We start from the raw sequence: 57,671 nt of genomic DNA, 5'->3' as shown, positions 1-57,671 counted from the left end.
TCACCGGGATCACCAGCAGCAGCAGGAGGACGGAGATCGCGCTGCCCACGCCGAGGTGGGCGTCCGTGCCGAAGGACGAGCGGTAGAGCTGGAGGGCCAGCACGTTCGCGTCGTCCTGGACCGATCCCGGCGCGATGATGAAGACCAGGTCGAAGATCTTCAGAACGTTGATCATCAGCGTGACGAGGACGACCGCGAGGACCGGCGCGAGCAGGGGGACCGTCACCCGGCGGAAGACCTGCCACTCGTTGGCGCCGTCCACCCGCGCGGCCTCGAGCAGTTCCCGGGGCAGCGCGGAGAGACCGGCCGCGATCAGCACCATGGCGAACCCGGCCCACATCCAGACGTAGGAGCCGATGATCCCCGGGGTGACCAGCGACGGGCCGAGCCAGTCGACGCCGTTGTACGGCTCCCGGAAGTTGCTCTCCGGCAGTCGCAGCAGGGCGCCGTCCGCCTCCTTGGGCAGGGAGAACGTGCCGTCCGCGCCCGCCGTCGCGGTGGCGACCACCCGGCCGTCCTTGACGGCCTCCACCTCGAGGCCCCTGAGGCCCGGCTCGGTGGGGTCGATGACGTTCGTCGTGCCCCCGCCGCCCCGGGTGAAGTCCAGCCAGGCGGTGCCGGTCACCGCGCCGTCGTCACCGGCCGGCGCCGTCCGCGCGGGCCCGGCGTCGTCCGGCATCTTGCCGGGCGCCACCCCGACCAGCGGAAGCCGCACCGGTGTCCCGGCACGCACCGGCTCCTTGGTGACGAACGCCCCGCCGCCCGCCGCCTCCAGCGGATGCACCGGAAGCGGGCGTGCCTTCGGATACGAGGCGGACTCGGCGAACGTGTCGTGCACACCGACCCATACGGCGTTCGCCACGCCCCGCTCGGGGTCCTGCTCGTACACCAGCCGGAAGATGATCCCGGCGGCCAGCATCGAGATCGCCATCGGCATGAAGACGACCAGCTTGAACGCCGTGCCCCAGCGGACCCGTTCGGTGAGCACGGCGAAGATCAGCCCGAGCGCGGTCGCGACGGTCGGGGCGAACACCACCCAGACCGCGTTGTTCCGCACGGCCGTGAGGATCGTGTCGTCGGTGAAGATCTCCAGGTAGTTGTCCAGTCCGGCGAAGCCGCCGCCGGACTGGTCGAAGAACGACCGCTGGACCGAATACCCGATCGGGTACACCACCAGGGCGCCGAGCAGCACCAGCGCGGGCAGCAGGAACCCGGCCGCCACCAGCCCGCGCGTACCGGTCACGCCCCGGCGCGACGGGCGGCCGCGCGGACCGCCCGCCCGCACGGCTCGCCGGACGGTCGTGCCGGCGCCGGTGCCCGAGGCGTCACCCCTGCGCTTCTCCGGGGGCCGGGGCGAAGCCCCGCCCCCCGCGTTCGCCGCGGTCATCGCGTCAGCTCTTGTACGCCTTGGCGGCGTCGGCCTCCAGCCGCGCCTGGGTGCCCGCGATGTCCTTGGGGTTCTTCAGGAAGTCCTGGAGCGCCTTCCACTCGCCCTTGCCGGGCGTGCCGCCGAACGACTGCGGCATCTGGTCCGACATGTCGAAGCGGAAGTCGTCACCCGCCGCGATCAACGCCTCGGCGATGTCGCGCTGTACGTCGTTCGGGTACGCCGCCGGGTCCAGCGACTTGTTCGGGGAGATGAACCCGCCCTCGCCGGCCCAGAGCCGCGCCGCGTCGGGGGAGGCCAGGAACGTCAGCAGCGCCTGCGACGCGGGCTTGTCGGTCAGGGCCACCGCCACATCGCCGCCGGTCACCACCGGCGCCTCGGCGCCCACCGCCGGGAACGGGAACACCTTCGCGTCCGTGCCGATCTTGGCCTTGGTCTGACCGATGTTGATCGAAACGAAGTCGCCCTCGAAAACCATCGCCGCCTTGGGCTGATCGCCGCCCGTGAAGGTCTGCGTCACCGAGGCCGGGAACTCCGTCTGCAGGGCCCCGGCCGCCCCGCCGGCGATCAGACTCGGCTTGCCGAACAGCTCGGCGAGCGTCGTCAGCGCCTGCTTCACCGACGGATCGGTCCACTTGATCTCGTGCTTGGCCAGCCGGTCGTACTTCTCCGGCCCGGCCTGGGAGAGGTAGATGTTCTCGAACCAGTCGGTGAGGGTCCAGCCGTCCGCGCCGCCGACGGAGACCGGCGTGACACCGGAGGCGGAGATCGTCTCGGCCGTCGCCAGGAACTCCTGCCACGTCTTCGGTGTATTCGACTCGGTCACGCCCGCGTTGTCGAACGCCGCGGCGTTGTACCAGACCAGCGACTTGTTCGCGGCCTTGAAGTACACCCCGTACGGAGTGCCGCCCACCGAGCCGAGGTCCTGCCAGCCCTTGGAGAAGTTCTTCGCCAGCTGCGCCTTCACCTCGGCACCTGCCGGCTTGGCCCACTTGCGCTCCACGGCCTGCTGAAGGGCGCCGACCTGCTGGAGCATCGCCACATCGGGCGGGGAGCCCCCCGCGATCTTCGTGCCGATGTAGTTCAGCATCGCGTCCTGCGTCGGCACGTACGACACCTCGGCGCCCGTGCGCTTCTCGAACTCGTCCAGGACCTTGGTGAACGCCTGCTGCTCGGGCCCCGTCCACACGGCCACGACCTGGAGCCGCTGCCCGTCCAGCTTCGGCAGCCGAACGGTCGCGGTCTCCTTGCCGGGCCCCTTGGTCCCGTCCGCGCCGCCCGTGGCGCCGTCGCCGTCACCGCAGCCGGTGAGGGCGAGCGCACCGGCGGCCGCCATCGCCACGACGGCCTTGCGTGTATGAAGAGTTGTACGCATCACTGCCCCGTCTCTCCCGTGCGCGTGCTCGTCCCGTTCGACAGGTCTACGCCCGGTGTCCGGGGGTCGCAATACCGCCTTCGGGGTCGGGGCGTTGATCGTGATGCGCTCGTGACGTGCGGTCAAACCCCCTGATTTACAAGGGATTTCACGGGTGCACGACGGTGAGCGGAGGCAGCGGGGCGGCCTCGACCGACCGGGCCGCCCGCTCCAGCGCGCTGGCCAGCAGCGCCAGGTCGGTCGGCCCGTTGCCCAGCTCGCGCACCGGGCGGCGGGCCGGCGGGTCGCCCATCCGCTCCCACTCCAGCGGCACCACGGTGGGCCGCAGCGTCGCCGTGCGCGGGATGCGCCCGGTCACCCGCCCACCCTGGAACGGCGTCACCCGGCGGTCCGGGTGCCCCAGCCGGCCGCGGCCCGGCGCCGGGTCCTCGGGACCCGGTGAGACGGGCGGCGCGTCCAGCACCACCCGCAGCCGGGCCCGGTGGGCCAGCTCGGTGTCGGCCGTGCGCTCCGGCCGGGCGGACGCCGCCACCAGATGCACGCCGAGCCGGTGACCGTCCCTGGCCACCGCCTCCAGCGCCCGGACGACCGACCCGGCCGCGGGCCGCCCCGGGCTGCCGAGCGCGGGCGCCACCAGCGCGTCGAAGTCGTCGACCAGGACCACCAGGCGGGGCAGCGGCGGAGGGATCTCCTCGTCGGGGCGGTCGGCGGCGGGGCGCAGCCGCATGGTGCGGCCCCCCGGCACCGCGTCCGGCTCCCCGCCGCGCGCACCGGCCCCGGCGCCGGGGTGCGGGTCGGGTGCCCCGGCCGCGCGCCGGTCGGCCGTGGCCGCCGGGTGCGGACCGGTCGGCGTCCCGGCGTGCGGTCCGGACCGCTGGTCGGGTGCGCCGGACGGACGCGTGCCGTCGGCGGGCCGCGGATGCCGCCCGTGGCCGGTCGTGTCTCCCGCGCCATGACCGGCCGGGTGGCCGGACCTCTGGTCGGGTGCGCCGGCGGGGCCCGGGACGGCGGTGGGCGCGGGACGCCGGCCGTGGTGGTGGCCGGTCGCCTCCGCCGGGCGGGGGTCGCCGTGCTCCTCGGCACTGCCGGCGGGGCGCCGGGCGACCTGGCCGGTGACGCCCGTCGTACTCTGTTCGGCCGCCTGCGCGGCGTCCGGCTCCGACCGCTGTGCGGAAGGCCGCGGGACGGAACCACCGCCCCGCTGCTCCGGCAGGCCCGGCGCCCGCTGTCCGACCCGCTGTTCCTCCTGGGCGGTTACGCGCTGTCCCGCCCGCTGCTCGCCGGCGACCGCCCTGCCCCGGCCGGCCGTCCGGTCCGCGGCCTCCTGCCGGTCGTGCCACTCGGTGAACTCCTGACGGCCCAGCAGCTCGGCGCGGCGCTTCAGCTCCGCGCCGAGGGCCTGCGCGAACGCGCGCATCCGCACCGGGTCCGAGGCGACCAGATGCTCGGTGGCGTGCGGCAGTTCGGTGCACGGCGCCAGGCCCTCGCCGCGGTCCCCGCCCGCGCCGTCGACCAGCAGCAGACCCAGCCGGTCGGGCCGGGACCCGGCCGCCAGCGAGGCCGCGACGGAGCGCAGCAGCTCCGTACGCCCACTGCCCGGCGGGCCCTCGATCAGCAGATGGGGGCCTTCCTCGGTCAGGTCGACGCACAGCGGCCCGCGCGGCCCGGCGCCCAGCACGGCGGTGCCGTCCGGCGCGGACGCCCAGCGGGCCATCAGCGACGCGGGCGTGGCCCGGGCCAGGCCCAGCTCGTCCAGCAGCCGTGCCGACGGCGGCAGCGCCATGGCGGCCGCCCGGCCGCGCGGTGCGCCCTCGGCGCGCAGCGGTGCCAGCGCCCGCCCGAACCGCTCGGCCCATGCGGCGGACACGGCGTCCACGGCGCCGACGGTGCCGTGGCCCGCCGGCTGCCCGCCCGCCGTACGCATCAGCCGCAGCGCCGTCGCCACGTCGCCCGACAGCAGCGCCACCGCGCCGCACTCACGGAACGGCAGCGAGGCCGCGCACGCCGTCTCGTACGTCGCCGCGACCGGCGACACCGGCGAGGCGGCCGGCGTCTCGGCGAGACAGATCAGATGGATACCGGCGGCCGCGCCCGCGCCGGCCAGCCGGGCCGTCGTCTCCCGCAGCGCCGCCGACCCCGGGTCACCGTCCACGATCACGACCGTGTGCGGGCCGTCGAACCGGGCCGCCTCCTCCTCGACGGCCCGCCGCTCGGCGCTCGCCCAGCCGGGCCCGAGCGGCCCGTCGTCCAGCCGCCGGGTCAGCTCGGAGGTCCGGGCCTCCGCCTGGTCCCGGTCGTACGCCAGCAGCAGCCGGCAGTCCTGGCCGTGCGCCGGCCGCACGTGCGGCAGCCAGCCGAGCCAGCCCCACTCCCGCTTGCGGGTCTCCAGGGACCGATTGCGGTCGGCGCTGATCAGCACGATCTCCAGCTCCGCCGGCGCGTGCAGCGCGGCGAGCTGCGCCACCACCGACCTCGCGAGCCCGCTCAGCCGGGTCCTGGGGCCGGCGAGCCCGAGCGAGCCGGCCTCCCGCAGCCCGACGGTGACGGGCACGGCGGGCAGATCGGCCCGGTCCGCCGAGCCCAGACGGACCACCAGGGCCTCGGGGTGGCCGGGCCCCCGCTCCCACAGCCGGGGCCCGGGGCCGAGCGCGGTGAGCAGCACGGCCGCCGGGTCCGGCCACTTCTCCATGACGATCCCGCGTGCCGCGGGGGCGCCCGGCGGGTGCTCGACGCCCTGCGGGTCCCCGGCCGCCGCGCCCTCCGCGCGGCCGCCCGCGAGGCGCCGGGCCCATGCTCCTATGCCGCGCTTGCGGGGCGGGGCGGGCACCCTCACGGCACCGTCGTCGTACACGCTGGGGGGCACGGACGTCCCGCGCGGGGGCGTCCCCTGTCCATGGCCCTGGGCCTCGCCCTCGTCCGGCACGTCCAGCGCCCGCGCGTGCGTGGCATCGCCTTCTGGTACGCCGAGGACGGCACCCACGCCCGGGCGGGGCTCCGCGCTCGCCGGCCCCCCGGCCGGAGCCGTCGCGCCGTCGCGGGGACCGCTCTGCGCCGGGATGCTCGGTGGGACGGCTCCGCGGGCCGGTGTCCCCGCTCCCGCCTGGGCGGGAACGTCCGCGCCGTCCTGCTCCGCCGCGCCGTCCCCGGCACCGGAGCGGCTCACGCGCACATGGCCCTCGCCGTCCGGGGCCGTCACCAGCGACCCGGAGGTGCCGTCCCCGGAGAGCGGCCCCGCCGAGAGCCGCAGGGACGACTCGCCCAGCCGCAGCAGTGCCCCCGGCGTCAGCCGGACCGGGCGGGAGCCGACCTCCACACCGTCGAGCGTCGTGCCGTTCGTCGAGCCGAGGTCCGCGACCGTCACCCGGCCGCTCTCCGAAACGGTCACGGCGCAGTGCAGCCGCGAGACGTCCGGGTCGTCGAGCGGCACGTCGGCGTCCGCGGAGCGGCCGATCCGGATCTGCCCGCCGTGCAGCAGATGCACGCCGCCGGCGTCCGGCCCCGCCACCACGTGCAGGCGCGCCGAGGCGCCGTCCAGGGGCGCGTGGTCCTCGCCGGGCACCTGGAGCGAGAGGACCGCGCCGTCCACCAGAGGGGGCTCGCCCAGGGCGCAGCGCTGGGGATCGAGCCGCTCTCGGCCGGCGTAGAGCACGACGGTGCCTGAAGTGTCGGGACCGGACACGGCGGCCGCCAGCCCGGAGGCGACGGCGGCCAGCGCGGTACCCGCGGGGGCGGTGACGAGCACGTCACAGGCGCGCCCCGCGGTCTGGCCGCCGAGCGGCGCGGCGAGGACGGTCAGCCGGATCTGCATCGCCGTCAGCGGTCCCTTCTGCGCGGCGCGCCCGGCAGGCGGAGGGGCTCGCGGAGCGGCCCGTCGATCTCCCCCCACCCGGCGCGGACACGTCGTCCGGTACAGGTCGGCACGGACCGCGTGACCCCCGGCCCCGCGGTGCGCCGTGCTGGAGGCATCCTCGCACCTGCGGCCGACAACACGCCCGCGACCCACCCCCGAATGATCTTGAACGATCGACGGTGATCAGTGAAACGCCAGCTTGCGCACAACTTGGGTCCATGTGTGACCCTCGGAGATGCGTTGTCGCGGCAACCGAGTGCACGACGCGCGCGTCTTCCTTCCGAACAGGACCGGAAGGCGACCGACCGCTCACCACCCCGCGCGACAGCGAGCGGCTTTAGAGTGGGTCGGAAACCCGGGCAGGCCCGCGAGGGAGCCCGGGGAGGCAAGGACCACGATCGCAGGGAGCGCATGACGTGCGGCCGGTAGGCAGCAAGTACCTGCTCGAGGAGCCGCTCGGACGCGGCGCCACGGGCACCGTCTGGCGAGCCCGCCAGCGTGAGACCGCGGGCGCCGAGGCGGCCGTACCGGGACAGCCCGGCGAGACCGTCGCGATCAAGGTCCTCAAGGAGGAGCTCGCGAACGACGCGGATGTGGTGATGCGCTTCCTGCGGGAGCGCTCCGTCCTCCTCCGCCTGACCCACCCGAACATCGTGCGCACCCGCGACCTCGTCGTCGAGGGCGATCTGCTCGCCCTCGTGATGGACCTGGTCGACGGTCCGGACCTGCACCGCTACATCCGGGAGAACGGCCCGCTCACCCCGGTCGCCGCGGCCCTCCTCACCGCGCAGATCGCCGACGCGCTCGCCGCGAGCCACGCCGACGGCGTGGTCCACCGCGACCTCAAGCCCGCCAACGTGCTGCTCGCCGAGCGGAACGGCGAGATGCACCCGATGCTCACCGACTTCGGCATCGCGCGCCTCGCGGACTCCCCGGGCCTGACCCGCACCCACGAGTTCGTGGGCACGCCGGCCTACGTCGCGCCCGAGTCGGCCGAGGGCCGCCCGCAGACCTCCGCCGTGGACATCTACGGCGCCGGCATCCTGCTCTACGAACTCGTCACCGGCCGTCCCCCGTTCGCCGGAGGCACCGCGCTCGAAGTCCTGCACCGCCACCTCAGCGAGGAGCCCCGCCGCCCCTCCACGGTGCCCGGCCCGCTGTGGACCGTCATCGAGCGCTGCCTCAGCAAGGACCCCGAGCGCCGTCCCAGCGCCGAGAACCTCGCCCGTGGCCTGCGCACCGTCGCGTCCGGCATCGGCGTGCACTCCACGCCGGCCCAGATCGAGGCCGCCGAAGGTGTCGGCGCGCTCCTCGCCCCGGATCCCTCCCCGGCCCAGGTGCCCCAGGTCCCGGGCGCGGCGGACGCGACCCAGGTCCTGCCGAGCGGCGGCCCCCAGTACGACCCGGCGGCCGCCACCAGCGTCATGCCGACCAGCGGCCCCGGCGGCCCGGGTGCCCCGGGCGCGGCCGATCCCACCGCGGTCATGCCGCCCGTACCGCCGCGTCCGGACGGCCCGCCGCAGCCCGAGCAGCCGCACCCCTGGCAGACCCAGCTGCGCGCCGCCCGGGACCGCAACGAGCAGACGCAGATGCAGTACCTGGACCCGAGCCAGGACCCGCTGCGCCGCCGTCCCCAGCGCCAGGCGCCTCCGCCGCCGCAGCAGCAGTACCAGCAGCCGCCGCAGCAGCAGTACGCGCCCCAGCCGCGGCCCCAGCAGCGGCCACCCCAGCGACAGCAGTACGCGCCGCCGCCGCAGCAGCAGTACGCGCCGCAGCCTCCGCAGCAGCAGCAGCCCCAGCAGCAGCCGCGGCAGCCGGCCCCGCGCCCCCCGCGTGAGCCGCGCGCCCCCCGGCAGCGCAGCGCCAACCCGATGCGCATCCCCGGTCTCGGCTGTCTCAAGGGCTGCCTGTTCATGGTGGTCATCCTGGTCGGCGCCGGCTGGCTGGCCTGGGAGACGTTCCTCCAGGACTGGGTCGCCCAGGGCCAGAGCTACTGGGACGCCATCGGCGACGGCATCTCGAAGGTGAGCGACTGGGTCTCGCAGCTCGGCGCGGACTCACAGACGCCCTCCGCCCCGCAGTAACAGCGGTAACTCTGCCGATTTGTCGACTTCCGGGGGGTGATTTCCCCCCGGAGGTGAGTACCGGTGCCCGCGGCCGCGTAACTTTGTCGGGAACGCCAGCCGCTGAGGGAGCAGTCTTGGCACGGAAAATCGGCAGCCGGTACACGGCCCATCAGATCCTCGGACGGGGCAGCGCCGGCACGGTGTGGCTCGGCGAGGGCCCCGAGGGCCCCGTCGCCATCAAGCTGTTGCGCGAGGACCTCGCCTCGGACCAGGAACTCGTCGGGCGCTTCGTCCAGGAGCGCACCGCCCTGCTCGGCCTCGACCACGCACGCGTGGTGTCCGTCCGCGATCTCGTCGTCGACGGCAACGACCTCGCGCTCGTGATGGACCTGGTCCGCGGCACCGACCTGCGCACCCGGCTCGACCGCGAGCGCCGGCTCGCCCCCGCCGCGGCGGTCGCGATCATCGCGGACGTCGCCGAGGGCCTCGCCGCCGCGCACGCCGCCGGGGTCGTCCACCGCGACGTCAAGCCGGAGAACATCCTGCTGGACATGGAGGGCCCGCTCGGGCCCGGCGGCGCCCACCCCGCCCTCCTCACCGACTTCGGCGTCGCGAAGCTGATCGACACCCCGCGCCGCACCAAGACCAACCGGATCATCGGCACCCCCGACTACCTGGCCCCGGAGATCGTCGAGGGCCTGCCGCCCCGCGCGGCCGTCGACATCTACGCCCTGGCGACGGTCCTCTACGAGCTGCTCGCGGGCTTCACCCCGTTCGGCGGCGGCCACCCCGGCGCCGTCCTGCGCCGCCACGTCACCGAGACCGTCGTCCCGCTCCCCGGCATCCCGGACGAGCTGTGGCAGTTGATCGTCCAGTGCCTGGCCAAGGCGCCCGCCTCCCGGCTGCGCGCCTCCGAGCTCGCCGCGCGCCTGCACGACCTGCTCCCGCTCGTCGCGGGCATGCCGCCGCTGGATGTCGACGAGCCCGACGCGGAGCCGGCCACGGAGCCGTACGAGGACGACCCGTACCCCACCCTTCCCTCCACCCCCCGCAGGGGAGCCGTCCCGCTGGTCCCCGGCTCGTCCACGGACTCGAACCGGGACACCCACACCTCGATGCGCGTCCCCGCCCCGGACGAGCTGTCCGGCGGTCCTCTGGGCACCGCCCGGGCCCCCCGGCCGGCCGGCGGGCGGCGGCCCGGCTCCGCCCGGCACCGGTCCGAAGCGGTCCGCAAGCGCAGGCTCACCCTGGGTGTGGCCGCGCTGGCGCTGGTGGCCGCGGCGGGCGTCGGCGGCTACGTCGCGACCAGCGACGACGACCAGGGCACCCCGCCCCAGGACTCCCAGCGATCGGCCCCCTCCCAGCCCTAGGAGGAGCCGGAAACAGGCCCCCGACCCGGCCCGGGGAGCGGCCGGGGGGCCGGGCTCTCGCGCCCAGCCGTTACGCTGGTGTCGTGGCAGTCGTCGATGTATCCGAAGAGCTGAAGTCCCTCTCCTCGACCATGGGGTCGATCGAGGCCGTTCTGGACCTCGAGAAGATGAGGGCAGACATCGCCGTGCTCGAGGAGCAGGCCGCGGCCCCGTCCCTGTGGGACGACCCGGAGGCGGCGCAGAAGATCACGAGCAAGCTTTCGCACCTCCAGGCCGAGGTCCGCAAGACCGAGGCGCTGCGCGGGCGCATCGACGACCTCGAGGTCCTCTTCGAGCTCGCCGAAGAGATGGACGACCCGGACACCCGCGCCGAGGCCGAGGCGGAGCTCACGGCCGTGCGCAAGGCGCTGGACGAGATGGAGGTCCGCACCCTCCTCTCCGGCGAGTACGACGAGCGCGAGGCCCTGGTCAACATCCGCGCCGAGGCCGGCGGCGTCGACGCCTCCGACTTCGCCGAGCGCCTCCAGCGCATGTACCTGCGCTGGGCCGAGCGCCACGGGTACTCGACGGAGGTCTACGAGACGTCGTACGCCGAAGAGGCCGGCATCAAGTCGACCACCTTCGTCGTCAAGGCGCCGTACGCGTACGGCACGCTCTCCGTGGAGCAGGGCACGCACCGCCTGGTGCGCATCTCGCCCTTCGACAACCAGGGCCGCCGCCAGACGTCCTTCGCGGGCGTCGAGGTCCTGCCCGTCGTCGAGCAGTCCGACCACGTCGAGATCGACGAGTCCGAGCTCCGCGTCGACGTCTACCGCGCGTCGGGCCCGGGCGGCCAGGGCGTCAACACGACCGACTCGGCCGTGCGCATCACGCACATCCCGACCGGCATCGTGGTCTCCTGCCAGAACGAGCGCTCGCAGATCCAGAACAAGGCCAGCGCCATGAACGTCCTCCAGGCGAAGCTCCTCGAGCGCCGCCGCCAGGAGGAGCAGGCCAAGATGGACGCCCTCAAGGGCGACGGTGGCAACTCCTGGGGCAACCAGATGCGTTCGTACGTCCTCCACCCGTACCAGATGGTCAAGGACCTCCGTACGGAGTTCGAGGTCGGCAACCCGCAGTCCGTGCTGGACGGCGAGATCGACGGCTTCCTGGAGGCGGGCATCCGCTGGCGGAAGCAGTCGGAGAAGTAACTCCCGCCGTTCACCCCGGCATTGGCGCCGGACCCCCGCACGGGTGGTCCGGCGCCTCTTGCGTATGCCGTGTGAGGAGCTGGGTGAATTCGCTGGCGCAAGCGGCGAGTACACGATTCGCTCGCTTTGTCGACAAGGAAACTGGCCTTTGACAGGCGGGTGTTCGGCTTTTACGTCACAGTTGCATCGTTGCAGGCCAGGCAAGTGTGATCATTCCGGGCATCACGCGCGCAACGACCTTGACGCTTGTCCTGAAAGTGGGAAAGCTGGCGCGCGGCATGCGCATGTCTGGGGCGTGTGTGATCGGGGGAACCAGCAAGGGCCCCCAGTGTCCGCGCCCGGAGCGCAGCTCCACTGACAGATCAGCTACTGGGGGTAGCAGGCAGATGACCAAGAAGACGCGGGTCCGCGTTGCGCGGATCGCCGCTGGTGCGGTGATCGCCGCCGGTGCGTCCCTGACGGCGGCGGGTGCCGCCTCGGCCGTCGGCATAGATGTGAACGTCGCCGGCATCGGTGTCCAGGCGGAGGCCGACCAGGACGGCGTTGACGTCGGCCTCGGCATCGGCGACGACGGTGACACCGTCGGCCAGACCGTCGGCGGTACCGACGCGGGCCAGCAGGGTGGCACCGACGCCGGGCAGGTCGGCGGCACGGACGCCGGTCAGCAGGGTGGCACCGACGCCGGGCAGGTCGGCGGCACGGACGCCGGTCAGCAGGGCGGCACCGACGCCGGGCAGGTCGGTGGCACCGACGCCGGTCAGCAGGGTGGCACGGACGCCGGTCAGCAGGGTGGTGCCCAGCAGGGTGGCCAGCAGGGTGGCACGGACGCCGGTCAGCAGGGTGGTGCCCAGCAGGGTGGCCAGCAGGGTGGCACGGACGCCGGTCAGCAGGGTGGCGCTCAGCAGGGTGGCCAGCAGGGTGGCACGGACGCCGGTCAGCAGGGTGGTGCCCAGCAGGGTGGCCAGCAGGGTGGCACGGACGCCGGTCAGCAGGGTGGCGCTCAGCAGGGTGGCCAGCAGGGCGGCGGCGACCAGGGTGGCTCCGGCGACCAGGGCGGCACCGGCGACAACGGTGGCTCCACCACCGGCGACGCCGGCACCTGCACCGTCGACCTCGACGGCGCCGAGTGCGCCGACAACACCGACACCGACTCCGCCGGCTCGCAGCCGGTCGAGCAGGGCAAGGCCAAGGAGGAGCTCGCCGAGACCGGCGCCGCCGAGACCTCGTTCCTGCTCATCGGTGCCGCGACGATGATCGCCGGTGGCATCGGCTTCCGTATGCTGCCCCGCCTCGTGGGCGGCGGTCGTACGGCCGCCTGAGGCCCGTACCGGCCGGTAAGGCTCCGTTGACACGGAGAAGGGCCCGGAAGCCACGCAGGTGGTCTTCCGGGCCCTTCTGTACGTTCGGTGCGTCCCTGTGTGTCCTGTACGCAGCGACTGTCGTCACACGGTCTGGTGGGCCAGCAGGGCCGCCGCCGCCACCAGGATCACCAGCAGTGTCAGGAGGGCCACCGGGCTCAGACCGCCGAGGGGGCCCGTCTGCTGGAGGCGCTCCCGATTCGCCCGGCACACGGGGCAACGGCCCTCGCTGACGGGCGCCGCGCAGTTGGCGCACACCAGTCGGTCATAGGTCATGCGCTTTCCTCCTCCCGCGCGGCGGAGCCGCAAACGCGGACTGTGCACACAGTTCTCTCCGCACAACGCTCAGGGAAACGCATCCGTTCCCCCTCCCACTGTGCCAGCTTCCGCGAGTTTAGGCGCGCCCCGCCGGATCACCCCCGGTTCGGCAAGGGCCGAAGCGCTTTGGCCGACGGGACAAAAGGAACAAGGCCGGACGCCGACTGCGCGGGGCATGCCCAGTCGCGTATGGTCACGCACACCTACTCCCGGCCGACCGTGGTGCACCCGTGATCCGATTCGACAACGTCTCCAAGTCCTATCCGAAGCAGAACCGCCCCGCGCTCAGGGACGTCTCCCTGGAGATCGAGAAGGGCGAGTTCGTGTTCCTGGTGGGCTCCTCCGGCTCCGGAAAGTCCACCTTCCTGCGCCTCATCCTGCGCGAGGAGCGCGCCAGCCACGGCCAGGTGCACGTCCTCGGCAAGGACCTGGCCCGGCTCTCCAACTGGAAGGTGCCGCACATGCGCCGCCAGTTGGGCACCGTCTTCCAGGACTTCCGTCTCCTGCCCAACAAGACGGTCGCGGAGAACGTGGCGTTCGCGCAGGAGGTCATCGGAAAGCCGCGCGGCGAGATCCGCAAGGCCGTTCCGCAGGTGCTCGACCTGGTCGGCCTCGGCGGCAAGGAGGACCGCATGCCGGGCGAGCTGTCCGGCGGTGAGCAGCAGCGCGTGGCCATCGCCCGGGCCTTCGTCAACCGGCCCATGCTGCTGATCGCCGACGAGCCCACCGGCAACCTCGACCCGCAGACCTCCGTCGGCATCATGAAGCTGCTGGACCGGATCAACCGCACCGGTACCACCGTGGTCATGGCGACCCACGACCAGAACATCGTCGACCAGATGCGCAAGCGCGTCATCGAGCTCGAAAAAGGCCGTCTCGTACGCGACCAGGCGCGCGGCGTCTACGGCTACCAGCACTGAGCAGCAGCAAGGAAAGGTCGAACGCACGCCATGCGCGCCCAGTTCGTAGTCTCGGAGATCGGTGTCGGCCTCCGTCGCAATCTCACGATGACGTTCGCCGTCATCGTCTCCGTGGCCCTCTCGCTCGCCCTCTTCGGCGGCGCCCTGCTCATGCGCGAGCAGGTCAGCGTGATGAAGGACTTCTGGTACGACAAGGTCAACGTCACCATCTACCTCTGCAACAAGAACGACGCGGAGACGGGGGGCACCTGCGCCAAGGGAGCGGTCACCGCCCAGCAGAAGAAGGAGATCGAGACCGATCTCGACAAGCTGGACATCGTGCAGACCGTCCATTTCGAGACGGCCGACGAGGCCTACAAGCACTACCGCGACCAGTACGGCGACACGGCCATCGCCAGCATCATCACGCCCGACCAGATGCAGGAGTCGTACCGGGTCAAACTGAAGGACCCGGAGAAGTACAAGGTCGTCGCGACGGCGTTCGCCGGGCGGGCGGGCGTGCACTCCGTCCAGGACCAGCGCGGCATCCTGGAGAACCTCTTCAACATGATGCGGGGCATGAACGTCGCCGCCCTGTTCGTCATGGGCCTGATGCTGGTCATCGCGCTGATGCTGATCGTCAACACGGTGCGCGTCTCGGCGTTCAGCCGACGGCGTGAGACCGGCATCATGCGGCTGGTCGGCGCGTCCAGCTTCTACATCCAGATGCCGTTCATCATGGAGGCCGCCGTCGCGGGCCTGCTCGGTGGCGTGGTCGCCTGCGTGATGCTGCTGCTCGGCCGCTACTTCCTCATCGACGCCGGGCTCAAACTGGCCGAGAGCATGCCGCTGGTCAATTTCGTCGGCTGGGACGCGGTGATCGCGGTACTGCCGCTGGTCGTCGTGATCGGCCTGCTCATGCCCTCCCTGGCAGCCGCGATCGCGCTGCGCAAGTACCTCAAGGTGTGACGAGCGCCCCTGGCGCCGTACGACCAACGGCCGTACGGCGCCATTCGCTTGTCCTAGAGTGGGCGACATGCCGGGCCCCGAGTTCTGTATTCGGCCCCGCGGCGCTCGCGGCCGCGGGGCGGCCCTGACATTCGTCTTCGCCACCGTGCTCGCCAGTGCCGCCGTCACCAACTGCCTCCCGCGGGACGAGAAGAAGCCCCCTGAGCGGCCCGTCGTCCGGTCCGTCGCGGCCGCGGGCCAGGAGCGGCCCGTCGACCGCGAGGAGCTGGCCCGGGCCGCCGCCGAGGCCGTGGCGGACGGCAAGTCCGGGACCAAGGCGGCCGAGGAGGTCGTCAGCCGGAGCGGGGACCGCTGGGGCGCGGTGTACGACCGCGGCGAGTACGAGGAGTTCGAGCAGGCCCTGGACGGCGAGTACACCGGTGTCGGGCTCTCCGCCCGGCGCAACGCCGCGGGCCATGTCGAGGTGGCCAGGGTGCAGCCGGGCAGTCCCGCCGCCCGGGCCGGCCTCAGGGCGGGCGACCGGATCCGCACCGTCGACGGCCGCCCGGTCGAGGGGCGGTCCGTCGCCGAGGCCGTCGCCCTGCTGCGCGGCGACGCCGGTGGCGCCGGGGCGGGCACCGTGGTCGTCCTGGGCGTGCAGCGGGGCACGGACGCCTGGACCGAGACCCTGCGCCGCGCCCGGCTCGCCACCGAGGACGTGACCGTCCGGCGGCTCGCCGGCGGGGCCGTGCGGATCAAGGTCGTCGCCTTCACCCGCGGATCGGGGGAGCGGGTGAGGGCAGCGGTCCGTACCGCGCCCGAGGGTGCCGGGTTACTCCTGGACCTGCGGGGCAACAGCGGTGGTCTGGTCGCCGAGGCGGTGACCGCCGCCTCGGCCTTCCTGGACGGCGGCCTCGTCGCCACGTACGACGTCGACGGCGAGGAGAAGGCCCTGCACGCCGAGCCGGGAGGCGACACCGGCCGGCCCCTGGTGGTGCTCGTCGACGGCGGCACCATGAGCGCGGCCGAGCTGCTCGCCGGAGCACTGAAGGACCGTGGCCGGGCGGTGACGGTGGGTGCCCGCACCTTCGGCAAGGGCTCGGTCCAGATGCCCAGCCGGTTGCCCGACGGCTCGGTCGCCGAGCTCACCGTCGGCCACTACCGCACTCCCTCGGGCCATGCCGTCGACGGACGGGGGATCACCCCCGACCTGACCGCCGGTGAGGACGCCGAGGAGCGGGCCGGCACAGTATTGAGTGGCCTCGGAGGCGGCTCGTAGTGCGAAAATGGCCGCACTATGGCTAAGGAAAAGAACGCGGGGCGCAAGCTGGTCGCGCAGAACAAGAAAGCGCGGCACGACTACAACATTCTGGACACCTACGAGTGCGGTCTCGTGCTGACCGGTACCGAGGTGAAGTCGCTGCGCCAGGGCCGGGCGTCGCTCGTGGACGGCTTCGTGCAGATCGACGGCGGCGAGGCCTGGCTGCACAACGTGCACGTCCCGGAGTACGCGCAGGGGACGTGGACCAACCACAGCGCGCGGCGCAAGCGGAAGCTGCTGCTGCACCGGGTCGAGATCGACAAGCTGGACTCCAAGTCGCAGGAGACGGGCCACACGATCGTGCCCCTGTCGCTGTACTTCAAGGACGGCCGCGCCAAGGTCGAGATCGCGCTGGCGAAGGGCAAGAAGGAGTACGACAAGCGGCAGACGCTGCGGGAGAAGCAGGACCGCCGCGAGGCGGACCGCGCCGTGTCGGCCGCCCGCCGCAGGCAGCGGGCGTGACGCGGGTCACCTGATCCCGGGCCGCGTCCCGGGGGCGACCCCCGGAGCGCCGGACCGTCGGACCGCGTCTTCCCGGGGGACGGTCCCCGGCCCCCGCGGAATAAGCTGGCACCGCCCGGCGTTGGTCACGTACGATGGCACCTGCCCCTCACGGAAGGGGCGCGGTTTGAAAAATCAACATGGGGATGATCGGTTTCGACAGCGGCTGTCGAAGCAGGGGAAGCGTGTCGAGGAAGCGGCAATGATCTCGTAAACCATATGTCGCAACCAATAATCGCCAACACCAAGCGCGATTCCTTCGCCCTCGCTGCCTAAGTAGCGACTCGCGAAGTGTCAGCCCGGGGCTGTTCCCGACCCGGATCCTGGCATCAGCTAGGGAACTAAACCTCCAGGCCCGGTCACGGGGTGTGGAGGGAAATCAAACAGTGACTGAGCCCGTCGGAGACTTGTCCGCGTGATCTCCGGGGCCGAGAAAATCGCAGCGGACTGCACACGGAGAAGCCCTGATTCTGCACCGTTGGACGCGGGTTCGATTCCCGCCATCTCCACGAGCGGTACCTCCGGGGGCGTTGCCCCCGGTTCCCGTCCTCCCATGTGGGCGAGGCCCGGCTGTCACGACAGCCGGGCCTTCGTCGTACCTGCCAGGCGCAGCGCCAGGGCCAGGCCCGCCGCCGCGACGGGCACCACGTACCCCGCCGCCGCTCCCGCGTGGTCGACCGTCCAGCCGCCGGCCGCCGAGCCCGCGGCGATGCCGCCCAGCAGGGCGGTGACCGCCAGGGTCATGCCCTCGTTCAGCCGGCCCGCCGGCGTCGCGCGCTGGACCAGCGTCATGCCGGTCACCATGGTCGGCGCGGTCGCCATGCCCGCCACCAGCAGGGCCGCCCCGAGCGCCCACGGCGAACCCGTGCAGACGGCCGCGATCAGCGGCAGGGACATCAGGGCGGTCATCGCCGCCAGGCAGACACCGAGCCGGGCGCCACGCCGGGCCCGGCCGTGAACCAGGCCCGCGGCGCAGGAGCCCGCCGCCTGGAGCGCCAGCACCACACCGGCCGCCGGGCCGTCCACGAAGGCGATGGTGACGACCTCCATGGAGCCGAAGACCGCGCCCGTGGCCAGGAAGACGACGAGCAGGGCGGGCACACCGGGTGCGCGCAGCGGTGAGCCCGCCGAGGCGGGGGCCGTCACCGGTGGCTCGGTGGAGCGCTGCGCCGCGAAGATCAGGACACCGGCCAGCAGCAGGACCGCACCGGTCAGGGTGCCGGCCTCCGGGAACAGCGCGGCGCACAGTACGGCGGCGAGCACCGGGCCCAGCATGAAGCACAGCTCGTCCGCGGCCTGCTCGAAGGCGTTGGCCGTGTGCACGGCGGCGGGGTCGTCGCGGTACACATGAGCCCAGCGGGCCCGGGACATGCCGCCGGTGTTGGGCGTGGTGGCGGTCGCGGCGTACGCGGCGAACAGTGTCCAGGCGGGGGCCTCGTAGTGCACGCACAACAGCAGCGCGAGCGACCCGAGCACGGCGATCACGGTGGCGGGCACGGCGATCCTGGCCTGGCCGTGCCGGTCGACGAGCCGCGCGGTGAACGGGGCGACCAGCGCGGTGGCGGCGAGGCCGGTGGCGGTGACGGCGCCGGCGAGGGCGTAGGAGCCGTACGACCCGGCGATCATGATGACGGCGCTCACACTGAACATCCCCATGGGGAGGCGGGCGACGAGACTGCCGGCCGTGAAGGCGCGCGCGCCGGGCGTACGGAACAGACGGACGTAGGGGTTGGCGGGTGTCCGGCGGGCGGGCGCCGGGACCGGGCGCTCCGACCAGCGCGGGGCCAGGACGGGGGACTCGGGGCCGAACCCGAGCGGCGGGGTCTTCGTCGATTGCGGCATGCGTGCCACTCTCTCCGCAGGAGGGGAGTGCGGTCCAACACCTGTTCGATGCCGATTGACGCACTTCGGTTGTAAATTCTGGGCGTGGCCCACGACATCGAACCCCGGCTCCTGCGCGCCTTCGTCGCCGTCGCCGACGAACTCCACTTCACCCGTGCCGCCGCCCGGCTGTACGTCGCCCAGCAGGCCCTGAGCCGGGACATCCGCCGCCTGGAGCGCGAGTTGGGCACCGAGCTGTTCGTGCGGACCACCCGGCAGGTCACGCTCACGGCGGACGGCGAGCGGCTCCTGCCCTACGCGCAGGGCGTCCTCGCCGCCTACGACGAGCTGGACGGCGCCTTCGCCGACGCCGCGCGGCCACTGCTCGTCGACCTCAACACCGGCGGCATGATCAGCGGGCGGGTGCTGGCGCGCGCCCGCGAACTGGCCCCCGACTGCACCCTCATGGCCCGCTTCGAGTCCGGGCTGACCGGCGCCGCCGCGGAGATCCTCGCCGGGCGGCTGGACGTCTCCTTCGGCCGCTTCGGCGGACTGGCGCCCGCCGTCCGCGCCCGGCTCTCCGCCCGGCCCGTGCGGTTCGAACCCATGGCCGTGCTTCTGCCGACCGGCCATCCGCTCGCCCGTCTCCCCGAAGTGGAGGTGGACGCCCTCGCCGGGGAGACGCTCTACGCGGGCGCCGGCAACCCCGGCACCCGGGAGTGGACCGATCTCGCCGAGAGACTCTTCCAGGGACGCGGCATCAGCATCGCGCCACCCGCGCCGGTGGCCATCGGCGCCGACGAGTTCCAGCGCGTGATGGCCCGCACCCGCACGCCCGTCCTGGCCGCGGTGGACTTTCCGGCCATGCCGGGCACGGTCCTGCGCCCGCTCGTCCGCCCCGTCCCGGTGTCGCCGGTCTCCCTGGTGTGGCGCAAAGCGCTGCGCCACCCGGGGATCGAGGCCCTGTGCGCCGCCGTGGACGAGCTCGCCGAGCAGGAGAAATGGCTGGAGATGCCGTCCGACTCCTGGTTGCCCGAGGGTGATTTGTTGCAGATGTGCACCAATCAATGAACGGTAAACACTTGTGTCCCGGCGGTGCGCTACATTCATGACCTCGGGTGCAAGTGAGTGGGGGCGCATTCCGGCCAGGGTGGGGACCCGGTCCGGAAGCGAGAGGCCCAGGAGTCCTGCGCGCACCCTGTTTCCAGTCAGTGGGGGATGTGCGACAGCAGTGGACAATTGGCGAGAAGATGCCCGTGCCGGGCACGGGTATGAGCCGCACGACGTCACCGTCCAGCTCGACGGGCTCGAACGCCCCGGCGACGAAACGCAGGTCGCCCCCGGCCTCCAGGAGCCGTCCGACGGGCCCGTGTTCGTCGACGAGAGCGGCCGCCGGAGCAAGAAGCTCCGCAGGCTCGGCTGGGTACTCGCGATCGCCTGCGCCGTCTACGCCGTCACACTCGTCGCCGCCCTCATAGGCGGCAACTCCAGCGCGCCCTGGCTCCTCATACCCGGCCCGGCCGACGAGAAGACGACGGAAACCACCCAGGTGGTCCCCGCCCCCACCGAGAGCGGCAAACCCAGCGACGCTCCCGCCGACGTTCCCGGCGCGCCCGCGCCCACCGACTCCACCGGCGCGGTCATCCCGCAGCCCTCCGGCGGCGCTTCCCTCGGCAGGCCCGCCGACCCGAACCGCCCGCAGACCCCCGCATCGCCCGGCGCCAAGCCGAGCACCGGCGGCGGAACGGGCGAGAAGCCCGACGACGTGGTGCAGCCCACGCCCGATCCCTCCGACGGGGGCGCCTCCGAGCCGCCGCCCGTCAGCTCGCCGGACCCCGAGCCCACGGACCCGCCGGCGACCCCCACGGAAGAACCCACCGACCCGCCGGTCGGCGACGGCGGCGGCCAGCCCATGGCCGCGGAAGGCACACAGTAAATGACATCGTCAGGCAGGCGGCGCGCGACCAGGACGCGTGTCCGCCGACGCAGGCTGCCCATGCGCTATCTGCTGCCGTCGCTCTTCCTCGTGGCCCTCATGGCCATGCTGATGCTGCGCGGCTACGTGCACAGCGAGATACTCGCCGACCACCGCGTCCGCCCCCCGGCCGACTACCACGAGGTGCCCAAGGACATCCTCAAGGGCGGCCCGGTCATCGACGCGCGCGACAAGGCGAACCCGAAGGCGCTCAGCGTCCCGGACAAGAAGCTCGTGCTGACCTTCGACGACGGACCCGACCCGGTCTGGACCCCGCGCGTCCTGGACAAGCTGAAGCAGTACGACGCCCACGGTGTCTTCTTCGTCACCGGCACCATGGCCTCCCGCCACCCGGAACTCGTCGAGCGGATGGTGCGGGAGGGCCACGAAGTCGGCCTGCACACCTTCAACCACCCCGACCTGTCCTTCCAGTCCAAGAACCGCATCGACTGGGAGCTGTCGCAGAACCAGCTGGCCATCGCCGGCGCCGCAGGGGTGCGCACCTCGTTGTTCCGCCCGCCGTACTCGTCGTTCTCCGCCGCCCTCGACAACGAGTCCTGGCCGGTCACGCAGTACATCGGCAGCCGTGGCTACATCACCGCGTTCAACAACACCGACTCCGAGGACTGGAAGCGCCCCGGCGCCGACGCCATCATCAAGCGCTCCACGCCCAAGGGCACCCAGGGCGCGATCGTGCTGATGCACGACTCCGGCGGCGACCGCTCGCAGACCGTGGCCGCCCTCGACCGCTTCCTGCCCCAGATGCAGGAGCGCGGCTACGAGTTCACCGTCCTCACCGAGGCGCTCGGCGCCCCCAGCGCCCACACCAAGGTCACCGGTGTCGAGCTGTGGAAGGGCAGGGCGTTCGTCACGGCCGTCGCCGTCTCCGAGAACGTGACCTCGATCCTGGTCGGCGGCCTGGCCATCATCGGCGCCCTGGTGTTCCTCCGCTTCGGCCTGATGCTCGTGCTCTCCTTCGCGCACGCCCGCAAGGTGCGCCGGCGCGGCTTCCAGTGGGGCGCGCCCGTGACCGAACCGGTGACGGTGCTGGTCCCCGCGTACAACGAGAAGGAGTGCATCGAGAACACCGTGCGCTCCCTGATGGCGAGCGACCACCCCATCGAGGTCATCGTCATCGACGACGGCTCCTCGGACGGGACCGCCGACATCGTCGAGAACATGTGGCTGCCCAACGTCCGGGTCGTCCGGCAGGTCAACTCGGGCAAGCCCGAGGCCCTCAACAACGGCATACGCAACGCCCGCCACGACATCATCGTGATGATGGACGGCGACACGGTCTTCGAGCCGTCCACCGTCGGCGAACTGGTGCAGCCCTTCGGCGACCCGCGTGTCGGCGCCGTCGCGGGCAACGCCAAGGTCGGCAACCGCGACTCGCTCATCGGGGCCTGGCAGCACATCGAGTACGTGATGGGCTTCAACCTCGACCGCCGCATGTACGACCTGCTCGGCTGCATGCCCACCATCCCGGGCGCGGTCGGCGCCTTCCGCCGCGAGGCCCTCGACCGGGTCGGCGGCATGAGCGAGGACACCCTCGCCGAGGACACCGACATCACCATGGCCATGCACCGCGACGGCTGGCGCGTGGTCTACGCGGAGAAGGCGCGCGCCTGGACCGAGGCCCCCGAGTCCGTCCAGCAGCTGTGGTCCCAGCGCTACCGCTGGTCGTACGGCACCATGCAGGCCATCTGGAAGCACCGCCGCGCCCTCATCGAGCGCGGCCCGTCCGGCCGCTTCGGCCGGGTCGGCCTGCCGCTGGTCTCCCTCTTCATGGTGCTGTTCCCGCTGCTGGCCCCGCTCATCGACGTCTTCCTGCTGTACGGCCTGGTCTTCGGCCCCACCGGCCAGACCGTCGTCGCCTGGCTGGGCGTCCTCGCGATCCAGGCCGTCTGCGCCGCGTACGCCTTCCGGCTCGACAAAGAACGCATGCTCCACCTGATCTCGCTGCCGCTCCAGCAACTGCTGTACCGGCAACTCATGTACGTGGTGCTGCTCCAGTCGTGGATCACCGCCCTCACCGGAGGCCGGCTGCGCTGGCAGAAGCTCCGCCGCACCGGAGTGGTCGAGGCCCCGGGCTCCATCCCCGGCCAGCGGCGCGGCACTGACGAACGGAGTCCCGTCGCATGACCACGCCCATGAGCCGACCGGGCCCCCACGGCCAGGACGGCCCGGAAGGCCAGCCCTCCGACCCGTTCGCCGCCTACGGCGGCGACCCCTTCGCGAACTACGGGGGCGACCCCTTCAGCGACAGCCCGGTGTCCTCGCACGGCGACCGGACGGCCGTGCCCGCCCATGAGCCCGCCGGAGCCCCGGCGGGCCGCCGGGCCGCCCCGCGGCCGGCGGCCGCCGCCGGCACGCCGGGCGACACCGCCACGCTCTCCGAGCTGGAGACCACCGGCGGAGTGCCGCGCGCCCGGCACAAGGCGCCGGTCGCCGGCGGCCCCGCCCCGGCGGCGGCCCGCCCCGGCCGCGACCGCTACCTCGACGTCCTGCGGGCCGTCGCGCTGCTCCGCGTGATCGTCTACCACATATTCGGCTGGGCCTGGCTGACGGTCGTCTTCCCCTCCATGGGCGTCATGTTCGCCCTCGCCGGGTCGCTGATGGCACGGTCGCTGTCGCGGCCCGCCTGGGGCGTCGTCCGGGGCCGCATCCGACGGCTGCTGCCGCCCATGTGGGCGTTCTCCCTCGCCGTCGTACCGGTGATGTTCTACTTCGGCTGGAAGCCGCTGAAGGAAGAGGGCCTGTGGTGGTTCGCCAAGCTGGCCACCTACGTCTTCCCGGTCGGCGCTCCGCCGTTCCCCTGGCACAGCGGTGACAAGGCCGGTCTGCTGGAGGACACCTGGGCCGTGCAGGCGGCCGGGCCGCTCTGGTACATCCGCGCCTACCTCTGGTTCGTCATCGCCTCGCCCCTGCTGCTGTGGGCGTTCCGCAAGCTGCCGTGGGTGACGCTGCTCGCCCCGCTCGGCCTCACCGCGATCGTCGGCTCCGGCCTGATCAAGATCCCCGGCGAGACCGGCAACGCGATCACCGACTTCGCCTGCTACGGCTCCTGCTGGGTGCTGGGCTTCGCCCACCACGCCGGGCTGTTCCAGAAGGTCCCCCGCTACATCTCCGTCTCCGTCTCGGCGCTGATCATGGCCTTCGGCCTGTGGTGGGCCTCCGGCCACCTCGGCCCGGACGGCTGGGACCTCAACGACATCCCGCTGGCACAGGCGACCTGGTCGTTCGGCTTCTGCGTGATCCTGCTGCAGTACGCCCCGTCCTGGCAGACCCTCCCCGGCAGGCTCGCCCGCTGGGACAAGGTGGTGACCCTCGCCAACAACCGGGCCGTGACGATCTACCTCTGGCACAACATGCTGATCATGGCCACGATCCCGATCATCGACCTGCTGTGGAAGATCCCGGGCGTCTGGCCGACGTACTCCGGATTCCTGGAGAGCATCTACACCGTGCTGATGCTCATCGTCGTCTTCCCGCTCATCGGCCTGATGATCATGGCCGTGGGGTGGCTGGAGGACGTCGCGGCCAAGCGCAGGCCCCGCCTGTGGCCGAACGGCGCGCCGAAGAAGCGGTGAGGCAGCGGTGACGGAGCGGCGGGGCGCGGCCTCACCGTCGCCCCCGGCCGCCCGTGAGAGCAAGGTTTCAGCCCGGTCACGTCATATGACCGGGCTGAAACGCGTCCTCCCTAGCGTCGGTCCTGACGGGAATCAGGAACTGGCAGTGGAGGTGCGCGATGAGCGGCAGGTGGATCGAGCAGTGGGACCCCGAGGACGAGACCTTCTGGCGGGAGAAGGGTGAGCGGATCGCCAAGCGCAACCTGCTCTTCTCCGTCATCTCCGAGCACATCGGATTCTCCATCTGGACCCTGTGGTCCGTCATGGTCCTCTTCATGGGCCCGGAGTACGGCATCGATCCGGCGGGCAAGTTCTTCCTGATCGCCATGGCGACCGTGGTCGGCGCGGTCATCCGGGTGCCCTACACCTTCGCCGTCGCCCGCTTCGGCGGCCGGAACTGGACGATCCTCAGCGCGCTGCTGCTTCTGCTGCCCACCGTGGCCGCCTTCGCGGTGATGGAGCCCGGCACGTCGTACACGACCTTCCTGCTGGTCGCGGCGCTCACCGGCGTCGGTGGCGGAAACTTCGCCTCGTCGATGACCAACATCAACGCCTTCTTCCCGCTCCACAAGAAGGGCTGGGCCCTCGGCCTGAACGCCGGCGGCGGAAACATCGGCGTCCCCGTGGTGCAGCTCGTCGGTCTGCTCGTCATCGGCACCGCCGGAGCCGCCCACCCCAGGATCGTGCTCGGCATCTACATCCCGCTGATCGTCGCGGCCGCCGTGTGCGCCGCTCTCTACATGGACAACCTCGCGCCCGTGAAGAACGACACCGGTGCCGCCAAGGAGGCCGTCAGGGACGCTCACACCTGGATCATGGCGTTCCTCTACATCGGCACCTTCGGCTCGTTCATCGGCTACAGCTTCGCCTTCGGGCTCGTCCTCCAGACGCAGTTCGGACGCACGCCGCTCCAGGCCGCGTCCCTCACCTTCATCGGCCCGCTGCTCGGCTCGCTGATCCGGCCGTTCGGCGGCTCCCTCGCCGACAAGTACGGCGGCGCCCGCATCACGCTGTGGAACTTCGTCGCCATGGCCGCCGCGACCGGCGTCGTCGTCTACGCCTCCGTCATCGCGTCCCTCTCCGTCTTCCTCGTCGGATTCACCGCCCTGTTCGTCCTCAGCGGCCTCGGCAACGGCTCCACCTACAAGATGATCCCCGCGATCTTCAAGGCCAAGGCGCACGCCTCGGGGATGGAGGGCGAAGAGGCCGAGGCGTACGGCCGACGGCTCTCCGGCGCCGCGATGGGACTGATCGGCGCGGTCGGCGCGGTCGGCGGCCTCGGCATCAACCTCGCCTTCCGGCAGTCCTTCCAGACCGCCGGGACCGGCACCTCCGCCTTCGTCGCCTTCCTCCTCTTCTACGGGGCCTGCCTCACGGTCACCTGGGCGGTATACCTTCGCCGTCCGATCGAGGTCCCCGCGAAGCCGCAGCTCAGCTACTCCGAAGTGTGATCGGACATGGTCCGTAACGGGGGAGAAATCTCGGCGAACCGAGACTGTCACGCACCCTTGCCAGTCTCTGGTGCCATGCACGAGCAAGAGCAGAGTTCGCACGGCCCCCTCGCGGGCTTCACGGTAGGCGTCACCGCGGCCCGCCGCGCGGACGAACTGGGGGCGCTGCTGCAGCGCCGGGGCGCGGCGGTGGTGCACGCCCCGGCCCTGCGGATCGTCCCGCTCGCGGACGACGCCGAGTTGCTCGACGCCACCAAGGACCTCGTCGGCCACGCCCCGGACATCGTCCTCGCCACCACGGCGATCGGCTTCCGGGGCTGGCTGGAGGCCGCCGACGGCTGGGGGTACGGCGAGCAGCTCCTCTCCTGCCTGCAGCGCGTCCAGGTCCTCGCCCGCGGGCCCAAGGTGAAGGGCGCGGTACGGGCGGCCGGCCTGACGGAGGAGTGGTCGCCCGCCTCGGACTCCATGGCCGAGGTCCTCGACCGGCTCCTCGCCCAGGGCGTCGAAGGCCGGCGCATCGCGCTCCAGCTGCACGGCGAGCCGCTGCCCGGCTTCGTGGAGGCCCTGCAGGACGCGGGCGCCGACGTCGTGGTCGTCCCCGTCTACCGGTGGATGCCGCCGGAGGACCTGGCGCCGCTCGACCGGCTCATAGACGCCACGGTCTCCCGCTCACTGGACGCGCTGACGTTCACCAGCGCACCGGCCGGAGCCTCGCTGCTGGCCCGGGCGGAGAGCCGCGGCCTGCTGCCGGAGCTGCTCGGCGCGCTGCACCACGACGTGCTGGCCGCATGTGTGGGACCGGTCACCGCCGTCCCGCTCCAGTCGCACGCCATCGACACGGTCCAGCCCGCGCGCTTCCGGCTCGGCCCCCTGGTCCAGTTGCTCTGCCAGGAACTCCCGGGCCGGGCACGGACGCTTCCGGTGGCCGGCCGGCGGATCGAGATCCGCGGCCACGCGGTCCTGGTCGACGGCGAGCTGCGCCCGGTGCCCCCGGCCGGCATGTCCCTCCTGAACTCCCTGGCCCGCCGCCCCGGCTGGGTGGTCTCCCGCGCCGACCTCCTGCGCGCCCTGCCGGGCGCGGGCCGCGACGAGCACGCCGTCGAAACGGCGATGGCCCGTCTCCGCTCGGCCCTGGGCGCCCCGAAGCTGATCCAGACGGTCGTCAAGCGCGGCTACCGGCTGGCGCTGGACCCGGCGGCGGACGCGAAGTACGCCGAGGTGTAGGCCTTTTGCGGGGGCTCTGCCCCCACATCCCTCCCGGTGCCGTCGCGTCCGGCGCGGTCACCGCCTCCTTCGACCGGGCCGGGCGCACGCGCTCCGGCCTTCTCGACACCGTCCGCGCCCTCGGCGCCGCGGGCGAGGACTTCACCGGCGCACCGCCGTGGGCGACGGGCGGCCGCCCGGTGCGCCGGTCCCTCCGGCCCGGGACCGAGGCCGCGGCCGTCCGCCGCGTCCCGTCACCGCCGCCTTGGGCGCATGTGACCAACGGCGCGATGGGTGGGCGTGGCGGCTGCACGCGGTCGGCCCGGGGCAACGCGCCGGCGAGTCCGGTGTGACCCGCGCCCCGGTGGCCCGGTGACCGCTTCACCCACCGCACACCGTCCCGCCGCGCCGAGGACGGGAGGCGCGGTGGCGGAGTGCGCCGCCGGATGTCCGCGGCACGGCGCTCGGAACCGTACCCGGCGGGGCCGCGCCGCGGGTGGCCGCCGCGGTCGCCGGTGCGCAGGGGCAGGGGCAGGGCACAGGGGCCGAGCCGGGGCCGGGGGGGCCGTGGGACCGGCGCCGGAGTGCGGCGGTAGCGTGCCCGGATGGAGATCGTTGTTCGGGCCGCCGTGCCCGGGGACGCGGCCCCGCTCGCCGAGGCGCTGCGCCGCAACCGTGAGCACGTGCGGCCGTGGGAGCCCCGCAGGGACGAGGCGTTCTACGGCGCCGAGGCGCAGGAGGCGCGGCTCGGTGCCGCCGGGAGCCGGTCGTGGGTGCTCGACGACGCGGGGCGGATCGCCGGACTCGCGACCCTGTCCGGCATCGCACACGGGCCGTTCTGCAGCGCCCACCTCGGCTACTGGGTCGACGCCCGGTACACCGGCCGCGGTCTGGCCACCCGGCTCGTCCAGGAGGCCTGCCGGGCCGCCCGCGACGAACTCGGCCTGCACCGGGTCGAAGCGGGCACCGTCCTCGCCAACACCGCGTCCCAACGCGTCCTGCTCAAGAGCGGTTTCGAGCGGATCGGCACCGCCCCGCGCTATCTGCACATCGACGGCGAATGGCGCGATCACCACCTGTTCCAGCGCATCCTGCACGACAACCCGCCATCCGCGGGCGGGTGAGTGCCGGGTGGGGTTCCCGTCGGGCGCCCGGGCGGGCACTCTCGTACGCATGGCGCGGTTCGCATCCGGGCGGCTCTGCCTGGACCTGATGAACGAGCGGCCGGCCGACGCCGGGCGGCTCGCCCTCTGGCTCGTGGCCGCCGGACTCGTACCCCGCGGCACACCGCTGCCCGGGCCGGGCCGGCACTGGGCGGAACGTTTCGGTGAACTGACCGGGGCCATCGACCGGTTGGTGCGCGGCGAGCTCGACGCACACGGCCGGTACGCGGGAGCCGACCTGGCGTGCCTCAACGCGCTCGCCGCCGCCGCGCCGCCCGCCCCGCGCGCCGTCCGCGGCGAAGGCGGCCGGCTGGTGCGGGTGCTGGACTCCCGGCCCGACCGCGCCGCCCTGCTCGCCGCCGTCGCCCGCGACGCGGTCGAGCTGCTGACCGACCCGGTCGCCCGCTCCCGCCTGCGCCAATGCGCGGGTGAGAACTGCCGCCGCGTCTTCCTCGACGCCTCCCGGGGGCACCGCCGCCGCTGGTGTTCCAGCGAGGTCTGCGGCAACCGCGAGCGGGTCGCACGGCACCGCGCGCGCACTTTCAGAACTTCCTGAGAAAAAACTTGAGCGGACGTTGAGTCGATTCCCGGCGATCTCCGTAGTCATGGGGGACAAGCAGCAGGACAGGGTCTCGACCGGGAGGTTCCAGGTGCGCAAGGATGCCGCCGTGGCCGATGACCGTCGTGGGACGCATCGGGCCCGGCATCGCGCAGTCACGCCACGCAGCAACCCCGACGTTCCTGACGAGGAGTTGATGCGGGAGCTCTACCGTGAGCATGCCGGTCCCCTGCTCGCATATGTGCTCCGCCTCGTCGCCGGCGACCGCCAGCGCGCCGAGGACGTGGTACAGGAGACGCTCATCCGTGCCTGGAAGAACGCCGGTCAGCTCAATCGGGCGACCGGCTCTGTCCGACCCTGGCTGGTGACGGTCGCCCGGCGCATCGTCATCGACGGCCACCGAAGCCGGCAGGCCCGGCCTCAGGAGGTCGATCCGTCGCCGCTGGAGGTCATGCCTGCGGAGGACGAGATCGACAAGGCGCTGTGGTTGATGACGCTCTCTGACGCGCTCGACGATTTGACCCCGGCTCACCGGGAAGTACTGGTCGAGACTTATTTCAAGGGGCGTACGGTCAATGAAGCAGCCGAGACCCTCGGCATACCCAGCGGAACCGTTAGGTCCCGCGTGTTCTACGCACTGCGTTCGATGAAGCTCGCTCTGGAGGAGAGGGGGATCTCGGCATGACGACATATGAGAACGAGTCGGTGCACGACGCCGTGGGCGCTTATGTACTCGGCATTCTCGATGATGCCGACGCCACCCGCTTCGAAGCGCATCTGGCGGGCTGTGATCTGTGCGCCGCGCACCTGGAGGAGTTCTCCGGCATGGAGCCGATGCTGGCCATGCTGGCGGAGGGGCCGGGGCCGTCGGCCCAGCCGGTCGTCCTGCCGATGCCGGAGCGGCCGTCCACCTGGACGTCCGGCGCGGGAGGAGGCAGGTCGGGAGGCCGGGGCCCCGCGCCGCAGCTCCTGGACCGGCTCGTCGACGAGGTCGCCGCCAAGCGCGCCCAGCGCCGGCGGCGGACACGGTTCCTGGTCGCGGCGGCCGCCGCGCTGATCATCGGCGGGCCCACGGCCGCCGTGGTGGCCACGTCCGGTGGTGGCTCCACCAGTAACCAGGCCCTCGACCCGCACCCGACCAGCCCCGCCGAGGACGCCTTCTTCAACCACATGCAGGAGAAGAAGTCGGCGACCGACGCGACCACCAAGGTCAGCGCCACCGTCGGGATGGAGAAGAAGGCCTGGGGCACCCACGCCGTGCTGGAGCTCAAGGGCGTCAAGGGCCCCCTCAAGTGCAATCTGATCGCCGTCTCCAAGAGCGGTGAGGAGGAGGTCGTGACCTCCTGGGCCGTGCCGAAGTGGGGGTACGGCATCCCGGACAGCCCGAACGAGGCCGGCCGGAACCCGCTCTACGTCCACGGCGGCGCCGCCATGGACCGCGCCGACATCGATCACTTCGAGATCCGGACCTTCAAGGGAGAGCGCCTGGTGGAGGTCGACGCCTGACATACCGGCCCCCCGTGGCGTACTCTCGACGGCTGCCCAGTGCACGTCAGAAGGGGGCCACGGTGGCCGCGCAGGAAGCCGTCGATTCGGTCCGGGACCGCGAGATCGGTGTCGAACAAGATCACCTGGATCAGGTGTACCGCCGCCTCGAGGAGAAGATCCACGAGGCGGAATTCCTGATGCACGACGCCGCCAAGCGCGGTCAGGTCGGCACGCCCGGCGCGCTCGCCGAGCGGGACGCCCAGGTGTTCCGCGCCGGTATCCACCTCAACCGGCTCAACAACGAGTACGAGGACTTCCTCTTCGGCCGGATCGACCTGCTGCACGGCAAGGACGGCAAGAAGGGCCCCGACGGGGCGTACACCTCGGTCGAGCCGGCCGAGGACGCGGTGCGCCCCGACAACACGGCCGAGATCGGCGAAACGTTGCACATCGGCCGCATCGGCGTCCTGGACGCCGACTACGCGCCGCTCGTCATCGACTGGCGTGCCCCGGCCGCGGCCCCGTTCTACCGCTCCACCCCGGTCGACCCCGGCCGGGTGGTGCGGCGCCGGGTGATCCGTTCCAAGGGCCGCAAGGTCCTCGGCGTCGAGGACGACCTGATGCGTCCGGAGCTGACCGCGACGCTGAACGGCCTGGAACTGCCCGCCATCGGCGACGGCGCCCTGATGGCGGCGCTGGGCCAGGCCCGCAGCCACACCATGCGCGACATCGTCGCCTCCATCCAGGCCGAGCAGGACCTGGTCATCCGTGCCCCCGCCGCCTCCGTGACCTATGTGGAGGGCGGCCCCGGCACCGGCAAGACCGCGGTCGCGCTGCACCGCGCGGCCTATCTGCTCTACCAGGACCGCCGGCGGTACGCGGGCGGCATCCTGATCGTCTCCCCCACCCCGCTGCTCGTCGCCTACACCGAGGGCGTCCTGCCCTCCCTCGGCGAGGAGGGCCAGGTGGCGATCCGCGCGGTCGGCAGCCTGGTCGACGGCGCCGAGGCCACGGCGTACGACGAGCCGTCCGTCGCCCGCGTCAAGGGCTCGTCGCGGATGCTGAAGGTGCTGCGCAAGGCGGTCCGGGGGGCGCTGGAGGTGGGCGAGGTCCCCGACCGGCTGCGGGTCGTCGCCTTCGGGCGGCGCCTGGAGCTGGAGGCCGGGGAGCTCGACCGGATCCGGCAGGCCGCCCTCGGCGGCACGGCGCCGATCAACCTGCTGCGTCCCCGTGCCCGCAAGCTGCTGCTCGACGCCCTGTACGCCAAGTCCGGCGCCGCGGGCCGGCACAACGATCCCGAGCTCGCCGCCGAGCTGCGGGCCTCCTTCGACGAGGACGTCTCCACGGAGGACAGCTTCCTGGCCTTCCTGGACGCCTGGTGGCCCGAGCTCGACCCGCGCAGGGTGCTCGCCGCCATGGCCGACGAGAGGCGGCTGGGCCGCTGGTCCCGCCGGGTGCTCAACCCCGGAGAGGTGCGCCGGGTGGCCCGCTCCCTGAGACGCGACGAGCTGTCCGTCCACGACGTGGCGCTCCTCGACGAGCTGCGGACCCTGCTCGGCACCCCGGCCCGCCCGAAGAAGAAGCGCGAGCTGGACCCGCTGGACCAGCTCACCGGCCTGGAGGAGCTGATGCCGGTGCGCGAGGAGACCCAGCGGGAGCGCGCCGAGCGGCTGGCCCAGGAGCGCACCGAGTACGCCCACGTCATCGTCGACGAGGCGCAGGACCTCACGCCGATGCAGTGGCGGATGGTCGGCCGCCGCGGCCGTCACGCCACGTGGACGGTCGTCGGCGACCCGGCCCAGTCGTCCTGGTCCGTGCCGGACGAGGCGGCGGCCGCGCGCGACGAGGCGCTCGGCACCCGCCCGCGCCGCCGCTTCGAGCTCACCGTGAACTACCGCAACCCGGCGGAGATCGCCGATCTCGCCGCCAAGGTGCTCGCTCTGGCCATGCCCGGGGCGCAGGCGCCGCGTGCGGTCCGCTCCACGGGTGTGGAGCCCCGGTTCGTCGCGCTGAGCGACGGGGACCTGGCCGGGACGGTGCGCGAGGAGGCGCGCCGGCTGCTGGAGCGGGTGGACGGCACGGTCGGTGTCGTGGTGGCGATGAACCGCCGCGAGCAGGCCGCGCGCTGGCTGGCCGGCCTCGGCGACCGGGTGGTGGCGCTGGGCAGCCTGGAGGCGAAGGGCCTGGAGTACGACGCGACGCTGGTCGTCTCGCCGGCGGAGATCGCCGACGAGTCCCCGGCGGGTCTTCGGGTGCTGTACGTGGCCCTGACCCGGGCCACCCAGCAGCTGACGGTCGTCTCGGGCCGGCGCGACGAGCCGGACGAGCACGGGGTGCCGGACCTGCTCAGGGACTGACCGGGTACGCCGACCGGGACTGATTTCGCGTCAACCGGCGATGAGGGAATCACTTCCGGGGGGCGTTTGTTAGCCTGGTTACGGCACCGGCTCGATCCAAGCCCCCGGGCCCAACCTTCGTCGCTACGAGCGACCACTTGCCGCGAGGCGAGCATGGCGGGTCGGTGCCACCTTCGTGCACAGGTACAGAAGAGGCCCGCGTCACCCCTGGGTGACGCGGGCCTCTTCTGTTTCCCTGGTGATTCTCGTATGGTGGAAAACAGTTTCCGAAAACTAAATGACCGCATTACCTGCTACCGGCAGGTAGGTGCGACCATCGGAGGGCCCCGCCCGGTCACCCCCGGCACGGGGCAGCAATGAAGCTAGGGAAAGCAGAGGAACTCGGCCATGGCAACGGCGCCCAGCGTCTCGTACTCGATGACGGTCCGGCTGGAGGTGCCCGCGAGCGGAACCGCGGTCTCCCAGCTCACCACGGCCGTCGAGTCCTCCGGCGGATCCGTCACCGGCCTCGACGTCACCGCCTCCGGCCACGAGAAGCTGCGGATCGACGTGACCATCGCCGCCAGCTCCACCTCGCACGCCGACGAGATCGTCGAGGAGCTGAGCCGCATCGAGGGCGTCGTCCTCGGCAAGGTCTCCGACCGTACGTTCCTGATGCACCTCGGCGGCAAGATCGAGATGGCGTCGAAGCACCCCATCCGCAACCGTGACGACCTCTCCATGATCTACACCCCCGGCGTCGCCCGGGTGTGCATGGCGATCGCCGAGAACCCCGAGGACGCCCGCCGCCTCACCATCAAGCGCAACTCCGTCGCAGTCGTGACGGACGGCTCCGCCGTGCTCGGCCTCGGCAACATCGGCCCGAAGGCCGCGCTGCCCGTCATGGAGGGCAAGGCCGCCCTCTTCAAGCGGTTCGCCGGCATCGACGCCTGGCCGATCTGCCTGGACACCCAGGACACCGACGCCATCGTCGAGATCGTCAAGGCCATCGCCCCCGGCTTCGCCGGCATCAACCTCGAGGACATCTCCGCACCCCGCTGCTTCGAGATCGAGGCGCGGCTGCGCGAGGCCCTCGACATCCCCGTCTTCCACGACGACCAGCACGGCACCGCCATCGTCGTGCTCGCCGCCCTCACCAACGCCCTGCGCGTGGTGGGCAAGGCCATCGGCGACGTACGGGTCGTCATGTCCGGTGCGGGCGCGGCCGGTACGGCCATCCTCAAGCTGCTCATCGCGGCCGGCGTCAAGCACGCCGTCGTCGCCGACATCCACGGGGTCGTGCACGCGGGCCGCGAGGACCTGGTCGCCGCCGCCCCCGAGTCGCCGCTGCGCTGGATCGCCGACAACACCAACCCCGAGGGCGTCACCGGCACCCTCAAGGAAGCGGTCGCGGGCGCCGATGTGTTCATCGGAGTGTCGGCCCCGAACGTCCTGGGCGCCGACGACGTCGCGGCCATGGCGGACGGCGCCATCGTGTTCGCGCTCGCGAACCCGGACCCCGAGGTCGACCCGGCAATCGCCCGTCAGACGGCGGCAGTTGTGGCCACCGGCCGCTCGGACTTCCCCAACCAGATCAACAACGTGCTCGTCTTCCCCGGCGTCTTCCGCGGCCTGCTGGACGCCCAGTCCCGTACCGTGAACACGGAGATGATGCTCGCGGCGGCCGCCGCCCTCGCGGATGTCGTCACCGAGGACGAGCTCAACCCGAACTACATCATCCCGTCCGTCTTCAACGACAAGGTCGCGGGCGCCGTCGCCGGCGCCGTGCGGAACGCCGCCAAAGCGGCCGGGGCCACTGTGACGGCGCACACGTCCGCCTGACCTACGGCGCGTCGCGAGTCCCGGGGTCGTAAACGCGCCTTTAGTGTGGCGGTTCGGCTCCGGGACCGCTCCGGTGAGTCCCGACGGTGTCGACCGAACGTCACCACGACGAGGCCGTGGCGCTTTTCGTGTGACTCCGGAGGGTGCCGGATTGGCTTTCCCGCCGCTGGTGGGGGCAGGATGCGTATTCGGGCGCGAGGGTCTGACAGCAGACCCGGGTCCGGGGACTGTCCGAGGGCCCTGGCAGCATCGGCTTCGATCTCACGCCTCACAGGCAAGAAGAACACGGGAGTAAGAACATGAACCGCAGTGAGCTGGTGGCCGCGCTGGCCGACCGCGCCGAGGTGACCCGCAAGGACGCCGACGCCGTGCTGGCCGCTCTCGCCGAGACCGTCGGCGAGGTCGTCGCCAAGGGCGACGAGAAGGTCACCATCCCCGGCTTCCTGACCTTCGAGCGCACCCACCGTGCCGCTCGCACCGCTCGTAACCCGCAGACCGGCGACCCGATCAACATCCCGGCCGGCTACAGCGTGAAGGTCTCCGCGGGCTCCAAGCTCAAGGAAGCCGCCAAGGGCAAGTAAGTCCCCCTAGGCACCACACGGAAGAGCGGCCACCCCGTCAGGGGGTGGCCGCTCTTCTGTTTCGGCCCCCGCGAAGGCCCCACACGCCCCGTAGGAGCCCTCAGCCCCACCGGCTGCCCCGTACAGCCCCGTTCCCCTCGTACGGCCCTGTCAGGACCGCACAGCCGTGCGGAAGCAAGTGCGCGAACGCCGACGGCCCCCGCCCAGTGAGAGCGGGGGCCGTCGGCGTTCACCAGTGCCTCACATACCGTCAGACGGCTGCGCCGCCCGGGAGTTCGACCTTCGCGCCGAGCTCCACCAGCTTCTCCATGAAGTTCTCGTAGCCGCGGTTGATCAGGTCGATGCCGTGCACCCGGGACGTGCCCTGGGCCGCCAGCGCCGCGATCAGGTACGAGAAGCCGCCGCGCAGGTCCGGGATGACCAGGTCCGCGCCCTGGAGCTTCGTCGGGCCGGACACGACCGCCGAGTGCAGGAAGTTGCGCTGGCCGAAGCGGCAGTCCGAGCCGCCCAGGCACTCGCGGTACAGCTGGATGTGCGCGCCCATCTGGTTCAGCGCGGAAGTGAAGCCGAGGCGCGACTCGTACACCGTCTCGTGGACGATGGACAGGCCCGCGGCCTGCGTCAGGGCCACCACCAGCGGCTGCTGCCAGTCGGTCTGGAAACCGGGGTGCACGTCCGTCTCCAGGGCGATCGCGTTGAGCGAGCCGCCCGGGTGCCAGAAGCGGATGCCCTCGTCGTCGATCTCGAAGGCACCGCCCACCTTCCGGTAGGTGTTGAGGAACGTCATCATCGAGCGCTGCTGGGCGCCGCGCACGTAGATGTTGCCCTCGGTCGCGAGCGCGGCGGACGCCCAGGAGGCCGCCTCCAGGCGGTCCGGGAGCGCGCGGTGCGTGTAGCCGCCGAGCTTGTCGACGCCCGTGATCCGGATCGTGCGGTCGGTGTCCATCGAGATGATCGCGCCCATTTTCTGCAGGACGCAGATCAGGTCCTCGATCTCCGGCTCCACGGCCGCGTTGGACAGCTCGGTGACGCCCTCCGCGAGGACCGCCGTGAGCAGCACCTGCTCGGTCGAGCCGACCGAGGGGTACGGAAGACGGATCTTCGTGCCGCGCAGCCGCTGCGGAGCCTCCAGGTACTGGCCGTCGGCCCGCTTCTCGATGGTCGCGCCGAACTGGCGCAGCACGTCGAAGTGGAAGTCGATGGGCCGGCCACCGATGTCGCAGCCGCCGAGGCCCGGGATGAAGGCGTGGCCGAGGCGGTGCAGCAGCGGGCCGCAGAAGAGGATCGGGATGCGCGACGAGCCCGCGTGGGCATCGATGTCGGCGACGTTCGCGGACTCGACGTGCGTCGGATCCAGTACGAGCTCGCCCGGCTCCTCACCGGGGCGGACGGTCACACCGTGCAGCTGCAGCAGTCCGCGGACGACCCGCACGTCGCGGATGTCGGGCACATTGCGCAGCCGGCTGGGTTCGCTGCCGAGCAGGGCGGCGACCATTGCCTTGGGCACGAGGTTCTTCGCGCCGCGGACGCGGATCTCGCCCTCCAGCGGGGTTCCGCCGTGGACAAGCAGTACATCGTCTGTGCCGGTCATGAATCTCGCGATCTGGAGGGGCTCCCCCCGGCGAGCGGGGGGAGGTCGGGCAGGGGCCAGGGAAAAGGGTAAGGGCCCGGAGCACCCTCTTTGGTAGCCCGCGGACGCCTCTCAGATGTAATGAATTAGGCACAACACCCTCTGTTCCCCGCCCCTCGCGGACCGTTACGGTCCGCTTTCGGCCACGCGCGCCTTCGCGCTCGGATGAGCTGCGGTGCGCTCGCGATCGTGGCGCAGTCGCCGTCTCGACCCCCGCCGCGGGCGAAGATGCGGGATCATGTCTGCCATGACCGAGGTGTCCTCGCTCACAGGAAGACTGCTCGTCGCCACCCCCGCGCTGACGGACCCGAATTTCGACCGCGCGGTGGTGCTGCTGCTCGACCACGACGACGAGGGTTCGCTCGGCGTGGTCCTCAATCGCCCCACCCCCGTCGACGTCGGCGACATCCTGGAAACCTGGGCTCCGCTCGCCGGGGAGCCCGGGGTCGTCTTCCAGGGCGGTCCCGTCTCGCTCGACTCGGCCCTCGGCCTCGCCGTCATCCCCGGTGACGAGGGACCGCTGGGCTGGCGCCGGGTGTACGGCGCGATCGGGCTGGTGGACCTGGAGACCCCGCCCGAGCTGCTGGCGGCCGCCCTGGGGTCATTGCGGATCTTCGCCGGGTACGCCGGCTGGGGCCCGGGCCAGCTGGAGGGCGAGCTGGGGGAGGGGGCCTGGTTCGTGGTCGACTCCGAGCCCGGGGACGTGTCGTCGCCACGGCCCGAAGGTCTGTGGCGGGCCGTTCTGCGGCGCCAGCGCAGTGAGCTCGCGATGATCGCCACGTACCTCGACGACCCGTCGCTGAACTGAGCGCCCGCTATCCGGGGACGTTACGGCCCGTCGCCGCTCACGGGACGGCGTGGAGTTAAGTACCCTTGGAGCTCATGAGCACTCTTGAGCCCGAGCGCGGGGCAGGTACGGGGACCCTCGTAGAGCCGACGCCACAGGTGTCGCACGGCGACGGCGACCACGAGCGCTACGCCCACTACGTCCAGAAGGACAAGATCATGGCGAGTGCCCTCGACGGCACTCCCGTGGTGGCACTGTGCGGGAAGGTCTGGGTGCCGGGGCGCGACCCCAAGAAGTACCCGGTCTGCCCCATGTGCAAGGAGATCTACGAGTCCATGGGCGCCGGCGGCGACAAGGACAAGGGCGGCAAGGACAAGAAGTGATGTCCGCCCCCTGACGGGACCCGGGAAGGCCCCCGGAGCGCGTACGCGAGTACGCACTCCGGGGGCCTTCGCGTTGCACGGGCTGCTTCCCCCGATCACAGAGTGGTTGAGACCTCTTGTCGGGGCCGGAGGGCCGCTCTAACCTCCTGCGTGTTGTGCAGCACGAAACGTACGTTGCGCATGCTGCAACGCCATCGGAGGGGATTCCGTCATGAAGCTTCCCGCCCGCATCGCGGCCCCGGTCGTCGCGCTCTCGGCGCTGGTGCTGGCCGCCTGCGCCCCGCAGACCTCCGACAACGGCGCGAGCAAGGACGAGAAGAGCGGCACACTGCGCGTCTGGCTCTTCCAGGAGGTCGACAACAAGCCGAAGGAACGGGTCGTCGACGCGGCGCTCGCGTCCTTCCGCGCCCGGCACAAGGACGCCCGTGTCGAGGTGGAGTACATCCCCGTCGACACCCGCGCCCAGCGGGTCAAAGCCGCGTTCAACGACCCGGCGAGCGCCCCCGACCTCATCGAGTACGGCAACACCGACACCGCCGGCTACGTCAAGGACGGCGGACTCGCCGACATCAGCGCCGAATTCGGCGCCTGGCCGGAGGCCAAGGACACGGACCCGACCGCCCGCACCTCCGTCACCGTCGACGGCAAGGTGTACGGCGCGCCCCTCTTCGTCGGTGTGCGCGCTCTCTACTACCGCACCGACATCTTCCGGGAGTTGGGTGTCCGGCCCCCCAGGACCCAGGCCGAACTCGTCTCGACCGCGAGGAAGATCCACCGGGCGCGGCCGGAGATGTACGGAATCGCCGTCGGCGGTGCCTACACCTACGGCGCGATGCCCTTCATCTGGGCCAACGGCGGCGAACTGGCCACGGCGAAGGGCGGCGGTGGCCGCTACGAATCAGCCATTGACAGCGAAGCGGCTCGTGCCGGCATCACCGCGTACACCTCCCTCTTCGGGGACGACAACTGCCCGGCCGCCAAGTGCGCGTCGATGGGCGGCAACGCGACCGTCACGGCGTTCGCGTCCGGCAAGGCGGCCATGGCGATCGGCGGTGACTTCAGTCACGCGGCGGTGGAGGCCGGCGCGGTGAAGGGCAACTACGCGGTCGTGCCGCTGCCCGGAGTGACGCCCGGCTCGATCGCCCCGGCGTTCGCGGGCGGCAACAATCTCGGTGTCCTCAGGAGCAGTTCGCACCGCACCCTCGCCATCGACCTGATGAAGTCGCTCGCCGGCAAGGAGACCCAGGGCAAGCTCTTCGACGCGATGGGCTTCCTGCCCACGTACACGGACGTGCGCGCCGAGGCGGCGAAGAAGGAACCGTTCGTGAAGCCGTTCATCGACTCGCTGGCGGCGGGCGCCAAGTTCGTCCCGGCATCCTCCGCCTGGGGCCAGATCGACGCGTCGCTGGTCCTGCCGACGATGTTCCAGGAGATCGTCAGCGGTCGCAAAGACGTGAAGGCCGCGTCCGCCGACGCGGCCGAGAAGATGGACGCGGCGTTCGCGACGGCGGGCTGACGCCATGACGTACGGCACGGAAGCCGCCACCGGGGAACAGCCGGACTCGTCGGCGGGGAAGGGCACCGCGGCAGGGAAGGCCGCCGCGGCACGCATCGCCGCCGCGGTGCCCGCCCCGCAGGACGGCGCGGGCGGGACGGGTGCGGGCGCCCCCGGAGCGGGCGAACCGGGTGCGGGCGGGACGGCTGCCCGCCGGGCGGGACGGCGCGCCCGGCCCCGCGGGTCCGGCGGACCGACCCCCTGGATCTACCTCGCCCCCGCACTCGTCGTGCTCGCCGCCCTGCTCGTGTACCCGATCTACCAGCTCGGCCTGATCTCCTTCCTGGAGTACACGCAGGCGCAGGTCAGCGGCGGACGCCCGACGTCCTTCCAGGGCTTCGGCAACTACACCGCCCTCTTCTCCGACCCGCAGTTCTGGCAGGTCCTCCTCGCCACGGTCCTCTTCGCCGCAGCCTGCGTCCTCGCCACCCTCGCCGTCGGCTGCGCCCTCGCCGTACTCCTGACGCGTGTCCGGGCCGTGCCACGGCTCGCCCTGATGCTGGCCGCCCTCGGGGCGTGGGCCACCCCCGCCATCACCGGCTCCACGGTCTGGGTGTTTCTCTTCGACCCCGATTTCGGCCCCGTCAACAAGGTCCTCGGCCTGGGCGACTTCTCCTGGACGTACGGGCGGTACAGCGCCTTCGCGCTCGTCCTCTTCGAGGTGGTGTGGTGCTCGTTCCCGTTCGTGATGGTGACCGTCTACGCGGGCATCAAGGCCATCCCGGCCGAAGTGCTGGAGGCCGCGTCACTCGACGGAGCATCGCAGTGGCGCACCTGGCGCTCCGTCACCGCCCCGATGCTCCGCCCCATCCTGGTCGTCGTCACCATCCAGTCGATCATCTGGGACTTCAAGGTCTTCACCCAGATCTACGTGATGACGGGCGGCGGCGGCATCGCCGGCCAGAACCTCGTCCTGAACGTCTACGCCTACCAGAAGGCCTTCGCGTCCTCCCAGTACAGCCTCGGCTCGGCGATCGGCGTCGTGATGCTGCTGATCCTGCTCGCGGTCACGCTGGTGTACCTCCACCTCCTTCGCCGCCAGGGAGATGAGTTGTGAGAAGAGCCGTGAGTGGTTCCCCGCGCGTCCACCGGCCCCGGCGCCTCGCCGCCGAGGCCGCCGCCCTGATCGTCGCAGTGGCCGTCGCCTTCCCCCTCTACTGGATGGTCCTGTCCGCGCTGAAGCCGGCGGGCGAGGTCCAGTCCACCCACCCCCGTCCCTGGACCCTGTCCCCGTCCCTGGACTCGTTCCGGCGGGTCTTCGAGCAGCAGGATTTCGGCCGCTATTTCGTCAACAGCCTGCTGGTCGCCGGAGCGGTCGTCATCGCATCGGCCCTGATCGCCTTCCTCGCCGCCACGGCCGTCACCCGCTTCCGCTTCAGGTTCCGCACCACGCTGCTGGTCATGTTCCTGGTCGCCCAGACGGTGCCGGTCGAAGCGCTGACCATCCCGCTGTTCTTCCTCATGCGGGACTTCGGCCAGCTCAACACGCTGGGCTCGCTGATCCTCCCGCACATCGCCTTCTCCCTGCCCTTCGCGATCTGGATGCTGCGGGGCTTCGTCAAAGCCGTCCCCGAGGCTCTGGAGGAGGCCGCCTTCATCGACGGCGCGAGCCGCACCCGCTTCCTGTGGCAGATCCTCTTCCCGCTCGTCTTCCCCGGCCTCGTCGCCACGAGCGTCTTCTCGTTCATCTCGACCTGGAACGACTTCCTCTTCGCCAAGTCCTTCATCATCAGCGACACCTCCCAGTCGACCCTGCCCATGGCGCTCCTGGTCTTCTTCAAGCCCGACGAGAACGACTGGGGCGGCATCATGGCCGCGTCGACCGTCATGACCATCCCGGTGCTGGTCTTCTTCGTCCTCGTGCAGCGCCGCCTCGTGTCCGGGTTGGGCGGTGCGGTGAAGGACTGAAGGCGCCCGGGGCCCCGCGCCGGCTCTCCGCGCGCACCGCCTCCCGCGCCCAGGGCCCTCCGCACACTCCGCCTGTCCGCGCCCCGGCTCTCCCGCACTCCGCCCGACCGCATCCCGGCGCGCAGCCGCCCCACCTCCCCGCACCACGGCCGTCCGGGGCCCGCGCCCAAGGGTGCCGCCCCCCGACACCTCCGCCCCCCCGACACCTCCCCCCCGACACCTCCGCCCCCGACACCTCCGCCCGCGTCCGGAAAGGACGGTGCCATGCACGACCACCCCCACTCACTCGTACCCGCGCCCCGCGGGATCGAGATCCGGGCCTCGGACCCGGGGCACGTCACGCTCCACCAGGCGACTCCGCTCGACGCGGGACCGGGCACCGAGCGCGTCGCGCGGCTGCTCCGGGCCGCGCTCGGCGCGTCGACCGGCCTGGACTTCCCGCCCGGCGCCGGACCCGACGCACTCCGTCTGCGCATCAGCGCCGACGTCGCACGTGCCCGAGGACCCGAGGGGTACCGCCTCTCGACGGACCGCTCCCTCGACGACGCCGCCGTCCTCGTCGAGGGCGGCAGCGCCGCGGGCGTCTTCTGGGGCTTCCAGACACTGCGTCAGCTGCTCGGGCCCGATGCGTACCGCCGGGCCCCGGCCGGCCCGGCCGGCAGCGGCCTCGAACTCCCCGAACTCACCGTCACCGACGGCCCCCGCTTTCCCTGGCGCGGCCTCATGCTCGACGTCGCACGGCACTTCCTCCCCAAGGACGACATCCTCCGCTACCTCGATCTCCTCGCCGCCCACAAACTCAACGTGTTCCACTTCCACCTGACGGACGACCAGGGCTGGCGCATCGAGATCAAGCGCCATCCCCGCCTCACCGAGGTCGGTTCCTGGCGCGCCCGCACCAAACTCGGCCACCGTGCCTCACCGCTGTGGAACGAGACCCCGCACGGCGGTCACTACACCCACGACGACATCCGCGAGATCGTCGCCCACGCCGCCGAACGGCATATCCGCGTCGTCCCCGAGATCGACATCCCCGGCCACTCGCAGGCCGCCATCGCGGCATACCCGCACCTCGGCAACACCGACGTCATCGACACGACCACCCTCCCCGTCTGGGACACCTGGGGCATCAACCCGAACGTACTCGCCCCCACCGACAACACCCTCCGCTTCTACGAGGGCGTCCTCGAGGAGGTCCTCGACCTCTTCCCCGCCGAGATCTCGCCCTTCATCCACATCGGCGGCGACGAGTGCCCCACGGACCAGTGGAAGGCCTCCCCGGCCGCCCGGGCCCGCGTCCGTGAGCTCGGACTGGCGGACGAGGACGAGCTCCAGTCCTGGTTCACCCGCCACTTCGACCGCTGGCTCGGCGCCCGCGGCCGCCGGCTGATCGGGTGGGACGAGATCATCGAGGGCCGGGCGGCGGCGCGGGGTCTCGGGCCGGGCGCCGCCGTCTCCTCCTGGCGCGGATACGCGGGCGGCATCGCCGCCGCCGAAGCGGGACACGACGTCGTCATGTGCCCCGAGCAGCACGTCTACCTGGACCACCGCCAGGCGGCGGGCGACGACGAGCCCGTGCCCATCGGATATGTGCGCACCCTGGAGGACGTCTACCGGTTCGAGCCCGTACCGCCCGGCCTCTCCGCCGAGGCCGCGACGCACATCCTCGGCACCCAGGCCAACGTCTGGACCGAGGTCATGGACAGCCGCTCCCGCGTGGACTACCAGGTCTTCCCCCGCCTCGCCGCGTTCGCCGAGGTCGCCTGGTCCGCGCTGCCCGCCCCCGCCGAGCGCGACTTCGCCGGCTTCACACGCCGTATGGAAGACCACTACCGGCGCCTTGACGCCCTCGGCGTCGACTACCGGCCCCCCACCGGCCCCCGACCGTGGCAGAAGCGCCCAGGTGTGATCGGACGCCCGATCGAGGGGGCGCCCCCAAACGTGTGACCCCGCCAGGAAGAAGAGGCCGCCGCGCCCGGTGCCTGGGACCGTGGATGCCCGCCAGGAAAAGTCGTACAAGGTCGCCGAGAAGTGGCAATCCGTACGTGTCTCCGAAGGCATGCCAAACCCACCCATCTCGCAGGTCACGGGATGTCCGGGGCGGATGCGTCCTTCGTGGACCCTCGCGTCGGGCGGCCCGGAAGATGTGCCAGAGTTGCCACCTCGGGGCTGTGAGCACGTACGGTACGGCAACACAGGCGGGACAGCCGGGACAGCCGGGACACCGGGAAGGGGCAGCTGGGTTGACCACGCACGCACCGCAGGCGGCACAGTCCGTGACGCTGCCGGCCACGCTCGACGAGGCCGTGGCGGCACTCAGCGCCATGCCCGCCGCCGTGCCCGTCGCGGGCGGCACCGATCTGATGGCCGCAGTCAACAAGGGGCAGCTGCGCCCCGCCGGCCTCGTCGGCCTCGGCCGGATCAACGAGATCCGCGGCTGGCAGTACCAGGACGGCCACGCCCTCCTCGGCGCCGGCCTCACCCATGCCCGGATGGGCCGCCCCGACTTCGCGGCCCTCATCCCCGCCCTCGCCGCCGCCGCACGCGCGGCCGGGCCCCCGCAGATCCGCAACGCCGGCACCCTCGGCGGCAACATCGCCACCGGCGCCCCCACCGGCGACGCCCTGCCCGTGCTCGCCGCCCTCGAGGCGGACCTCGTCGTCGCGGGCCCCGCCGGCATCCGCGAGATTCCCGTCTCCCACCTGCTGGCCGGCCGGGAACTGCTCGCCCCCGCCGAACTGATCGGCTACGTCCGCGTCCCCCTCCTGCACGCCCCGCAGGTGTTCGTGAAGGCCACCGGACGCACCGGCCCCGGCCGGGCCACCGCGTCCGTCGCCGTCGTCCTCGACCCGGCGCGCCGCGGCGTGCGCTGCGCGGTCGGCGCCATCGCCCCGATGCCGCTGCGCCCGCTGGAGGCGGAGCACTGGATCGCCTCCCTGATCGACTGGGACGGCGACCGGGGGCTCGCGCCGGAAGCGCTGACGGCATTCGGCGAGTACGTCGCCGCGGCCTGCATCCCGGACCCGCAGGGCGACGAGCAGCTTCCGCCCGCGGTACTGCACCTGCGGCGCACCGTCGCCGCGCTGGCCCGACGAGCACTGGGGAGGGCGCTGTCGTGAGCACCGACGAGCACGAGCACGAGCACGAGCACGGGCGCGAGTACGAGCACCAGCGGACGCAGGGCGGCTGGCAGCCGACCCCGCACGGCGAGTACGACTCCGACGCCACCGCCTTCGTGCAGCTGCCGCCCGACGGGGCGTCCGCGGACATCCCCCTGGCTGCGCCGGGCCACGGCTACGTGCCGCCGCAGATCCCGCCCGTGGGCGCCGAATCGTGGGCGGCGCACGACCCGAACGCGACCGCGCAGTGGAACTTCCAGGAAGTCGCCGCGCCTTCCGAGCCGAATCCGGCCCCGGCGCCGCCTCCGGCCCCCGCGCACGACCCCTCGCCCTCCGAGCTGACCGGCCAGTGGACCATCCCGGTCGCACAAGGGGACCTTCCGGACGAGTCCGGCGAATTCAGCGCTTCCGCACTTGCGTCCCAGTGGACCAGCGGCAACCCGCCGGCCACGCTGCCGGGCGGCGCGCCCGCGCCCTGGGCGACGCCCGCGCCCGCCCCCGCGCCCGCCCCCGATCGCGCGCCGGGGCCGGAGCAGGGGCCGGAGCAGGGCCCTGACCAGGCTCCTGAGCGGCCTCGTGACCCGGACCCGGAGCCGCCGGCAGAGCCGATGGGCGAGGCGGCGGTGGAGCGCGAGCCCGCGTTCGGGCCCGGGCCCGGAACCGAGCTCGGGCCGGAGCCGGTGACGTCCGCGGTCCCGGAGCACGGCGCTGTCCCGGACCACGGCGCGGTCGCCGAGCCCGCCACCGAGGCCGGGCACGCCGCGGAGGCCGGGCCGGTCGCGGAGCACCCGCAGCCCGCCCAGGACGCCGCCGCGGGCCCCGCGACGGACACCGCCCCCGCCGGCACCGACGAGCCCGCCACCGAGGCACGGAACGACGCCGCCGGGGCGGGTACCGGCGCCGTCCCCGGCGGCCCCGGCGACGAGCACCCCCACATCTCGTACGTCCTGCGCGTCAACGGAGCCGACCGCCCCGTCACCGAGGCCTGGATCGGCGAGTCCCTGCTGTACGTCCTGCGCGAGCGGCTCGGCCTCGCCGGCGCCAAGGACGGCTGCTCGCAGGGCGAGTGCGGCGCCTGCAACGTCCAGGTCGACGGACGGCTCGTCGCCTCCTGCCTGGTCCCCGCCGCCACCACCGCCGGCAGCGAGGTACGCACGGTCGAAGGCCTGGCCACCGACGGCGAGCCCTCCGACGTACAGCGCGCCCTCGCCGAGTGCGGCGCCGTCCAGTGCGGCTTCTGCATCCCCGGCATGGCCATGACCGTCCACGACCTCCTCGAAGGCAACCACGCCCCGACCGAGCTGGAGACCCGCCAGGCGCTCTGCGGCAACCTCTGCCGCTGCACCGGCTACCGCGGCGTCCTCGACGCCGTACGGGACGTGGTCGCCCAGCGCGCCGCGAGCGCGGCCGCCGCCGACGAGGCCCAGATCCCGCACCAGGTTCCCCACCCGCACGACGGAGGCATGGCGTGAGCAACGACGCGGCCACCGCCATCCCGGCGGTCGACGCCCCCCCGCAGGAGCTTCCCGCCCACGGCATCGGCGCGTCGCTGCCGCCGGCCGACGCCCGTGCCAAGACCGAGGGCACGTTCCCGTACGCCTCCGACCTGTGGGCCGAGGGCCTGCTGTGGGCGGCACTGCTCCGCTCCCCGCACCCGCACGCGCGGATCGTCTCGATCGACACGACCGCCGCCGCCGAGATGCCGGGCGTACGGGCCGTGGTGACCCACGCGGACGTACCCGGAGAGGCGACCTACGGCCGTACGGTCGCCGACCGCCCCGTCTTCGCCTCCGACCTCGTACGCCACCACGGCGAGGCCATCGCCGCGGTCGCCGCCGACCACCCGGACACCGCACGGCTGGCCGCCGCCGCCATCGCCGTCGAGTACGAGGTCCTCGACCCCGTCACCGACCCCGAGAAGGCGTTCGCGGCCCCGCCCCTCCACCCCGACGGCAACCTGATCCGCCACATCCCGCTGCGGTACGGCGACCCCGACGCGACCGGCGAGGTCATCGTCGAGGGCCTCTACCGCATCGGCCGCCAGGACCCGGCGCCCATCGGCGCCGAAGCCGGCCTCGCCGTGCCCCGCCCGGACGGCGGCGTCGAGATCTACACCGCCTCGACCGACCCGCACACCGACCGCGACCTCGCCGCCGCCTGCTTCGGCCTCCCCCCGGAACAGGTCAAGCTCGTCGTCACCGGCGTCCCCGGCGCCACCGGCGACCGCGAGGACCCCGGCTTCCAGATCCCGCTCGGCCTGCTGGCGCTGAGGACCGGCTGCCCGGTCAAGCTGACCGCCACCCGCGAGGAGTCCTTCCTCGGCCACGCCCACCGCCACCCCACGCTGCTGCGCTACCGCCACCACGCGGACGCCGAGGGCCGCCTCGTCAAGGTCGAGGCCCAGATCCTCCTCGACGCGGGCGCCTACGCCGACGCGTCGTCCGACTCCCTCGCCGCGGCCGTCGCGTTCGCCTGCGGCCCCTACATCGTTCCGCACGCCTTCGTCGAGGGCTGGGCCGTACGCACCAACAACCCGCCCTCCGGCCATGTGCGCGGCGAGGGCGCGATGCAGGTCTGCGCCGCCTACGAGGCACAGATGGACAAACTCGCCGCCCGTCTCGGCGTGGACCCGGCGGAACTGCGCCTGCGCAACGTCCTCGCGACCGGCGACATCCTCCCCACCGGCCAGACCGTCACCTGCCCCGCGCCCGTGGCGGAACTCCTCCAGGCCGTACGGGACTTCCCCCTCCCGCCCCTCCCCAAGGACTCCCCGGAAGACGGCTGGCTCCTCCCCGGCGGCCCCGAGGGCGCGGGCGAACCGGGCGCCGTACGCCGCGGCGTCGGCTACGCGCTCGGCATGGTGCACATGCTCGGCGCCGAGGGCACCGACGAGGTCTCCACCGCCACGGTCAAGGTCCACGACGGCGTCGCCACGGTCATCTGCGCGGCCGTCGAGACCGGCCAGGGCTTCTCCACACTGGCCCGCCAGATCGTCCAGGAGACGCTCGGCATCGAGGAGGTCCACGTCGCCCCGGTCGACACCGACCAGCCCCCGGCCGGCCCCGCCACCCACGGCCGCCACACCTGGGTCTCCGGCGGCGCCGTGGAGCGCGCGGCCAAGATGGTCCGCACCCAGCTGCTGCAGCCCCTGGCCCACAAGTTCGGCATGTCCACCGAGCTGCTCCAGATCACCGACGGCAAGATCACGTCCTACGACGGCGTCCTGTCCACGACGGTGACGGAGGCGATGGACGGCAAGGAACTCTGGGCCACCGCCCAGTGCCGCCCCCACCCGACCGAACCCCTCGACGAATCCGGCCAGGGCGACGCCTTCGTCGGCCTCGCCTTCTGCGCCATCCGCGCGGTCGTCGACGTCGACATCGAACTCGGCTCGGTACGCGTGGTCGAGATGGCGGTCGCCCAGGACGTCGGCCGCGTCCTCAACCCGTCCCAACTGGCCACCCGCATCGAAGCGGGCGTCACCCAGGGCGTCGGCGCGGCCCTCACCGAGAACCTCCGCACCCCCCGAGGCCTCGTCCGCCACCCCGACCTCACGGGCTACGCCCTCCCGACCTCCCTCGACGCCCCCGACATCCGCATCGTCAAGCTCATCGAGGAACGGGACGTGGTGGCCCCCTTCGGCGCGAAGGCCGCGAGCGCGGTTCCGGTGGTCACCTCCCCGGCCGCCGTCGCCTCCGCGGTCCGCGCCGCCACGGGCCGCCCCATCAACCGCCTCCCGATCCGCCCCCAGGCGGCGGTGGCGGCGCCCAACTCGTAACCGTGTGATCCTCGTTGCTTCTGCGTTGCTCCTGCAATCGGAGGATGCGGCTGTCACCCGTGCTGACTACAGTGATCCCTGAAGCTTTGTAAAACGGGGAGGAACGATGGCGGAGGACGACGGCACAGGCAAGCCGGTGTATCCGAACACGCCCAAGGCGAGCCCGGGGAGCGGCTCCGGAACGGGGTCCGGCGGCATGGACCTGGATGTCAAGGACGACATCCTGATCCAGTTCAAGAAGGACGTCGACAAGCTGCTCGGCGAACTTCTGGGCTCTCCGGCGGACTCGTCGAAGATCGCCTCGGAAGGGCTGATTCCGACGACCGCCCTGGGCAAGGGTTTCACTGAGTCGACCCTCTTCTACGGGGCGTACAAGAAGGTCGTCGACGAACTGCAGACCCTGTCGAACAACCTGGCCGGACAGATCCAGGGCCTTGGTATCGCCGTGGACGCGTCGCGCAAGGGATACGACGCCATCAACGACGACATCAAGCGTCGCATGCAGCTGATCAGCGCAGCGGCCAAGACGGACATCGAGCGGCGCGAGAGGGAGAAGGCGAAGAACTCTCCCGAGGGACAGGCCGGAGAGGCCAAGCCGGCCGAGACGCCGGCGAGCGGAGACTCGTCCGGGGGCCAGGGCTGATGACGTTGTCGCGAGCAGGGGAGACAGGGGGACCCAACAATGGCTGAGAAGGGGAAAGGTATCCCGTACATTCCCGGGTTCATCGGGAACATGTTCGTGGACACCGACTTCGAGTCGTTCACGCACGAGCAGCTGCGGGCCATGGTCGCCGAGGCCGACCCGGCCACACTGAAGCATCATGCCGACAAGCTCACGGCCGCGGCCGCGACGATCAAGAAGATCGGCGAGGACCTCAAGACCCACGTCAGGGCGGTGGAATGGAAGGGCCAGGCCGGCAAGGCGTTCTCCGACTGGGGAGAGCAGGCATGGGCCGCCACCATCAAGCTCGGTGAGTACAGCGAGAACGGCGGCACCTGGATGAGCCGCGCCTCCGAGACCCTGGCCGAGGTCAAGAACACCATCCCCAAGGTCGACACGACGGCCAAGGACAACCTTCAGGCCGCGAAGGACAACCGGAACGATCCGGATTCCAATCAAATCCGTACGGACGCGCAGGCGAAGCTCGACGCGGACCGCCTCGAGGCGGCCCGTCAGATGAGGAAACTGGCGCAGTCCTACACGTTCTCGTCGATGTTCATAAACGCGGCGGAAGCGCCCACGTTCCCGGCGCCGCCCGAGAGCTTCGTGCCAGAAGGCAATTTCCGCGGGCAGGGCAGCATGGCGCGGGATGACAATTATGCCGGTGCCGGATCGGCCGGCACCGGTTATGCGGCGAACTCCGGATCCGGCTCCGGCTATGCGGGGGGCACCGCTCAGGGCTCTTACGGTGGAGGGGGCTCGGCCGGAGGGCAATATGTTCCCCCGGCATCCGGTGGGACCGTGCCCCCGGTAGGCGGGGTGGTCACGCCGGACCGCTCGGTGGACATGGAGATCGACAGCGTTCAGACGCTGCCGCCGACCCAGACCCCTGCGCCCGTATCGCCGAATCTCACACCGCCGCTCGCCCGCCCGGACAACGCGCTTCCGACGTATACGACGCCCCCCATTGGCCCGATCGGCCCCATCGGTCCGACTGGTCCGACGACGGCGAACGGGCGTCCCACCACCGGGCTCGCCCGTCCCTCGATGCCGGTCACGGGTCCGCCCGGTCCCGGTACGGCACGCGCACCGCGTGACACCGGCATCACGGGTGGACGCACAGTGCCGTCGAACGGCAGCGGGCGCACGACTGGCCTGCCACGTGGACTGGTGGTCGGTGGCGACGGGTTGCACGGTCGCACCCCGATGGGCACGCCCGGCCTGGGCGGCGGCCAGTACGGCCCTGGAGGCGGCCAGACCGGTGCCGGCCGCGGTCTCGCGCGCGAGGGCGGAGGCATCGTCGGTGGCCGGGCGCAGCAGCCGGGAACGGCCTCCGGTCGGCCCTTCACTCCGGGTGGCACGGGGCTTGTTCGCGGAGCATCCGGAGAGGGCGGTGCCCGCTCGGGTGCCGCGGCTGCCGGGCGCGCGGGCATGGTCGCGCCGACCGGCCAGGGTGCGGGCCGACGTCAGGAAGATCGCGGCGCAGACCGCCCCGACTACCTGACCGAGGACGAAGAGACCTGGCAGCAGGGGAACCGTCGTATCGTGCCGCCTGTGATCGACTGATCGCTGCGCTGAACTGTTCGAAGAGGGAAGTCAATGCCAACCAGCAGTGCCCGTGCCATCCGTTGGACGAAGGTCACATCGGCTCTACTCGGGTCACTGCTGGTGGGCATCGCCGCCACGCCCGCGCACGCCGCAAGTATTCGGTCAAAGCAGTGGCACCTCGATGCGATGAAGGCCGACCAGATGTGGAAGGTCAGCACCGGTAAAGGTGTCACGGTCGCGATCATCGACAGTGGGGTCAAGGTGATCCCGGAGCTCGAGGGTCAGGTTCTGGAGGGAAAGAATCTCTCCTCGAAGCCCGGCACCGCACGTGAGGACACCGACGGTCATGGCACAAGCATGGCAGCCCTCGTTGCGGCGACCGGTCGGCATCCGAGCGGCGACGGCGCATACGGGCTGGCGCCAGGAAGTAAAATTCTCCCCATTCGTGTCGGTCTGGACGCGGGCAAAGCCGGAGACATCAAGTACAGCAAAGCCATCCGATACGCGGCCGACTCAGAAGCAAAGATCATCAGCATGTCCAATGGCGGTCCGTCCGACGGCCCGCGGACACGCGAAGCGGTCAAGTATGCGCTGAGCAAGGGAAAACTGCTCTTCGCCGCAGTCGGCAACTGGGGCAACGAGTCCACGACGATCCAGTACCCGGCAGGCACGCCCGGCGTCGTCGGGGTGGCGGCCGTGGACAAGAACTTCAAGGCCACAAAGGAATCCCAAACCGGCGCCCATGTCGATCTGGCCGCACCGGGCATGGACATCGTCACTGCCTGCGCGGGGGAGACGGGGCTGTGCAAGGGCAGCGGCACCAGCGACGCCACCGCCTTCGCCTCCGCGTCCGCCGCCCTCATCTGGTCGAAGTACCCGAACTGGACCAACAACCAGGTCCTCCGCGTCATGATCAACACTGCCGGTGGTCCGACCAGTGGCGCCAAGCGGAACAACTACATCGGCTACGGTATGGTCCGTCCGCGGATTCCTCTCTCGCAGACAGTCGACCCCGGTCCGGCCGACGAGTACCCGCTGCCCGATCTCGCCGCTGCGGAGCCCAAGGCGCCCGCGCCGTCCAAGGCGGCCGGTGGGAGTGCCGCGGAGGACGGCAAGGACAGCGACAAGCCGGCCGCTGTGGCGCCCGCGGCGTCGGCCGACGGCGGCAACACCGGTCTGTGGATCGGTCTCGGTGTCGCCGCGGCCGCCGTCATCGGCGTCGGCGTCGCCATCCCCGTGGTGCGCTCCCGACGACGTGCTGCCGCCGCCGAGACCGCGCCGCCGCATGCGTACCAGCCGCCGTACCCGACGTACGGGCCGCCTCAGGGCGGTGGGCAGTCGGGACCTCACGTCCCGTAGACCGGCATCGCCATCACTCGCCCGCCGCGGGCGACGAACACTCGGTTGCCGTCGCTCGCGAGCTGGTAGGGGCCCACGCGCTTCATCTCCGTGGTGAAGAAGAGGTCGCCCGTCTTCTTGTGGACGACCCGCACGTGGCTGTCGTCGGGTGCCGGAAGCCAGACCGTTGCGCCTTCGACCGCGGGCGCCATCATGGTGCCGCCCACGCCGTCCAGGATTTCGTACCAGTCCGAGACCGGGAACCGGACGTCGGGCAGGGTGCGGTAGCGGTAGGCGTTGTAACCGTCCACCGCGAACACGATGTCCTTGCCGCCGTCCTTGGCGGCGGTCGGGCTGCCCCAGCCGAATACCTTGGGGACGGCCCCGCCTGCCTTCTCGTCCCAGACGAAGGCGCCCCCGTGCAGTTTGTAGGCGGCCAGAGAGGTGCCGCCCAGGTAGACCGTGTTGCCGAGGACGGCCGGCACGGGGCCGTTCGTGCCTTGGCCGTCGAGCTTCCAGTCGGTCTTGCCCGTCTTGGTGTCGACGCAGATGACTTTCCCGTCCCTGTCGTGCACGACCAGCCGGCCGCTGCCGGTGGCCGCTGTCGCGGGGCCGTCCGACGAGGGGGAGGATTCCATGGGGCGGGACCAGGCGGTGGCCTGCGTCCAGGCATCGACAGCCCGGAGCTCGTTGTCCTTGGTGGCCACGTAGACATGGGTGGCATCGGCAGCCAGCACGTACTCGACGGCGACGTCCACCTCCCACACCGGCTTGCCCGTGGCCGCGACGAAAGCGTGGAGAACGCCGTTCTCGTCGGCCGCGACGACCAGACGGTCCGCGACGGACATGAAGCCCGCGTCCGCGTTCACGGCCGGTGCGCTCCACCGCTCGCGGCCATTCGTCACCGCGAGAGCGAGCAATCCACCGGCTCTCTCGTGGACGATCAGCACATCGCGCACGGGAAGCAGCGTGCGCCCTGCCACGCTCGTCACGTCGAGCGGTCCCCACAGCGGCTTCGGTGCCTCACCCGGCTTGCTGTCGATGACCGAGAGGAACGCCGCCGTCGGAGTGGTAGCGGCGGGCGGGACATCGATCGACGAGTCGTTCTTCTCCCTGGTCAGCCACCATGTGGCCGCGCCACCGGCCGCAACGGCCACACCCGCGCCGGCGGCGGCGATCGTCAGGAAGCGCCGCCGTGTCGGCCCGTCGCCCGACGACCCGCCGGTTGAGGTCGTGTCAGGCGATGCGGTGAGCCGCTTGGCGGCGGTCTCCCGCCGTGCGATGTCTTCGGCGAGCGGCCCCTTGCGCCAGGTGCGGCCCGCGCCCTTCGGCGGGGCGAAGGCGGTGGTGACCTCAGGGAGCGGCGGACGCAGTGCCGGGTCCTTCGCCAGGCAGTGGCCGATCGGTTCCAGGAGGGCCGGCGGGACCTGGCTCAGGTCCGGGGCGCCGTGGACGACCTCGTACTGCACCGCCGCCACGTCGCTCGCATCGAACGCGCGCCGGCCGCTCGCCGCGTACACGAGGACCGCACCGAGCGAGAAGACGTCCGACGCCGGGCCGACTCGCCTGCCCAGCACCTGTTCCGGGGCTCCGTACCCCGGCGTCACCGGTATCTGGCCCGTCGTCGTCAGCGTAAGGCCGTGTTCCGGCCGCGCGATGCCGAAGTCGATGATGCGCGGGCCGGACGAAGTAAGCACGACATTGGCGGGCTTGAGGTCGCGGTGGACGAGGCCGGCGACATGAATGTCGTGCAGGGTTCGGGACAGGGAGTGTGCCAGGGCGCGAACGGTCGTCTCGTCCATCGCTCCGTACGCACGGACGGCCTCGTCGAGCGTCGGTCCGGCGAGGAACTCGGCGGCGATCCAAGGCCGTCCCCCCTCGGTCTGGGCGCCCAGGACCCGCGCCACCCCCTTGCTGGTGACGGCCTGGGCCATCTGCGCCTCACGGACGAAGCGCTGCGCGAGGTGCTGATCGTGGGCGAGCTCGGGGCGGAGAACCTTCACGGCGGCGGGGCGGCGGGAGCCGTCCTGGCCGAAGTAGACCTTGCCCATGCCGCCCTCGCCGAGGACGCCGAGGAGGCGGTACGGGCCGAGCCGCAGGGGGTCGCCGGTGCTGAGGGTCTGCATGGTCACTGTGACGCCTTCTGAGTCATGACGGGAGTCATGCGGACGATGTGGGGGATGCGGAGTCTGCGGAGGACGCGGAGACGCGGGGTGACCGCGGGTCATGCGAGAGGGAACGCGGCCACGGAGGTCTGTCCGGCGCCGAGGATTCGCGTTCCGCTCCTGTCGACGACATAGCGGGTGGCGTCGGTCGGGAACACCCAGGCGGAGCGGTGGGTGCTGAGATCGATCGCGCTCAGGCCACCCACGACAGGGGCGTAGACGTACTTCTTCCCCATGACCGGGACGCTGTCCAGGACCGGCGTCAGGTCCCGGGCCGCCGGCGCTTCCTCCCACCGCCGGGCGCCCTTGTCCGCGGTGACCGCGACGAGCCCGCGGTCACCCTCGGTCGCGCAGACGATGTCGCCGGCCACCATCGGCGCGCCGTACATGTGCGTGCCCGTGCCGTATTCCCAGGCGATGCCCCCGTCGGCGAGCCGCAACGCGCGGAGCCGCTTGCCGCCGAGGTAGACGTGCCGGCTGTCGGTGGCGAGCTGGCCGGGCTTGAGGGAGTAGTCGGTCTCGCCCGCGGCGAGGCTCCGCCGCCAGAGCTGCCTGCCCGTACGGGTGTCCCTGGCCTCTACGTTGAAGGACTCCAGGTCACCGCTGCGCTTGACGAGGATCAGCCGGCTTCCTACGACCCGGGAGATGTAGTACCTGGCGCCGCCCCACTCGTACGGCCGGCGCCATGCCTCCTTGCGTGTACGGAGGTCGATAGCCAGCAGATGCCACCCTGTCTCCATCTTCTCAGGCGAGTCGTTCCGGTGGCCGATTCGTGAGGCGGCGTAGAGCATGCCGTCGGCCGCCGTCAGCAGTTCCGTGCTCAACGCCGATCCGTCGAAGGACTTCACCTGGATCGGCGCGGCGGCATTCTTGCCGTCGCGCGGTGCGAAGGTGCGGATCCGCAGGGCACTCGGTCCCTCGTCGGTACCGAGGGACTCGAAGAAGTGGGTGCCGTCCGTGGTGATCTGCAGCGGTCTCATGGCGAAGCTGTCGGTCCAGAGCTCCTTGCCGCTCCTCGGGTCGAACACCCTGAACTCGGCGGTCTCCATGAAACCCACCACGTCGCCGGCCACGAGCGGGGTGGTCACCTGCTCGCGGTCGAACGACTCGGCCTGCCACAGCGGTTTCGGAGAACCGTCCGAGGCGTTTGCCGCCGAAGCGGACGCCGACGGCGACGCTGAGGCCGCCCCCTTTTCCGGCCTTTCCTCGTCGCCCGAGGACAGCCACGCCCACGCCCCCGCGCCCGCTGCCGCCACGCCGAGAAACGAGCCGCCGCCCACTGTGAGGAGACGTCGGCGGGACAGCGGGGTGGGGGACGCCGTCGGCGCAGACGTGGCGTCCGGTGGGGCGGGGAGGCGGTAGGGCTCGTGCTGCCAGACCTCGGTCGCGCGGCGGGCGATGTCCGCCAGCAGCAGCGGCGGGAGGTGGTCCGCGAAGTCGCCGTGGCCGTCGTGGAGTTCGGCGGCCAGTCGGGTGGTTGCCGGGCGCTGGGCGGGGTCCTTGGACAGGCAGCGGGTGAGGAGCGGGGTGAGGGAGTCGGGGACGCCGGTGAGGTCCGGGTCGGCGTAGGGGACGCGGTAGAGGAGGTCCGCCGGGGCGCCCGTGCCGAACGGGCCGTGGCCGGTGGCCGCGTAGGTCAGGACGCCCGCCAGGGCGAACACGTCGCCCGCCGGTGTGTGTTCCTGGCCCGTGGCCTGTTCCGGGGACATGAAGGCGGGGGTGCCCGCCGCCGCGCCCGTGCGGGTGAGGCGGTCGTCGCCGGCTGCGCGGGCGATGCCGAAGTCGATGACCTTGGGGCCGTACGCCGTGACCATCACGTTCGAGGGTTTCAGATCGCGGTGGACCACGTCCGAGGAGTGCAGCTGGCCGAGTGCCCCGGCGAGGGCGGCGCCCAGGGCGCGGACGGAGGGTTCCGGGAGGGGGCCGCAGAGGGCGACGGCCTCGTCGAGCGGCGGACCCAGGACGTACTCGGTGGCCAGCCACGGTGTTGCTGCGAGGGGGTCGGCGCCGAAGACGGCAGCCCCGTGGCGGTCGCCGATGATGCGGGCCGCGTCCACCTCCAGGCGGAAGCGGGTGCGGAAGACGGCATCCGCCGCGATCGTCGCGTGCACCGTCTTCAGGGCGACCGTGCGCCCCGTTTCGGTACGGGCGAGGTACACCGTGCCCATGCCGCCGCTGCCCAGGCGCGCGAGCAGGCGGTGGCCGCCGAGTGCGACCGGGTCGTCGTGGGTGAGGGGGGACAGCATGGTGTCAGTTCCTGGGGGTGGTGACGTGGAGTTCGGCGGCGAGGACCTCGGAGGACTGACGGGCCAGGGCCGCGACGATCCGGCCCGGCAGCCAGCCCGGGGTGAGGAGGGAGCCGGCGGACGTCACGACGGTGGCGTGCGGGGTCGGTGGGACCAGCGAGGTGAGCAGCGCGGCCGCCGTCGGACGGGCCGCGGGGTCCCTGGCCAGACACCCGTTGATCAAGGGCCGTAGCGTCGAGGGGAGTTCGGCGCTCTCGGGCACGGTGTGTCCGGTCGCGGCGTACGCGAGGACCGCGCCGAGGGCGTACACGTCGCCGGGCGGCCGGGGCCGCCCGCCCGAGGCCTGTTCCGGGGCCAGTGCGCCGGGGTCCAGTCCGGGCAGGCCGGAGCGCTGTTCGCCGTCGGGGGCCGCGGCGCGGACCGCGCCGAAGCAGCCGAGCCGCGGTCCGTCTCCGGTCAGCAGCACCGCCGCGGGGGACACGCCCGCGTGCGTGAGCCCCTGGCCATGGGCGGCGGCCAGCGTCTCGGCGAGGGCGGCGCCCAGTGCGCGTACCGTCCCTTCCGGGAGCGGGCCGCCGTGCACGGCCAGCGCGACGGGGAGGGGGAGTGCGGGGAGGTACGGCGTCGCGTACCAGGGGGCGGGGGCGGCCGGAGCCCCCTTCGTCCCCGGAGCCGAACCCGCCGCCGGAGCGGGATCCGCCGGTGCCACCTCTGTCACCGGTGCCACCCATGGCCCCATCAACCTCCGCCCCGCGTCCGCCTCCACGGCGAACCGCGCAGGATCGGTGCCCGGCAGCGGGGTGTGCACCAGCACGGTGCGGTCGCCGTCCGCGCCGCGGGCGATGAAGCGGCGGGACGGGACGTGCGTGGCCCAGGGCGGATCCAGCCGGGTGATCAGGTGGTAGGGGCCGACCAGACGTGGCCGTTCCATGTGCGAATCCCCCCTCAGCGATCACCAGAGCATCAGGAGCCTACTCACCGGGCCGCCGGGCGCCTGAGTGCGGGGGCTCAGGGGAAAGGGGCGACGTACTCACCTGCTCCGGCGGGCCGTGCGCAAAGCGGATGCGTCCGCATCGGGCGCGGGGCTACGGTCACGCTCCATGGCCCACCCCCTCGAATCCGCCGTCGTCCTCCTCACCGGTGTCATGGCCGCCGGCAAGTCGACCGTCGCGCAGGCGCTGGCCGAGCGGCTGCCCCGTGCCGCCCACGTCCGGGGCGATGTGTTCCGGCGCATGATCGTCTCCGGGCGGGAGGAGATGCTGCCCCGACCGAGCGAGGAGGCCCTCGCCCAACTCCGGCTGCGTCACCGGCTGTCCGCCGCGGCCGCGGACGCGTACGCCGCCGCCGGCTTCACCGCCGTCGTCCAGGACGTCGTCCTCGGCGAGGAACTCGCCGCGTACACCACGCTCGTACGGACCCGTCCGCTGTACGTCGTCGTGCTCGCCCCGCGTGCGGACGAGGTCGCCGCCCGCGAGGCGGGCCGAGGCAAGACCGGGTACGGGGGCGGCTGGACCGTCGAGGTGCTCGACCGCGGGCTGCGGGAGGGCACGCCGCGCATCGGGTGGTGGCTCGACACTTCGGAGCTGACCGTCGACGCGACGGTGGACGCGATCCTGGCCCGGCCGGACCGGGCCAGGATCGACTGAGGACAGAGACCGTGGCGGGATTCGAACCCGCGTAACCGGAGTTGCAGTCCGGCCCCTCAACCTCTCGGGCACACGGTCGTGCGTTGCTTCGGTACGACCGTACGGGCCGCGGCGCGCGGGGTGGAAGGGCGACGGCCGGTGTGCAACAGGACTGCCATACGCCGTTCACGGGCGGCCCGGTCCTACGACCAGCGGTGGAGATCGGTCCCGGTCTCGCGACAGGGGCCAACCGGGTCTACGGCTCTTACGCTGGGCTGCATGAGCCCAGCGGAG

44 protein-coding genes, 1 tRNA gene and 1 other RNA gene (2 of these 46 only partly in view) are annotated in these 57,671 nt (G+C 72.2%); 35 read left to right on the top strand and 11 right to left on the bottom strand.

Annotated features, from left to right (window positions below; genetic code table 11):
• The 3 genes from ACY34K_RS15310 to ACY34K_RS15300 form a co-directional block, all read right to left on the bottom strand.
• On the bottom strand, nucleotides 1–1,387 hold the 5' portion of the coding sequence (locus tag ACY34K_RS15310; protein ID WP_462747157.1) for a carbohydrate ABC transporter permease. Its footprint begins 44 nt before the window's first position; 1,387 of the gene's 1,431 nt are visible here — the first part of the coding sequence; the start codon lies at nucleotides 1,385–1,387; its stop codon lies beyond the left edge, outside the window.
• A gap of 4 nt (nucleotides 1,388–1,391) precedes the next feature.
• Nucleotides 1,392–2,762 carry an ABC transporter substrate-binding protein gene (locus ACY34K_RS15305; protein ID WP_462747155.1) on the bottom strand — a complete coding sequence of 457 codons (1,371 nt, stop codon included), beginning with the start codon at nucleotides 2,760–2,762 and terminating at the stop codon, nucleotides 1,392–1,394.
• 148 nt (nucleotides 2,763–2,910) lie between these two features.
• Complete coding sequence (locus ACY34K_RS15300; protein WP_462747154.1) at nucleotides 2,911–6,570, bottom strand: FHA domain-containing protein; 3,660 nt, start codon at nucleotides 6,568–6,570, stop codon at nucleotides 2,911–2,913.
• Nucleotides 6,571–7,028: 458 nt separating this feature from the next.
• Here ACY34K_RS15300 and ACY34K_RS15295 point away from each other — a divergent pair, with 458 nt between their 5' ends.
• The 3 genes from ACY34K_RS15295 to prfB all read left to right on the top strand — a co-directional run bounded on the left by ACY34K_RS15295 (nucleotide 7,029) and on the right by prfB (nucleotide 11,238).
• On the top strand, nucleotides 7,029–8,696 hold the full coding sequence (locus ACY34K_RS15295) for a serine/threonine-protein kinase (RefSeq protein ID WP_462747153.1): 1,668 nt from the start codon (nucleotides 7,029–7,031) through the stop codon (nucleotides 8,694–8,696).
• Between the two features lie 116 nt (nucleotides 8,697–8,812).
• Entirely contained in the window at nucleotides 8,813–10,048 is a 1,236-nt protein-coding gene (locus tag ACY34K_RS15290; RefSeq protein ID WP_462747151.1) for a serine/threonine-protein kinase, read from the top strand.
• A gap of 83 nt (nucleotides 10,049–10,131) precedes the next feature.
• Complete coding sequence (gene prfB, locus ACY34K_RS15285) at nucleotides 10,132–11,238, top strand: peptide chain release factor 2 (protein WP_462747149.1); 1,107 nt, start codon at nucleotides 10,132–10,134, stop codon at nucleotides 11,236–11,238.
• Between the two features lie 362 nt (nucleotides 11,239–11,600).
• Here prfB and ACY34K_RS15280 read toward each other — a convergent pair whose 3' ends face one another.
• Together ACY34K_RS15280 and ACY34K_RS15275 are read right to left on the bottom strand one after the other, a co-directional pair.
• Nucleotides 11,601–12,590, bottom strand: coding sequence for a hypothetical protein (locus ACY34K_RS15280; protein WP_462747147.1), 990 nt, complete (start codon nucleotides 12,588–12,590; stop codon nucleotides 11,601–11,603).
• Between the two features lie 90 nt (nucleotides 12,591–12,680).
• A complete protein-coding gene (locus tag ACY34K_RS15275) occupies nucleotides 12,681–12,872 on the bottom strand; it encodes a hypothetical protein (RefSeq protein ID WP_462747145.1) in 192 nt (63 codons plus the stop codon).
• 272 nt (nucleotides 12,873–13,144) lie between these two features.
• On the opposite strand from ACY34K_RS15275, the gene ftsE reads away from it, so the two are divergent.
• The 5 genes from ftsE (at nucleotide 13,145) to ssrA (ending at nucleotide 17,095) form a co-directional block, all read left to right on the top strand.
• Nucleotides 13,145–13,834: a cell division ATP-binding protein FtsE gene (gene ftsE, locus ACY34K_RS15270; RefSeq protein WP_345487862.1), complete on the top strand. Its 690-nt coding sequence runs from the start codon at nucleotides 13,145–13,147 to the stop codon at nucleotides 13,832–13,834.
• Nucleotides 13,835–13,864: 30 nt separating this feature from the next.
• On the top strand, nucleotides 13,865–14,782 hold the full coding sequence (gene ftsX / locus ACY34K_RS15265; protein ID WP_462747143.1) for a permease-like cell division protein FtsX: 918 nt from the start codon (nucleotides 13,865–13,867) through the stop codon (nucleotides 14,780–14,782).
• A gap of 67 nt (nucleotides 14,783–14,849) precedes the next feature.
• Nucleotides 14,850–16,040 carry a S41 family peptidase gene (locus ACY34K_RS15260; RefSeq protein WP_462747141.1) on the top strand — a complete coding sequence of 397 codons (1,191 nt, stop codon included), beginning with the start codon at nucleotides 14,850–14,852 and terminating at the stop codon, nucleotides 16,038–16,040.
• Between the two features lie 18 nt (nucleotides 16,041–16,058).
• Entirely contained in the window at nucleotides 16,059–16,544 is a 486-nt protein-coding gene (gene smpB, locus ACY34K_RS15255) for an SsrA-binding protein SmpB (protein WP_462747139.1), read from the top strand.
• A 181-nt stretch (nucleotides 16,545–16,725) separates the two neighbouring features.
• Nucleotides 16,726–17,095, top strand: a transfer-messenger RNA (tmRNA) gene (ssrA, locus tag ACY34K_RS15250).
• Between the two features lie 61 nt (nucleotides 17,096–17,156).
• Here the strand turns inward: ssrA and ACY34K_RS15245 are convergent.
• Nucleotides 17,157–18,425 carry an MFS transporter gene (locus ACY34K_RS15245; RefSeq protein WP_462747137.1) on the bottom strand — a complete coding sequence of 423 codons (1,269 nt, stop codon included), beginning with the start codon at nucleotides 18,423–18,425 and terminating at the stop codon, nucleotides 17,157–17,159.
• Nucleotides 18,426–18,509: 84 nt separating this feature from the next.
• Between ACY34K_RS15245 and ACY34K_RS15240 the strand changes: the two genes are divergently transcribed.
• The 13 genes from ACY34K_RS15240 to ACY34K_RS15180 all read left to right on the top strand — a co-directional run bounded on the left by ACY34K_RS15240 (nucleotide 18,510) and on the right by ACY34K_RS15180 (nucleotide 34,634).
• The gene (locus ACY34K_RS15240) at nucleotides 18,510–19,475 is read left to right on the top strand and encodes a LysR family transcriptional regulator (RefSeq protein ID WP_462747135.1); all 966 of its coding nucleotides are present in this window, start codon (nucleotides 18,510–18,512) and stop codon (nucleotides 19,473–19,475) included.
• A 160-nt stretch (nucleotides 19,476–19,635) separates the two neighbouring features.
• Nucleotides 19,636–20,340 (top strand): hypothetical protein, encoded by a 705-nt coding sequence (locus tag ACY34K_RS15235; RefSeq protein ID WP_462747133.1) that lies wholly within the window; start codon nucleotides 19,636–19,638, stop codon nucleotides 20,338–20,340.
• Nucleotides 20,341–22,524 (top strand): glycosyltransferase, encoded by a 2,184-nt coding sequence (locus ACY34K_RS15230; RefSeq protein ID WP_462747131.1) that lies wholly within the window; start codon nucleotides 20,341–20,343, stop codon nucleotides 22,522–22,524.
• Complete coding sequence (locus ACY34K_RS15225) at nucleotides 22,521–23,972, top strand: acyltransferase family protein (RefSeq protein ID WP_462747129.1); 1,452 nt, start codon at nucleotides 22,521–22,523, stop codon at nucleotides 23,970–23,972. Before ACY34K_RS15230 ends, ACY34K_RS15225 begins: the two co-directional genes overlap by 4 nt.
• Before the next feature lie 158 nt (nucleotides 23,973–24,130).
• A complete protein-coding gene (locus ACY34K_RS15220; RefSeq protein WP_462747127.1) occupies nucleotides 24,131–25,462 on the top strand; it encodes a nitrate/nitrite transporter in 1,332 nt (443 codons plus the stop codon).
• A 75-nt stretch (nucleotides 25,463–25,537) separates the two neighbouring features.
• On the top strand, nucleotides 25,538–26,686 hold the full coding sequence (locus ACY34K_RS15215) for a uroporphyrinogen-III synthase (protein WP_462747125.1): 1,149 nt from the start codon (nucleotides 25,538–25,540) through the stop codon (nucleotides 26,684–26,686).
• Between the two features lie 584 nt (nucleotides 26,687–27,270).
• Complete coding sequence (locus tag ACY34K_RS15210) at nucleotides 27,271–27,789, top strand: GNAT family N-acetyltransferase (RefSeq protein ID WP_462747123.1); 519 nt, start codon at nucleotides 27,271–27,273, stop codon at nucleotides 27,787–27,789.
• A 49-nt stretch (nucleotides 27,790–27,838) separates the two neighbouring features.
• Nucleotides 27,839–28,384: a CGNR zinc finger domain-containing protein gene (locus tag ACY34K_RS15205; protein WP_462747122.1), complete on the top strand. Its 546-nt coding sequence runs from the start codon at nucleotides 27,839–27,841 to the stop codon at nucleotides 28,382–28,384.
• A gap of 49 nt (nucleotides 28,385–28,433) precedes the next feature.
• Nucleotides 28,434–29,072, top strand: coding sequence for a sigma-70 family RNA polymerase sigma factor (locus ACY34K_RS15200; RefSeq protein WP_462747120.1), 639 nt, complete (start codon nucleotides 28,434–28,436; stop codon nucleotides 29,070–29,072).
• On the top strand, nucleotides 29,069–29,893 hold the full coding sequence (locus ACY34K_RS15195) for an anti-sigma factor family protein (RefSeq protein WP_462747119.1): 825 nt from the start codon (nucleotides 29,069–29,071) through the stop codon (nucleotides 29,891–29,893). The genes ACY34K_RS15200 and ACY34K_RS15195 overlap by 4 nt, the downstream gene beginning before the upstream one ends.
• Nucleotides 29,894–29,955: 62 nt before the next feature.
• The gene (locus ACY34K_RS15190; RefSeq protein ID WP_462747117.1) at nucleotides 29,956–32,232 is read left to right on the top strand and encodes a HelD family protein; all 2,277 of its coding nucleotides are present in this window, start codon (nucleotides 29,956–29,958) and stop codon (nucleotides 32,230–32,232) included.
• Between the two features lie 387 nt (nucleotides 32,233–32,619).
• On the top strand, nucleotides 32,620–34,053 hold the full coding sequence (locus tag ACY34K_RS15185) for a malic enzyme-like NAD(P)-binding protein (protein ID WP_462747115.1): 1,434 nt from the start codon (nucleotides 32,620–32,622) through the stop codon (nucleotides 34,051–34,053).
• Between the two features lie 299 nt (nucleotides 34,054–34,352).
• Nucleotides 34,353–34,634, top strand: a complete 282-nt coding sequence (locus ACY34K_RS15180) for an HU family DNA-binding protein (RefSeq protein ID WP_017237029.1) — start codon at nucleotides 34,353–34,355, stop codon at nucleotides 34,632–34,634.
• A gap of 250 nt (nucleotides 34,635–34,884) precedes the next feature.
• On the opposite strand, the gene murA is transcribed toward ACY34K_RS15180, so the two are convergent.
• Nucleotides 34,885–36,225, bottom strand: coding sequence for a UDP-N-acetylglucosamine 1-carboxyvinyltransferase (gene murA, locus ACY34K_RS15175; RefSeq protein WP_462747112.1), 1,341 nt, complete (start codon nucleotides 36,223–36,225; stop codon nucleotides 34,885–34,887).
• Between the two features lie 286 nt (nucleotides 36,226–36,511).
• Between murA and ACY34K_RS15170 the strand changes: the two genes are divergently transcribed.
• The 12 genes from ACY34K_RS15170 to mycP all read left to right on the top strand — a co-directional run bounded on the left by ACY34K_RS15170 (nucleotide 36,512) and on the right by mycP (nucleotide 51,362).
• Nucleotides 36,512–37,072: a YqgE/AlgH family protein gene (locus ACY34K_RS15170; protein WP_462747110.1), complete on the top strand. Its 561-nt coding sequence runs from the start codon at nucleotides 36,512–36,514 to the stop codon at nucleotides 37,070–37,072.
• 74 nt (nucleotides 37,073–37,146) lie between these two features.
• Nucleotides 37,147–37,434, top strand: coding sequence for a DUF3039 domain-containing protein (locus ACY34K_RS15165; RefSeq protein WP_023588437.1), 288 nt, complete (start codon nucleotides 37,147–37,149; stop codon nucleotides 37,432–37,434).
• Nucleotides 37,435–37,645: 211 nt separating this feature from the next.
• Nucleotides 37,646–38,950: an extracellular solute-binding protein gene (locus ACY34K_RS15160; protein WP_462747107.1), complete on the top strand. Its 1,305-nt coding sequence runs from the start codon at nucleotides 37,646–37,648 to the stop codon at nucleotides 38,948–38,950.
• A gap of 4 nt (nucleotides 38,951–38,954) precedes the next feature.
• Nucleotides 38,955–40,046, top strand: a complete 1,092-nt coding sequence (locus ACY34K_RS15155) for a carbohydrate ABC transporter permease (protein ID WP_462747105.1) — start codon at nucleotides 38,955–38,957, stop codon at nucleotides 40,044–40,046.
• Between the two features lie 8 nt (nucleotides 40,047–40,054).
• On the top strand, nucleotides 40,055–40,897 hold the full coding sequence (locus ACY34K_RS15150) for a carbohydrate ABC transporter permease (protein ID WP_462747103.1): 843 nt from the start codon (nucleotides 40,055–40,057) through the stop codon (nucleotides 40,895–40,897).
• Nucleotides 40,898–41,161: 264 nt separating this feature from the next.
• Nucleotides 41,162–42,844 carry a beta-N-acetylhexosaminidase gene (locus ACY34K_RS15145; protein ID WP_462747101.1) on the top strand — a complete coding sequence of 561 codons (1,683 nt, stop codon included), beginning with the start codon at nucleotides 41,162–41,164 and terminating at the stop codon, nucleotides 42,842–42,844.
• A 296-nt stretch (nucleotides 42,845–43,140) separates the two neighbouring features.
• Nucleotides 43,141–44,016, top strand: a complete 876-nt coding sequence (locus ACY34K_RS15140; RefSeq protein ID WP_462747099.1) for an FAD binding domain-containing protein — start codon at nucleotides 43,141–43,143, stop codon at nucleotides 44,014–44,016.
• Nucleotides 44,013–45,488, top strand: a complete 1,476-nt coding sequence (locus tag ACY34K_RS15135) for a (2Fe-2S)-binding protein (protein WP_462747097.1) — start codon at nucleotides 44,013–44,015, stop codon at nucleotides 45,486–45,488. Before ACY34K_RS15140 ends, ACY34K_RS15135 begins: the two co-directional genes overlap by 4 nt.
• Nucleotides 45,485–47,794: a xanthine dehydrogenase family protein molybdopterin-binding subunit gene (locus tag ACY34K_RS15130; RefSeq protein WP_462747095.1), complete on the top strand. Its 2,310-nt coding sequence runs from the start codon at nucleotides 45,485–45,487 to the stop codon at nucleotides 47,792–47,794. The genes ACY34K_RS15135 and ACY34K_RS15130 overlap by 4 nt, the downstream gene beginning before the upstream one ends.
• A 106-nt stretch (nucleotides 47,795–47,900) precedes the next feature.
• Nucleotides 47,901–48,437, top strand: a complete 537-nt coding sequence (locus tag ACY34K_RS15125) for a hypothetical protein (protein WP_462747093.1) — start codon at nucleotides 47,901–47,903, stop codon at nucleotides 48,435–48,437.
• Nucleotides 48,438–48,476: 39 nt separating this feature from the next.
• A complete protein-coding gene (locus ACY34K_RS15120) occupies nucleotides 48,477–50,021 on the top strand; it encodes a WXG100 family type VII secretion target (RefSeq protein WP_462747092.1) in 1,545 nt (514 codons plus the stop codon).
• Between the two features lie 33 nt (nucleotides 50,022–50,054).
• Nucleotides 50,055–51,362 (top strand): type VII secretion-associated serine protease mycosin, encoded by a 1,308-nt coding sequence (mycP, locus tag ACY34K_RS15115; RefSeq protein WP_462747090.1) that lies wholly within the window; start codon nucleotides 50,055–50,057, stop codon nucleotides 51,360–51,362.
• Here mycP and ACY34K_RS15110 read toward each other — a convergent pair.
• From ACY34K_RS15110 to ACY34K_RS15100, 3 genes are all read right to left on the bottom strand, one after another.
• Nucleotides 51,350–53,467 (bottom strand): serine/threonine-protein kinase, encoded by a 2,118-nt coding sequence (locus tag ACY34K_RS15110; protein ID WP_462747088.1) that lies wholly within the window; start codon nucleotides 53,465–53,467, stop codon nucleotides 51,350–51,352. The genes mycP and ACY34K_RS15110 overlap by 13 nt on opposite strands.
• Before the next feature lie 98 nt (nucleotides 53,468–53,565).
• Nucleotides 53,566–55,752, bottom strand: a complete 2,187-nt coding sequence (locus ACY34K_RS15105) for a protein kinase domain-containing protein (RefSeq protein ID WP_462747086.1) — start codon at nucleotides 55,750–55,752, stop codon at nucleotides 53,566–53,568.
• Nucleotides 55,753–55,756: 4 nt separating this feature from the next.
• Nucleotides 55,757–56,683, bottom strand: a complete 927-nt coding sequence (locus ACY34K_RS15100; protein WP_462747084.1) for a serine/threonine protein kinase — start codon at nucleotides 56,681–56,683, stop codon at nucleotides 55,757–55,759.
• A gap of 169 nt (nucleotides 56,684–56,852) precedes the next feature.
• Here ACY34K_RS15100 and ACY34K_RS15095 point away from each other — a divergent pair, with 169 nt between their 5' ends.
• Entirely contained in the window at nucleotides 56,853–57,398 is a 546-nt protein-coding gene (locus tag ACY34K_RS15095) for an AAA family ATPase (protein ID WP_462747082.1), read from the top strand.
• Nucleotides 57,399–57,404: 6 nt separating this feature from the next.
• Here the strand turns inward: ACY34K_RS15095 and ACY34K_RS15090 are convergent.
• Nucleotides 57,405–57,476 (bottom strand) — tRNA-Cys (locus tag ACY34K_RS15090).
• Nucleotides 57,477–57,656: 180 nt separating this feature from the next.
• Between ACY34K_RS15090 and ACY34K_RS15085 the strand changes: the two genes are divergently transcribed.
• Nucleotides 57,657–57,671, top strand: the 5' end (the start) of a protein-coding gene (locus ACY34K_RS15085; RefSeq protein ID WP_462747080.1) for an MFS transporter. The gene runs 1,599 nt beyond the window's last position; the window shows 15 of its 1,614 coding nt (coding positions 1–15); the start codon lies at nucleotides 57,657–57,659; its stop codon lies beyond the right edge, outside the window.

Source organism: Streptomyces sp. STAM6, from assembly GCF_054963715.1.
This window is presented reverse-complemented; position numbering and strand designations above follow the sequence as displayed.

Coding starts and splice junctions, on each gene's coding strand:
- ftsX (WP_462747143.1), top strand. CDS start 13,865: ATGCGCGCCCAGTTCGTAGTCTCGGAGATCGGTGTCGGCCTCCGTCGC.
- ACY34K_RS15305 (WP_462747155.1), bottom strand. CDS start 2,762: ATGCGTACAACTCTTCATACACGCAAGGCCGTCGTGGCGATGGCGGCC.
- mycP (WP_462747090.1), top strand. CDS start 50,055: ATGCCAACCAGCAGTGCCCGTGCCATCCGTTGGACGAAGGTCACATCG.
- smpB (WP_462747139.1), top strand. CDS start 16,059: ATGGCTAAGGAAAAGAACGCGGGGCGCAAGCTGGTCGCGCAGAACAAG.
- ACY34K_RS15245 (WP_462747137.1), bottom strand. CDS start 18,425: ATGCCGCAATCGACGAAGACCCCGCCGCTCGGGTTCGGCCCCGAGTCC.
- ACY34K_RS15220 (WP_462747127.1), top strand. CDS start 24,131: ATGAGCGGCAGGTGGATCGAGCAGTGGGACCCCGAGGACGAGACCTTC.
- ACY34K_RS15260 (WP_462747141.1), top strand. CDS start 14,850: ATGCCGGGCCCCGAGTTCTGTATTCGGCCCCGCGGCGCTCGCGGCCGC.
- ACY34K_RS15225 (WP_462747129.1), top strand. CDS start 22,521: ATGACCACGCCCATGAGCCGACCGGGCCCCCACGGCCAGGACGGCCCG.
- ACY34K_RS15145 (WP_462747101.1), top strand. CDS start 41,162: ATGCACGACCACCCCCACTCACTCGTACCCGCGCCCCGCGGGATCGAG.
- ACY34K_RS15160 (WP_462747107.1), top strand. CDS start 37,646: ATGAAGCTTCCCGCCCGCATCGCGGCCCCGGTCGTCGCGCTCTCGGCG.
- ACY34K_RS15205 (WP_462747122.1), top strand. CDS start 27,839: ATGGCGCGGTTCGCATCCGGGCGGCTCTGCCTGGACCTGATGAACGAG.
- ACY34K_RS15185 (WP_462747115.1), top strand. CDS start 32,620: ATGGCAACGGCGCCCAGCGTCTCGTACTCGATGACGGTCCGGCTGGAG.
- ACY34K_RS15230 (WP_462747131.1), top strand. CDS start 20,341: ATGACATCGTCAGGCAGGCGGCGCGCGACCAGGACGCGTGTCCGCCGA.
- ACY34K_RS15200 (WP_462747120.1), top strand. CDS start 28,434: ATGGGGGACAAGCAGCAGGACAGGGTCTCGACCGGGAGGTTCCAGGTG.
- ACY34K_RS15100 (WP_462747084.1), bottom strand. CDS start 56,683: ATGGAACGGCCACGTCTGGTCGGCCCCTACCACCTGATCACCCGGCTG.
- ACY34K_RS15215 (WP_462747125.1), top strand. CDS start 25,538: ATGCACGAGCAAGAGCAGAGTTCGCACGGCCCCCTCGCGGGCTTCACG.
- ACY34K_RS15165 (WP_023588437.1), top strand. CDS start 37,147: ATGAGCACTCTTGAGCCCGAGCGCGGGGCAGGTACGGGGACCCTCGTA.
- ACY34K_RS15125 (WP_462747093.1), top strand. CDS start 47,901: ATGGCGGAGGACGACGGCACAGGCAAGCCGGTGTATCCGAACACGCCC.
- ACY34K_RS15155 (WP_462747105.1), top strand. CDS start 38,955: ATGACGTACGGCACGGAAGCCGCCACCGGGGAACAGCCGGACTCGTCG.
- ACY34K_RS15210 (WP_462747123.1), top strand. CDS start 27,271: ATGGAGATCGTTGTTCGGGCCGCCGTGCCCGGGGACGCGGCCCCGCTC.
- ACY34K_RS15105 (WP_462747086.1), bottom strand. CDS start 55,752: ATGCTGTCCCCCCTCACCCACGACGACCCGGTCGCACTCGGCGGCCAC.
- ACY34K_RS15275 (WP_462747145.1), bottom strand. CDS start 12,872: ATGACCTATGACCGACTGGTGTGCGCCAACTGCGCGGCGCCCGTCAGC.
- ACY34K_RS15120 (WP_462747092.1), top strand. CDS start 48,477: ATGGCTGAGAAGGGGAAAGGTATCCCGTACATTCCCGGGTTCATCGGG.
- ACY34K_RS15195 (WP_462747119.1), top strand. CDS start 29,069: ATGACGACATATGAGAACGAGTCGGTGCACGACGCCGTGGGCGCTTAT.
- ACY34K_RS15110 (WP_462747088.1), bottom strand. CDS start 53,467: ATGCAGACCCTCAGCACCGGCGACCCCCTGCGGCTCGGCCCGTACCGC.
- ACY34K_RS15300 (WP_462747154.1), bottom strand. CDS start 6,570: ATGCAGATCCGGCTGACCGTCCTCGCCGCGCCGCTCGGCGGCCAGACC.
- murA (WP_462747112.1), bottom strand. CDS start 36,225: ATGACCGGCACAGACGATGTACTGCTTGTCCACGGCGGAACCCCGCTG.
- ACY34K_RS15170 (WP_462747110.1), top strand. CDS start 36,512: ATGACCGAGGTGTCCTCGCTCACAGGAAGACTGCTCGTCGCCACCCCC.
- ACY34K_RS15095 (WP_462747082.1), top strand. CDS start 56,853: ATGGCCCACCCCCTCGAATCCGCCGTCGTCCTCCTCACCGGTGTCATG.
- ACY34K_RS15180 (WP_017237029.1), top strand. CDS start 34,353: ATGAACCGCAGTGAGCTGGTGGCCGCGCTGGCCGACCGCGCCGAGGTG.